51 protein-coding genes, 4 tRNA genes, 1 other RNA gene and 1 pseudogene are annotated in these 54,983 nt (G+C 39.3%); 24 read left to right on the top strand and 33 right to left on the bottom strand.

Going from position 1 to position 54,983, the window contains the following annotated elements:
* The 7 genes and pseudogenes from MV676_RS07710 to hisG all read right to left on the bottom strand — a co-directional run.
* Positions 1 to 395 (bottom strand): annotated as a pseudogene (locus tag MV676_RS07710) (flagellin); the annotation flags it as partial.
* Between the two features lie 69 nt (positions 396 to 464).
* A complete protein-coding gene (locus MV676_RS07705; RefSeq protein ID WP_297446472.1) occupies positions 465 to 1,946 on the bottom strand; it encodes a glycosyltransferase in 1,482 nt (493 codons plus the stop codon).
* 3 nt (positions 1,947 to 1,949) lie between these two features.
* Positions 1,950 to 3,179: a hypothetical protein gene (locus MV676_RS07700; RefSeq protein WP_297446470.1), complete on the bottom strand. Its 1,230-nt coding sequence runs from the start codon at positions 3,177 to 3,179 to the stop codon at positions 1,950 to 1,952.
* Complete coding sequence (locus tag MV676_RS07695) at positions 3,172 to 4,023, bottom strand: hypothetical protein (protein ID WP_297446468.1); 852 nt, start codon at positions 4,021 to 4,023, stop codon at positions 3,172 to 3,174. The genes MV676_RS07700 and MV676_RS07695 overlap by 8 nt, the downstream gene beginning before the upstream one ends.
* Positions 4,016 to 6,925 (bottom strand): glycosyltransferase, encoded by a 2,910-nt coding sequence (locus MV676_RS07690; RefSeq protein ID WP_297446466.1) that lies wholly within the window; start codon positions 6,923 to 6,925, stop codon positions 4,016 to 4,018. The genes MV676_RS07695 and MV676_RS07690 overlap by 8 nt, the downstream gene beginning before the upstream one ends.
* A 12-nt stretch (positions 6,926 to 6,937) precedes the next feature.
* Positions 6,938 to 7,729 carry a class I SAM-dependent methyltransferase gene (locus MV676_RS07685; protein WP_297446464.1) on the bottom strand — a complete coding sequence of 264 codons (792 nt, stop codon included), beginning with the start codon at positions 7,727 to 7,729 and terminating at the stop codon, positions 6,938 to 6,940.
* 8 nt (positions 7,730 to 7,737) lie between these two features.
* Complete coding sequence (gene hisG, locus MV676_RS07680) at positions 7,738 to 8,373, bottom strand: ATP phosphoribosyltransferase (RefSeq protein WP_022847119.1); 636 nt, start codon at positions 8,371 to 8,373, stop codon at positions 7,738 to 7,740.
* 102 nt (positions 8,374 to 8,475) lie between these two features.
* On the opposite strand from hisG, the gene purD reads away from it, so the two are divergent.
* A complete protein-coding gene (purD, locus tag MV676_RS07675; protein ID WP_022847118.1) occupies positions 8,476 to 9,750 on the top strand; it encodes a phosphoribosylamine--glycine ligase in 1,275 nt (424 codons plus the stop codon).
* 14 nt (positions 9,751 to 9,764) lie between these two features.
* Here the strand turns inward: purD and mqnE (MV676_RS07670) are convergent, their stop codons facing one another.
* The 3 genes from mqnE (MV676_RS07670) to MV676_RS07660 are packed head-to-tail and all read right to left on the bottom strand — an operon-like array spanning position 9,765 to position 12,384.
* Positions 9,765 to 10,865, bottom strand: coding sequence for an aminofutalosine synthase MqnE (mqnE, locus tag MV676_RS07670; RefSeq protein ID WP_022847117.1), 1,101 nt, complete (start codon positions 10,863 to 10,865; stop codon positions 9,765 to 9,767).
* A 9-nt stretch (positions 10,866 to 10,874) separates the two neighbouring features.
* Positions 10,875 to 11,987 (bottom strand): aminofutalosine synthase MqnE, encoded by a 1,113-nt coding sequence (gene mqnE, locus MV676_RS07665; protein WP_297446459.1) that lies wholly within the window; start codon positions 11,985 to 11,987, stop codon positions 10,875 to 10,877.
* Positions 11,965 to 12,384 (bottom strand): metal-dependent transcriptional regulator, encoded by a 420-nt coding sequence (locus MV676_RS07660; protein ID WP_022847115.1) that lies wholly within the window; start codon positions 12,382 to 12,384, stop codon positions 11,965 to 11,967. Before MV676_RS07660 ends, mqnE (MV676_RS07665) begins: the two co-directional genes overlap by 23 nt.
* A 196-nt stretch (positions 12,385 to 12,580) precedes the next feature.
* Between MV676_RS07660 and speD the strand changes: the two genes are divergently transcribed.
* A complete protein-coding gene (gene speD, locus MV676_RS07655; RefSeq protein ID WP_297446457.1) occupies positions 12,581 to 12,979 on the top strand; it encodes an adenosylmethionine decarboxylase in 399 nt (132 codons plus the stop codon).
* Positions 12,980 to 13,006: 27 nt separating this feature from the next.
* Here speD and MV676_RS07650 read toward each other — a convergent pair whose 3' ends face one another.
* Positions 13,007 to 13,390, bottom strand: a complete 384-nt coding sequence (locus tag MV676_RS07650; protein WP_022847113.1) for a TraR/DksA family transcriptional regulator — start codon at positions 13,388 to 13,390, stop codon at positions 13,007 to 13,009.
* Positions 13,391 to 13,452: 62 nt separating this feature from the next.
* Entirely contained in the window at positions 13,453 to 14,529 is a 1,077-nt protein-coding gene (gene mraY / locus MV676_RS07645; RefSeq protein ID WP_297446454.1) for a phospho-N-acetylmuramoyl-pentapeptide-transferase, read from the bottom strand.
* A gap of 150 nt (positions 14,530 to 14,679) precedes the next feature.
* On the opposite strand from mraY, the gene MV676_RS07640 reads away from it, so the two are divergent.
* Positions 14,680 to 15,078: a CBS domain-containing protein gene (locus MV676_RS07640; protein WP_022847111.1), complete on the top strand. Its 399-nt coding sequence runs from the start codon at positions 14,680 to 14,682 to the stop codon at positions 15,076 to 15,078.
* 4 nt (positions 15,079 to 15,082) lie between these two features.
* The gene (locus tag MV676_RS07635; protein ID WP_022847110.1) at positions 15,083 to 15,838 is read left to right on the top strand and encodes a segregation/condensation protein A; all 756 of its coding nucleotides are present in this window, start codon (positions 15,083 to 15,085) and stop codon (positions 15,836 to 15,838) included.
* On the opposite strand, the gene MV676_RS07630 is transcribed toward MV676_RS07635, so the two are convergent.
* Positions 15,755 to 16,534 carry a site-specific integrase gene (locus MV676_RS07630; protein WP_297446450.1) on the bottom strand — a complete coding sequence of 260 codons (780 nt, stop codon included), beginning with the start codon at positions 16,532 to 16,534 and terminating at the stop codon, positions 15,755 to 15,757. The two genes, MV676_RS07635 and MV676_RS07630, sit on opposite strands and share 84 nt — an antisense overlap.
* A 352-nt stretch (positions 16,535 to 16,886) precedes the next feature.
* On the opposite strand from MV676_RS07630, the gene MV676_RS07625 reads away from it, so the two are divergent.
* The 6 genes from MV676_RS07625 (at position 16,887) to rnpB (ending at position 19,062) form a co-directional block, all read left to right on the top strand.
* A complete protein-coding gene (locus MV676_RS07625) occupies positions 16,887 to 17,897 on the top strand; it encodes a YfdX family protein (RefSeq protein WP_297446448.1) in 1,011 nt (336 codons plus the stop codon).
* 387 nt (positions 17,898 to 18,284) lie between these two features.
* Positions 18,285 to 18,360: transfer RNA gene (locus MV676_RS07620), tRNA-Lys, on the top strand.
* Between the two features lie 8 nt (positions 18,361 to 18,368).
* A tRNA-Glu gene (locus tag MV676_RS07615) sits at positions 18,369 to 18,446 on the top strand.
* 38 nt (positions 18,447 to 18,484) lie between these two features.
* Positions 18,485 to 18,560: transfer RNA gene (locus MV676_RS07610), tRNA-Ala, on the top strand.
* A gap of 8 nt (positions 18,561 to 18,568) precedes the next feature.
* Positions 18,569 to 18,645 (top strand) — tRNA-Ile (locus MV676_RS07605).
* A gap of 95 nt (positions 18,646 to 18,740) precedes the next feature.
* Positions 18,741 to 19,062, top strand: an RNA gene (gene rnpB, locus MV676_RS07600) — RNase P RNA component class A.
* Here rnpB and polA read toward each other — a convergent pair.
* From polA to MV676_RS07545, 11 genes are all read right to left on the bottom strand, one after another.
* Positions 19,056 to 21,572, bottom strand: a complete 2,517-nt coding sequence (polA, locus tag MV676_RS07595) for a DNA polymerase I (protein WP_297446446.1) — start codon at positions 21,570 to 21,572, stop codon at positions 19,056 to 19,058. The two genes, rnpB and polA, sit on opposite strands and share 7 nt — an antisense overlap.
* Positions 21,573 to 21,594: 22 nt before the next feature.
* Positions 21,595 to 22,731, bottom strand: coding sequence for an SPOR domain-containing protein (locus MV676_RS07590; RefSeq protein WP_297446443.1), 1,137 nt, complete (start codon positions 22,729 to 22,731; stop codon positions 21,595 to 21,597).
* Complete coding sequence (gene cysE / locus MV676_RS07585) at positions 22,732 to 23,388, bottom strand: serine O-acetyltransferase (protein ID WP_297446440.1); 657 nt, start codon at positions 23,386 to 23,388, stop codon at positions 22,732 to 22,734. It abuts the gene before it with no gap.
* Between the two features lie 129 nt (positions 23,389 to 23,517).
* Entirely contained in the window at positions 23,518 to 24,591 is a 1,074-nt protein-coding gene (locus MV676_RS07580) for a hypothetical protein (protein WP_297446438.1), read from the bottom strand.
* Positions 24,592 to 24,710: 119 nt separating this feature from the next.
* Positions 24,711 to 26,039 (bottom strand): sigma-54 dependent transcriptional regulator, encoded by a 1,329-nt coding sequence (locus tag MV676_RS07575; RefSeq protein ID WP_297446437.1) that lies wholly within the window; start codon positions 26,037 to 26,039, stop codon positions 24,711 to 24,713.
* Positions 26,017 to 27,243 carry a HAMP domain-containing sensor histidine kinase gene (locus MV676_RS07570; RefSeq protein ID WP_297446435.1) on the bottom strand — a complete coding sequence of 409 codons (1,227 nt, stop codon included), beginning with the start codon at positions 27,241 to 27,243 and terminating at the stop codon, positions 26,017 to 26,019. The genes MV676_RS07575 and MV676_RS07570 overlap by 23 nt, the downstream gene beginning before the upstream one ends.
* On the bottom strand, positions 27,215 to 29,428 hold the full coding sequence (gene purL / locus MV676_RS07565; protein ID WP_297446434.1) for a phosphoribosylformylglycinamidine synthase subunit PurL: 2,214 nt from the start codon (positions 29,426 to 29,428) through the stop codon (positions 27,215 to 27,217). Before purL ends, MV676_RS07570 begins: the two co-directional genes overlap by 29 nt.
* 12 nt (positions 29,429 to 29,440) lie before the next feature.
* The gene (locus tag MV676_RS07560) at positions 29,441 to 30,127 is read right to left on the bottom strand and encodes a YggS family pyridoxal phosphate-dependent enzyme (RefSeq protein ID WP_022847101.1); all 687 of its coding nucleotides are present in this window, start codon (positions 30,125 to 30,127) and stop codon (positions 29,441 to 29,443) included.
* Entirely contained in the window at positions 30,117 to 31,253 is a 1,137-nt protein-coding gene (locus MV676_RS07555) for a hypothetical protein (protein WP_297446431.1), read from the bottom strand. The genes MV676_RS07560 and MV676_RS07555 overlap by 11 nt, the downstream gene beginning before the upstream one ends.
* Entirely contained in the window at positions 31,250 to 31,660 is a 411-nt protein-coding gene (locus MV676_RS07550) for a hotdog fold domain-containing protein (protein ID WP_297446429.1), read from the bottom strand. Before MV676_RS07550 ends, MV676_RS07555 begins: the two co-directional genes overlap by 4 nt.
* Before the next feature lie 59 nt (positions 31,661 to 31,719).
* Positions 31,720 to 31,899 carry a hypothetical protein gene (locus tag MV676_RS07545; protein WP_022847098.1) on the bottom strand — a complete coding sequence of 60 codons (180 nt, stop codon included), beginning with the start codon at positions 31,897 to 31,899 and terminating at the stop codon, positions 31,720 to 31,722.
* Positions 31,900 to 32,057: 158 nt separating this feature from the next.
* On the opposite strand from MV676_RS07545, the gene rpsO reads away from it, so the two are divergent.
* The 10 genes from rpsO (at position 32,058) to MV676_RS07495 (ending at position 42,464) form a co-directional block, all read left to right on the top strand.
* Entirely contained in the window at positions 32,058 to 32,327 is a 270-nt protein-coding gene (rpsO, locus tag MV676_RS07540; RefSeq protein WP_022847097.1) for a 30S ribosomal protein S15, read from the top strand.
* A 159-nt stretch (positions 32,328 to 32,486) separates the two neighbouring features.
* The gene (locus MV676_RS07535) at positions 32,487 to 34,625 is read left to right on the top strand and encodes a polyribonucleotide nucleotidyltransferase (protein WP_297446413.1); all 2,139 of its coding nucleotides are present in this window, start codon (positions 32,487 to 32,489) and stop codon (positions 34,623 to 34,625) included.
* Entirely contained in the window at positions 34,622 to 35,485 is an 864-nt protein-coding gene (locus tag MV676_RS07530; protein WP_297446411.1) for a dUTP pyrophosphatase, read from the top strand. The genes MV676_RS07535 and MV676_RS07530 overlap by 4 nt, the downstream gene beginning before the upstream one ends.
* Before the next feature lie 3 nt (positions 35,486 to 35,488).
* Entirely contained in the window at positions 35,489 to 36,175 is a 687-nt protein-coding gene (locus MV676_RS07525; protein ID WP_297446409.1) for a rhomboid family intramembrane serine protease, read from the top strand.
* A gap of 738 nt (positions 36,176 to 36,913) precedes the next feature.
* Entirely contained in the window at positions 36,914 to 37,861 is a 948-nt protein-coding gene (fmt, locus tag MV676_RS07520) for a methionyl-tRNA formyltransferase (RefSeq protein WP_297446407.1), read from the top strand.
* On the top strand, positions 37,858 to 38,241 hold the full coding sequence (locus tag MV676_RS07515) for a hotdog domain-containing protein (RefSeq protein ID WP_297446404.1): 384 nt from the start codon (positions 37,858 to 37,860) through the stop codon (positions 38,239 to 38,241). Before fmt ends, MV676_RS07515 begins: the two co-directional genes overlap by 4 nt.
* On the top strand, positions 38,242 to 39,171 hold the full coding sequence (locus MV676_RS07510; RefSeq protein ID WP_297446401.1) for a hypothetical protein: 930 nt from the start codon (positions 38,242 to 38,244) through the stop codon (positions 39,169 to 39,171). It begins immediately after the preceding gene.
* Between the two features lie 154 nt (positions 39,172 to 39,325).
* Positions 39,326 to 39,667 (top strand): P-II family nitrogen regulator, encoded by a 342-nt coding sequence (locus tag MV676_RS07505; protein ID WP_022847085.1) that lies wholly within the window; start codon positions 39,326 to 39,328, stop codon positions 39,665 to 39,667.
* Between the two features lie 23 nt (positions 39,668 to 39,690).
* Entirely contained in the window at positions 39,691 to 41,004 is a 1,314-nt protein-coding gene (locus MV676_RS07500) for an ammonium transporter (protein WP_297446399.1), read from the top strand.
* A 161-nt stretch (positions 41,005 to 41,165) separates the two neighbouring features.
* On the top strand, positions 41,166 to 42,464 hold the full coding sequence (locus MV676_RS07495; protein ID WP_297446397.1) for an ammonium transporter: 1,299 nt from the start codon (positions 41,166 to 41,168) through the stop codon (positions 42,462 to 42,464).
* Between the two features lie 28 nt (positions 42,465 to 42,492).
* Here the strand turns inward: MV676_RS07495 and cimA are convergent, their stop codons facing one another.
* Both cimA and MV676_RS07485 read right to left on the bottom strand, forming a co-directional pair.
* Positions 42,493 to 44,091, bottom strand: a complete 1,599-nt coding sequence (cimA, locus tag MV676_RS07490; protein WP_297446395.1) for a citramalate synthase — start codon at positions 44,089 to 44,091, stop codon at positions 42,493 to 42,495.
* 81 nt (positions 44,092 to 44,172) lie between these two features.
* Positions 44,173 to 45,384 (bottom strand): aspartate kinase, encoded by a 1,212-nt coding sequence (locus MV676_RS07485; protein WP_022847081.1) that lies wholly within the window; start codon positions 45,382 to 45,384, stop codon positions 44,173 to 44,175.
* A 129-nt stretch (positions 45,385 to 45,513) separates the two neighbouring features.
* On the opposite strand from MV676_RS07485, the gene hisI reads away from it, so the two are divergent.
* From hisI to MV676_RS07465, 4 genes are read left to right on the top strand one after another with little or no spacing between them, the layout of a single operon-like run.
* Positions 45,514 to 45,879, top strand: coding sequence for a phosphoribosyl-AMP cyclohydrolase (gene hisI, locus MV676_RS07480; RefSeq protein ID WP_297446392.1), 366 nt, complete (start codon positions 45,514 to 45,516; stop codon positions 45,877 to 45,879).
* Positions 45,876 to 46,163, top strand: a complete 288-nt coding sequence (hisE, locus tag MV676_RS07475; RefSeq protein WP_297446389.1) for a phosphoribosyl-ATP diphosphatase — start codon at positions 45,876 to 45,878, stop codon at positions 46,161 to 46,163. Before hisI ends, hisE begins: the two co-directional genes overlap by 4 nt.
* A 10-nt stretch (positions 46,164 to 46,173) precedes the next feature.
* A complete protein-coding gene (locus MV676_RS07470; protein ID WP_297446387.1) occupies positions 46,174 to 46,971 on the top strand; it encodes a Nif3-like dinuclear metal center hexameric protein in 798 nt (265 codons plus the stop codon).
* Entirely contained in the window at positions 46,949 to 47,665 is a 717-nt protein-coding gene (locus MV676_RS07465) for a hypothetical protein (protein WP_297446384.1), read from the top strand. The genes MV676_RS07470 and MV676_RS07465 overlap by 23 nt, the downstream gene beginning before the upstream one ends.
* Here MV676_RS07465 and MV676_RS07460 read toward each other — a convergent pair whose 3' ends face one another.
* The 7 genes from MV676_RS07460 to MV676_RS07430 form a co-directional block, all read right to left on the bottom strand.
* Positions 47,666 to 49,300 carry a radical SAM protein gene (locus tag MV676_RS07460; RefSeq protein WP_297446381.1) on the bottom strand — a complete coding sequence of 545 codons (1,635 nt, stop codon included), beginning with the start codon at positions 49,298 to 49,300 and terminating at the stop codon, positions 47,666 to 47,668.
* Positions 49,297 to 50,397, bottom strand: a complete 1,101-nt coding sequence (gene ftsZ, locus MV676_RS07455) for a cell division protein FtsZ (protein WP_022847077.1) — start codon at positions 50,395 to 50,397, stop codon at positions 49,297 to 49,299. Before ftsZ ends, MV676_RS07460 begins: the two co-directional genes overlap by 4 nt.
* Positions 50,398 to 50,428: 31 nt before the next feature.
* Positions 50,429 to 51,679, bottom strand: a complete 1,251-nt coding sequence (locus MV676_RS07450; RefSeq protein WP_297446379.1) for a cell division FtsA domain-containing protein — start codon at positions 51,677 to 51,679, stop codon at positions 50,429 to 50,431.
* Positions 51,672 to 52,385: a hypothetical protein gene (locus MV676_RS07445; protein WP_022847075.1), complete on the bottom strand. Its 714-nt coding sequence runs from the start codon at positions 52,383 to 52,385 to the stop codon at positions 51,672 to 51,674. The genes MV676_RS07450 and MV676_RS07445 overlap by 8 nt, the downstream gene beginning before the upstream one ends.
* Positions 52,382 to 53,254, bottom strand: a complete 873-nt coding sequence (locus MV676_RS07440) for a D-alanine--D-alanine ligase (protein ID WP_297446376.1) — start codon at positions 53,252 to 53,254, stop codon at positions 52,382 to 52,384. Before MV676_RS07440 ends, MV676_RS07445 begins: the two co-directional genes overlap by 4 nt.
* The gene (gene murF, locus MV676_RS07435; protein ID WP_297446374.1) at positions 53,251 to 54,543 is read right to left on the bottom strand and encodes a UDP-N-acetylmuramoyl-tripeptide--D-alanyl-D-alanine ligase; all 1,293 of its coding nucleotides are present in this window, start codon (positions 54,541 to 54,543) and stop codon (positions 53,251 to 53,253) included. Before murF ends, MV676_RS07440 begins: the two co-directional genes overlap by 4 nt.
* Positions 54,521 to 54,983 (bottom strand): cyanophycin synthetase (locus tag MV676_RS07430; RefSeq protein ID WP_297446372.1); only part of this gene is annotated, 463 nt, incomplete at its 5' end. The genes murF and MV676_RS07430, both read right to left, overlap by 23 nt.

Here is a 54,983-nt window from a genome sequence, read left to right as displayed (position 1 = left end):
TTAAACTCTGTATCGCTAAAAATCTTTGAAACAGAATCAATAAGGTGGTTGATATCCTGCTGAATTTCCTGTCTTGCCTGTGTGTCAAGGGTGTTTGAAGCTTGGATAACTTTTGATTTTACATCGTTAAGAATGTTGTAAACTTCACTTAACGCACCCTGACCAATTTGAGCAATGCTTACACCATCCTGAGCATTTCTGATACCTTGATCAAGGGACACAGCGTACGTCTTAAGCTGGTCAGCAATGTAAAGACCTGCAGCATCATCCGCCGCGCTGTTAATTCTGTAACCTGTTGCCAATCTTTCAAGAGATTTGTTCATACTTGCTTCAGTCCTTAAAAGATTAGCGTGGGTAAAGTCCGCTTGAAAGTTGTAGTTAATTCGCAGTGCCATGACTCTTACCTCCCATAGGGTTTTAACTTTTCTATTTTTATTATCGGAGACAGCTGTTCTTTTTTTATATCACTTTTTTGTTTTTATATCTTTAAGAAGCTGAAGACACCGTTTTAGAAGAGGTAAAACAGAGATATTTTTTGTTCTCTCAAAGTAGTCTTTTAGAGAGGAAACAGCCTCTATCAGTGTTTTTGTATCTGAACTGCCAGCAGCCATCCTGGCATAGCCGAGGAAGGCTTTGGCAACCACAAAATTCTGATTTAACTCCAAAGCCCTTGAAAAGTATTTTACAGCTTTGTCAGGTTGTCCTTTAGCAAGATAAAAGTTTCCCATTTCGAAATGGACGAGGTAGTTACTATTGTAAACCCTGTAAAGTTTCTTCAATATCTTTCCTTCATCTTCTCCGACTAATTTTAAAACCCTTGCAAGTGCTATTCCAGTGTAAAGGCCCTTTTCTTTTTGCCACAGCTTCTCAAGGTGTTCTCTTTCGGTTAAAGCATAATCTAATTTACAGAAAAGTTCGGGTATCTTTTCAGAGGCAACATGATAGGCATGCACAGCTTTGTCAGAGAGAAATGTTAATCCATCTACCTTTTTGAATGGATTATCCTTTATAAAACTATCAACTTCAAAAAGAAAGTCGCAGTATCCTTTAAAAGCGGCAGAAAGGTTTTCCGTTAGCTCTTCAAGACAGGCCTTTAAAAAGAGAAAATCAACATATCTGGGTTTTAACAACAGCGCTTCTTTGAGGTATTTTTTTGCTTCACCATACCTGTTTATCTTTATAAGAGCTTCCACTATGTAGGTGTAAATGTGAACATCAAAAATGTTGGTTTCACTGAGATTTCCTCTGAGAGAAAAGTATTTCTCTGCAGTTTCTATAGCTTTTTTAAAATATTTCGGATCGGAAAAACCAAGAACAGTGTAAGACTGAGCAAGGTAAAAATGCTTGTAAGCATATTCTGGCGAATTTGCCCCCTCTTTTTTTTCTATTTCCTCAATTTCTGCTTCCAGAAGTTCTATATTTCGAAAAGCTTTTTTTCGCAGCACAGCATCATCTTCATAACCAAAATGCTTTACCTTAACATTGAGACCAAATGTTAATGCTGCATTTTCGAGATACTCGTGAACCTTTCCTTTCCATTTTATTTCAGGCTTGTTTCTGTGAATAAAACAGTGAGAAGAATAGGAACGAATTGTCCCGTCTATATTGTAATTCTCAATAATTACATCTGCAGAGTTATATTTTTCGTCCAACAGAAGAAGCTGCCTTTTTGCTTTTATGAATTCTTCTTCATCTATCTCAAAATCGGCATCAAAATGCCATATCCACTCACCTTTAGCTTTTGATACTGCAAAATTTCTTGCATCAGCAAATCCAGTCCAGTTTATCTGATACACTTTACAGCCGAAGGACCTTGCAATTTCTATTGTTCTGTCAGTAGAACCTGTGTCAACGAGAATTATTTCTTCAAACTTTCCTTTTAAGCTTTTCAAGAGGCGTGGCAAATTTTTCTCTTCATTCTTGGCTATCACACACGCAGATATCATTAATCACCCCTGCTTGACAAGTCTATCTATAAGGCCAATGACCTCTTGCTCTTTTCCAAGTTTTTTAGCCATATCAGTAAGATTCATGAGATAATCCTTTTCAAGAGGATTCATTGTCACAGTCTTAAAGAAAAATTTATAAGCTTCCTCAAAATTTCCCTTTAGGTAAGCAATAACCCCCATGATATTATGTATAGGGGCACCCTTATAATAGCTGGCAACCTCATTCATAACAGCAATAACTTCTTCCAACTGTCCTTTTTCAACTGCCTCCTCGAGACCTGAAATAATTTTCTTGACATTTTCTAACCGTTCTTTCCTTTCATTTTTTTCATCATCTGAAAAACCTTCACCAAGAAGGGCAAAAGCATCATCAAACCTTCCCATTAAAAGATAAACATCAAAAAGTTTTCCAAGAGAAACTGTATTGTGAAAGCAGAAGAGAGAACGGCGGTAAAATTCTGAAGCGTTTAGAAAATCAATATAGGAAGCAATCCTATCTCCTATAATTGTATTGGCCGTTGCAAGGGCAACATTTTCATTGTTATCCCATCCAAGTAAAGGAAATATTTCCTTCTTCCAGTCATAAATATTAATCACTTCCCTTACTGCAAGGCTCCTGTAGGAAGTATCTATGAAACTGCTTTGCAATGTAGAATTTACAAATGCAAATTCAGCCCACTTTAACTTGATGTCCTTTATGTGTTTATAAATGAAATCATAGAACTCGTAATCCCAGAATCTCTCATCAAAACCACCTTTTTCTTTTAAAAAATTAGCATCAACAATTACTCCAAACTCCGGTAGCATATTTTCTATTGCTAAAGACTGAAGAAGTTCCAGCTCTCTTCCGGCATATTCATCAAAGTTACGAACAGTTTCCTCATCCCCCCAGAAAATAACTTCGTTGGGATATATTATATTGGCATCGGGTCTTTCCTCAAAAGCTGAAAACAGCTCTTCCAGCGTATCATCATCAAGAGATGTGCTTTCTGAAATATACAAAACATAACGCGATTTAGAAGCTTCAAGTAGCCTATTCCTTAAGAAGCCTTTATTAGAAGAATCAAGATTTAGAAAGTTTATATCTAAATCAAGATTAGAATAAAATTCTTTCTCACTTCCAGAAACGAACACAGCAGAAATAAAATCGCCGTTCTCATTTAAAGATTCTATTAACTCCTGATTTACAACATCCGAAGAAATAATAAGAACATCGACCTGTTTATTCATAACTTCCTCCCTGATATGCGATTTCTTCTATTTCTTTTTCCATCTCTAAAACAGCCTGTTCATTTAATTCCTGCCACAGACTTCTAATCTTAATGTTCTTTTTGGTATTGACAGGAGTACCCACTCTGGATTTAAGACTCGCCAGGCTTTTTTCCGAAATTGTAAGATTTAGACTCTCGAAAAATTTAACAACATCTTTTATATCTAACAGATTTTCAAGATTAACTTCATAAACTCTGCCTCCTCTATTTTTTATTTCTTTAGAATAAATTTCCATTCTTTTCTCAATTTCAAGACAATACCAGTAGCACAGCTGATAATCATGAAGTTTCTGCCAGTTATTTACTGGCAAATAAACCCTATCATCAGGTTTTAAATAGAACATAAGAGCAACAGAAGTTCTTCCCGGGATGGTATTAAGCTCAAAGAGGCTTTTTGCTACAGCTCTTCTGTTCCTCTTCAAAACTATAATCTCAGGAAGCACGCCCAGTTCAAGTAGAGGAAAGAAGAATCCTTTACAGAAAAGGTGACTTGTTTCACAATATATAGGTTTATCAATAGAAGCAATAACAGGTAACTTCTTTTCGAAAAGAAATCGAATGGCTAAATGCGGAAGCTTCTGAACATCTCTCATAACTATAGCGAAATTTGGATCAGGCTCATGGAAAGAAGCCACTGTATCAAAAGAAGCTAAAAGATTTGAAAGATAAGCCGTACCACTCCTGCCTGTTGTAACGGTAAAAATTAACCTCTTTCGGGATATCTTTTGCAGGATTTTTCTGAAAAACTTTTTACCTTTAATCTTATCAGCAATCTTTATGGTTTTTTCATCAAGCTCAACCATAAAGCAGCTCCTTCTTTTCAACAAGAGATAAAAACTCTATAAACTTTACACTTTTTCTCGGTTTCAAAATTAAAAAATTTCTCAGGTAATCTATTGTAAAATTTATAGAAATCTTCAAAAATTCATCCGTATGAACACTCTTGGATTTCACTGAAGGGTTAAGAAATGAAAACTCTTTCTTGCCCGTAATGTTCTTACTGAAATCATAAACTGCCTCTATAATACTTCGCAACAGCTGCTTATCATAAGAGTATGACTTATACAAACTTAAAATATTTGAAAACGGGAACGCCCTGTTTAATTCTTTATAGAAATAAAGCATGCTTCTTACAAAGTAATACATGGAAACAGGACTCTCGAGGAATCTCCCTGTTGAAGTACCACCTTTATGGAGTATAAATGTATAAGGTATGTAAATGGGATGAATCCCGGCTTGAAGAAGCCTTTCAAAAAAGTCATTATCCTCAAAATAAAGGAAATAATGCTCTTTCAAAAATCCAACCTTTTCAAAGACTTCACTTTTACAGAAAATGTTTGAACCGCTTAAATATCTAACCTTTTTCACATAATAAGCTCTATCTTTTACGCCACCTAAATTAACAATATAACCATTATACTGCACTCTTGAAGGGTTCTCCATATCCCTGATTTCACATGTAACAACCGGAACACCGGTATATATAGAAGCTTTCAAAAGTTCAAACACCGCATTAGGTGCTATGACCGTATCCGGATTTAAAATCCAGATAAATGGAATATTTCTATCCATAGCAGACTTTACACCTAAATTCACCCCACCTGCAAAACCAGTATTGCTGTTTTTTATAACAACAACCTGCCCTTCTGCATTTTTCCCGGGCAAACACTGTCTGACCTGTTCTTTGCCAAAAACAGAAACGGCTGTTTTAACAAGCCTTTCAAACTCAGCATCATTTTCTGAATTGTCAACAACGATAAGCTTTACAGGGTAAGAAGATTTCTTAACAGAAGCAAAGAGAGGAACCATATCCTCCGAAGAAAAGTAAGAAACCGTAACAATTGCAACTTCCGGATTTTTAATTAAAAAACGGCCTTTTCTCTTAAACCAATTTTCTCCTTTTTCTTTACGGGAAAAGTTAAACATGAAGTTATATTTCCTCTGAGGAAAATTTACAGGGAAGACAGCTCTATTTATGTTCCACAATTCATCTATACACGGAACATTTCCAAAACCATAGTGGACAATCAATTTTTCCCATAAATTTTTAACGGCATCTTCCTGATATTTGCTGGCCTTTTTCTCAGGTATAGTTCTAAACGATGCATGCCCGAAATGATAGACAAATGCTGAAGGAACAATTTTCAACTTATATCCATTTTCTCTCAGGCGCCAGGAAAATTCAAAGTCATCCATTCCCAAGAATAAATTTTCATCAAGACCACCGATTTTTTCAACAACATCTCTCCTGACAGCAAGACATAAACCTATCAGAAGTTTAGTGTCAATTAAAGTACCCTCGAAATAATTACTTAAAAATGCTGCAATAGCTTCCCTGTAATCAAGAATTTCTTTACCTGACATTAGGTAGTCCAGAACCGGTAAATACCTTGAAAAATGCTGGGTGTATGTAACATTTACACTGAGCGGTCCCGCTGCACCTACATTTTCCTTTTCCAGAGCAGAAAGTAAATTTTCAAACATACCTTTTGTTACAAGGGTATCAGGATTCAAAAACACAAGGAAATCCCTGCTTGATAGTTTGATCCCCTCATTAACTGCTCTTGAATAACCCAGGTTTTCCTGAAAAGATACAAGTTTAATGGAAATCGGAGATTCTTTAGCGATACTGTTTACTATTTCTACTGTTTTGTCTTCTGAATTGTTATCTACAACAACAATTTCATCTTCTGCATTTAAAGTATTCAAGAGCGATTTAAGACAGTTATAAATGTATTTTTCAGAATTATAAGTAACGATAATTACAGAAACTGAAGAACGTTTTTGAAGTATCTTTTTTTCTATCTTATTAAGCCAGAAAAAAAATCTATTTTTTATACCTTTCCATTCACTATCAAATTTTTTAGCATACAGAGCATTTCTCACTACCATGTCTGAAATTTTTTTAAAGTCCTTAGACATTCTGGCAAAAGCTTTTACCTGATAGGAAAGGGGAAAATTTATTCCCAAGTGGCTATGAAAATCTTCATTTGTCAAAAATTGTAGCTTTTCTTTTACACCAGAAATAAATACATCTATTTTGCTCTGGTCATTTTTCTCAGTATATCTAAAAAGAACAAGGGGTTTATCAAAATAATAAACGCTACCTTTTGAAGCAAGATACATCCATAAATACCAATCGGCATTGGCCCTTATGTTAAGTTCTTTAAATCTAAAAAAGTCTATATCCACAAGAGCTTTCCTGAAAAATAAGGCAGAAAATTCGCCGACGATATTTTCTCCCCGCTTTAGTGAATCAACTATAAGAGTTTTCCCATCTAACTTTCCAGACTTTTCCAAAGAAAGAAGCTGCTTAAAACGAAGTGATTCATCCACCATAATCCTTGAAGAAGCCGCAACTGTGCAATCGGGATTCTCGTCAAGCACCTTTTCCATCAGAAGCAGTGCATCAGGATGAAGAATATCATCGTCAGATAGCAACTTAACATAATCACCTGAAGCAATCTCAAAAGCTTTTTTATAATTATTTACAACACCAAGATTTTTTTTATTTTTCACATAGTTAATAAAGGAAAATTTCTCAACAAACGGCAAAACAACCTTTTCGTTTTTAACAGTTTCCGGGTTATCGTCTAAAATTATAAGCTCATCTGGTTTTCGACTTTGATTAACTACACTTTCTATTGCCTGCTTTAAAAACTCAGGTCTGTTATATGTAGGAATTACAACACTGATTTTAGCCATGCGTTCCCCATATTACACCCTCTTTTTTATGGAAAAAACAAATTGAACCGTAAAAAGGTCATCGTTATTAACTCTTTTTGCCATATGTTGCAGTCTCGATATGTCTTTATTAAAATTTCTTTCCTTTTCGTTTAAGCAAAATGGAGCTTCTGTCTTTCCGATCAAACAAACGTCTAACTCCAAGCCGACATCCTCTGCTATCAATTTTATCCATTCTTTAAATGAGCTTCTCGTGAAAAATCTTAAATGTGTATTATCAAGAATTCCCAGTAAAGAATAGTTAAACCTTCCCATAAGCAGATTGTAAATGATATCTATATGACCAATATTCGGAATACTCACAATTAACTCTGAATCATTTTTCTTCAAGAATCTTAGTAGCTTTTTCATGAAAAAGCTTGCGGTTTTTAAATGTTCAACAACATCAAGACACAATATGTAATCTGGCTTAACATCATCCAATACGGACCCAAAAGTCTCAATATCATTATCCAAATCTATTTTGTAAACATCGGAGTAACCTCTTTCCTTTGCAATGGATAAGCCTTTCTCATCAATATCAACCCCATAAACCTTTGCACCTAAAGTGTCTATGAGGAACTTACCAAAATATCCTGAAGAACACCCAACATCGAGAACAACAGAATTCTTTTTAAGATAATTTGAAACAATGTAAAACGTTGTATTAGGCAGGACTTTAAAGGTATCTTCTTGATGATATTTCTTATTTTCCACTTCCCGCAAACGTTCAGGAATGTAAAGATAGTTAACAGGCGAATTTCCAATAACCGTGTAATCCACCATTCCCCCGCTTAAATACACCTTTTAATAGCATCGATAATCGGTTTAACCTTGTCATACTTTGTCTTTAAACTGGCTCTGTTCACTATGAGCCTTGCCGTTGATATCAATATGGTATCAACTTCTCTGAGGCCATTGGCTTTTAAAGTTGTTCCCGTCTGAACAAGGTCAACTATCCGCTCACTCAAACCAAGCAGCGGTGCTATTTCAACAGAACCGTAAAGCTCAATAATCTCTGGATGAACACCTCTGCTTCTGAAATATTTATCGGTTATTCTTGGAAATTTTGTAGCCACCTTTATAAAAGAAAGTTTCTCAATATCGTAAGGTTCCGCAATATCAACAGGTTCCGCAACACACAGACGACAAAAACCAAACTTTAAATCAAGAGGCTCATACACTTCCAGCCCTTTCTCATCTATAACGTCCTTACCCGCTATACCAAGATCTGCCGCTCCGTAATAGACGTAGGTTGGAACATCCATGGGCTTAACCAGGATAAACTTGAATTCGTCACTTTCAAAGATAAGTTTACGTGTCTTCTCAAGGGTTGACGAAGCGTCAATACCAACTTCTGAAAGTAACTTAACAGCATCTTTCAACAATCTTCCTTTTGGTAGGGCAAACGTCAGCTTTTCTCTTTTCATCAATACCTCTTATCACAGGTTGTATCCGTTTTCATTTTAACACAAACAGAGAGTCTAAAAACCTGCTATAATTTGCCTAAACCAGATTGTTAAGGAGAGGCAATGAAGGTTCTTGTAGTAGGTTCCGGTGGTAGAGAGCACGCTCTTACCTGGAAGATATCAAAAAGCGACCGTGTTAAAGAGATTTTCGCAATCCCTGGAAACCCTGGAATAGCACAGATAGCCAAATGCATAAAGATAGACCCTGCTGACATTAAAGCCATTGCTGATTTTGCTGAAAAAGAGAAGATAGACCTTACTGTCGTTGGCCCGGAAGCTCCTTTAGTTGCCGGCATCGTTGATGAATTTGAATCAAGAGGATTAAAGATATTTGGTCCTTCAAAAGAGGCGGCAAGACTCGAAGGGAGCAAAGCCTTCTCAAAAGAGATGATGAAGGCGTTCGGCGTTCCAACTGCAGAATTTAAAATCTTTGATAATCCAGAAGAAGCAAAATCCTACATAAAAGAAAAAGGCGCTCCTATCGTGGTAAAGGCTGATGGGCTTGCAGCCGGTAAAGGTGTAGTCGTTGCCCAAACTATCGAAGAGGCACTTGAAGCCATAGATAGGATAATGGTGGACAAAGTGTTTGGAGACGCAGGCAACAGAGTTGTTGTAGAAGAGTGCCTCAAAGGTGAAGAGGCTTCATACCTTGTAATAAGCGACGGAGAACGCTACATACCCCTTGCCCCTGCACAGGACCATAAAGCAGTCTTTGACGGCGACAAAGGACCAAACACTGGCGGAATGGGGGCATACTCTCCGGCGCCTGTTCTATCACCAGAACTTGAAGAGGAAGTGAAAAGGAAAGTAATAGAACCTATGCTAAAAGGAATGGCAGCAAGGGGAACACCATTTAAAGGAATACTCTATGCAGGAATAATGGTTACAGAGAACAAAGGCATTCAGGTTCTCGAATTTAACGTCCGATTTGGCGATCCTGAAGCACAGGTTATCTTGAGAAGAATGAAAACAGATCTGATTGAACTGTGTGAAAGAACAATCGAAGGTAACTTGATAGAGGAGATCGAGTGGGACGAAAGAACCGCCATATGTGTTGTTCTTGCTTCCAGAGGATATCCCGGAAAATACGAAAAAGGTAAAGAGATAACAGGCATAGAAGAGGCAGAAAAGATTGACGACGTTGTTGTATTCCACGCAGGAACAGCTATAAAAGACGGAAAATTGGTAACAAACGGAGGAAGAGTTCTAAACGTCACAGCTATGGGGAAAGACATCAGGGAAGCCATGGACAACGTTTACGCAGCAGTAAACAGAATACACTTTGAAGGAATGCACTATAGAAAAGATATAGGCGCAAAAGCTCTTAAAGAGAGGTAGGTTCGACCTGCCTCTCAATATACTTTTATAACGTTGTATAGAGAATCTCTCTCCACAGGCGTTTTTCCCGCTTCTTTTATCAACCTTACCAATCTTGATTTTGGCATGTACTCACCAGCTCTGGCACCGGCAGCCTGCGTTATCTCCTCCTCTACAACCGTCCCGTCAAGGTCATCAACGCCGTAAAAGAGTGACATTTGAGATATTTTTTCGCCAAGCATTATCCAGTAAGCCTTTATGTGGAGAAAGTTGTCCAGCATAAGCCTTGATATGGCAAGCGTTTTTATCTCATCAACACCTGTAGTGTAATCTGCCCCCTCTATCTCTGTATTCACAGGATGGAAAGCCAGAGGAATAAACGCCTGAAATCCGCCCGTTTCATCCTGAGCTTCCCTCAGTTTGATAAGGTGGTCAACCCTGTGGGCATAGGTCTCAACATGACCAAAAAGCATCGTTGCATTGGTCTTTATACCTAATCTATGAGCAGTTTTATGTATGTTTAAATACTCTTCACCAGAAATCTTATCGGGACACAATTTCTGTCTTATCTCTTCGTCAAATATCTCTCCGCCTCCACCTGGCATCGATGAAAGTCCTGCTTCTTTCAAAGATATAAGTGTATCTTCTATACTTTTTCCACCTTTCCCTGCTATATGCTTAATTTCTTCAGCAGTGAAAGCCTTTATCTGAATTTCAGGAAATTCCTCTTTAATCCTTTTAACCATTTCAAGGTAATAGTCAAATCCCCATTCAGGATGAAGCCCGCCAACAATATGAACTTCAGTAACACCGGATAGATTCATGTTTCTCATCTTTTCAAGAATTCTATCTATCGAAAGCTCGTAAGCATTTTCATCACCTTTATTCTTACGAAAGGCACAGAACTTACACGTTCCAACACAGATGTTTGTCGGTGTTATGTGAACATTAACGTTAAAATAGACCTTATCCCCATTTTTTTTCTCATTTGCGTAAGATGCGAGGATGCCAATTGCGTTTAAATCGTTACTTTCAAAAAGCTTTAAACCATCTGCAAAAGAGAGCCTTTCTCCAGAAAAAACCTTTTCAGCAATTGAATAGAGATTTTTATCCTTTATGAAAGAAAATGCTTCCATCTTTAGACCTCACAGATAAACATTGACAACATTATAAACTGTATCCCTCTCAACGGGAATCCTGCCAGCTTCTTTAATAAGTTTTATAAGCCTGCTTTTTGGCATGTAACTTCCGGTATTTGCCCCTGCTGAATGCGTTATCTCTTCTTCTATAACTGTCCCATCAAGATCATCTACACCAAAAAAGAGAGAAGTTTGGGCAAGCTTTTCTCCTAACATTATCCAGAAGGCTCTTATGTGGGGAAAGTTATCAAGCATAAGCCGTGCAACGGCAAGCATCTTTAAATCATCAAAACCTGTAGTGGGCTTTCCACCAAGCTGCGTATTGTCAGGATGGTACGCAAACGATAGAAAAGCCTGAAATCCGCCCGTTTCATCCTGGGCTTCTCTCAGTCTAATAAGGTGGTCAACCCTATCTTCCACCGTTTCAACGTGACCGTAAAGTATGGAAGCGTTACTCTTTAATCCAAACCTGTGGGCAGTTTTATGAATCTCTATGTAACGGGAAGAGGAAAGCTTTTCGGGACACAACTTCTTTCGCAGTGTTTCCTTAAAAACCTCCGCACCACCTGCCGGAAGAGAACCAAGACCTGCCATCACAAGATCAGAAAGAACCTCTTCAATGCTCTTCTTCCCTATCTTTGCAAGATGGTCTATCTCTTCAGCTGTAAAAGCCTGAATGTGAAGAGACGGAAAAGCCACGTGAACTGCCTTTATCATTTTTATATAGTAGTCATAGTTCCAATCGGGGTGTAATCCTCCAACAATGTGAATTTCAGTTATTCCCTTATCAACATGTTCTTTCACTTTCTCAACAACTTCTTCTATGGAGAGCTCGTAAGCCTCCTGTTCTCCTTTATTCTTTCTGAAAGCGCAAAATTTACAGTTTCCTATACAGATATTGGTCGGATTAACGTGTCTGTTAACAACAAAATAGACAAGCTTTCCATTTTTTCTTTCGTTCACGATAGAGGCAAGTTTCCCTATAGTAAGGATATCATCGCTTTCAAACAGCTTCACACCATCTTCAAAAGATAACCTTTCACCTGACATTACCTTTTCATAGACAGGAAAAAGGGCTTTATCCTTTATAAAAGGCTCAATATTCATCTCCAATTTCATCTATTAACCCTTTCTCTTTGAGAAATTTGGTGAGTTTCCCTATTCTGCTGATAGTGGTAGCACTAAGATGGTGCTCAAGCAGACACCCTTCCTCTTCAGCCATCTCGTCAGGAAGATGAAGAACAACTCTCATAAACTCCTCAAGAATCTTATGCTTCTCAAAAAGTTCCTCTGCGTACTTTCTCCCTTTTTCCGTAGTTCTCACAAGTCCATAAGGCTCATAGTTTACATAACCTCTTTCGGAAAGTCTCTTCAGAACTTCTGTGACCGTTGGCATCTTAACGTTCCGCTTTTTTGCTATCTCCTTTACCCTTGCTACTCCATTTTCCTTCTCAAGGAGATAGATCGTTTCAAGATAATCTTCCAGCCTCGGTGCTAATCTGTTTTCCTTTTTCATACAACCTCTTTAGCTTTTAAAGGTTTATTAATTTTACCACAGGTTTAAGAGAGAAAAGGACCAGGCCTTCTGGAATATTCCTTAAAATTTAGATTGCACACCCTCCCTTTTAGCATATAATAGTAAGGTTGCAAACCTAATCTTTAGGAGGCAAACCAGCCTTGATTGCGAAAATCGTCTTAAAGGAGGAGTGGAAATGGCCAAGACTCTCGGCGTCCACATTGTAGCTGACCTTTACGGTTGCGATCCGGAAATCCTCAAATCTGCCGATAGAATGGCTGAGATCTTTGAGGGTGCTGTAAAAGAAGCGAAACTGAACAAACTGTCTTCTCACTTTCATCAGTTTTACCCCTACGGTGCAACAGGGGTAATTGTGATCTCAGAGTCTCACCTTTCTTTCCACACATGGCCTGAACACGGATACGTAGCGATAGACGTTTACACATGCGGGGCACACGAACTTGCCTTTAAGGCTTTTGACTACATCGTAGAAAAGCTCAAGCCCTCAAGAGTGGAAAAAGACGTTCACTTTAGAGGGGTGATTGATGAAAGTGAGGAGGTGGAATTCGCATCCGCCTGCTCGTTGGGGGCATAATTGGGGGCTTACGCCCCCTATATAAAATTACTCTTCTCCAAACTTTCTTTCAAGCTTTTCCTGTTTCAATTTGCAGTTTATGCATAGCTCTGCGACAGGCCGCAGTTTCAATCTTTCATAAGATATACACTTACCGCACTCTTCACAAATACCGTAAGTTCCCTCTTCTATTTTCTGAAGAGCCTTCTCTATCTTCTTAAGATACTTGGCTTCCCTGTCCCTTATTCTCATTTCGAACGTTCTTAAAATCTCCTCTGTCGACATATCAACAAGATCACCGACTTCCCTTTCTGCACTTGCCTCTTCAAGGATACCTCTCTTGATATCCTCAATTAATTCCCTTTTTTTCTCTTCAAGTATTTTCTTGAACTCCTGAAGTTGCTCTTTAGTCAAACACTGGTTCCCTTTCATAACTAACCCTCCGGCCAATTTGAGGTTGTAATGTAAAAACAAATTCCTAAATTGTCAATCAACTATCTTATCTTCAGAAAACTCAAGGAAAGCAGGGCAAGAAGTATAGATATTATCCAGAAACGTACAGTAATTTTTGGCTCTTCCCATCCTTTTTTCTCAAAATGGTGATGAAGAGGTGCCATGAGAAAGATTCTCTTTCCCTGTCCAAACTTTTTTCTCGTGTACTTGAAGTAATACCTCTGAATAATCACAGAGAGTGTTTCTAAAACAAAAATACCGCCTGCAATAGCAAGAATAAATTCCTGCTTAATGATAACCGCCACAGTTCCAAGGAGTGCCCCAAGTGCAAGGGAGCCAACGTCACCCATAAAGACTTCCGCAGGATAGGCGTTAAACCAGAGAAAAACAAGAGATGCGCCAATAACGACACCACAAACTATAGAAAGCTCTCCAGCACCAGCAACATACGGAAGGTGAAGGTAAGAGGAAAACTTCACGTTACCGGCAACGTAAGCATAGACAAGAAGTACCAGGGAAGTTGTAATAACGGGACCTATCGCAAGACCGTCAAGACCGTCCGTAAGATTAACTGCATTTGAAGATCCAACAATTACTATAACAGACCAGATGATGAAAAACACTCCAAGATCCATGTGAAGATTTTTAAATACCGGAAAGTAGAGAACCGTTGAAAAATCAGAAGCGTAGAGAATCACAGATATTGCAAGGGCAACTATAATCTGTGAAAGAAACTTTCTCTTTTCTGACAGTCCTTCTGGATTCTTCAATTTAGCCTTTATATAATCGTCAACAAAACCTATTAGACCAAATCCACATATTGCCATTATCGCAAGCCAGACGAAAAGGTTGTTCCACTTGTTCCACAAAAGTACTGATATAAGAAAAGCTGAAATTATTAGAACTCCACCCATTGTAGGAACGTGTTTTTTCTTGTGATTCTCAGGCATGTACTCTTTAATCGCCTGTTCAAATTGAAGATGATTAAGAAATTTCTTTAGTTTTGGATATATAAAGAAGCCTGCAAGAATAGCCGTGATAGTTGCATATACTAATCTGAAGGTTATGTACTTAAAGATATTAATACCAAGTAATTTATAAAAAAGACCGTAAAACATACACTCTCCACTCAAGAAATGTTAAAAGCTATTTTATACTCAAAACAGATAGGATAAAAGAACCTCACAGGAAAATTTAACCCTTTGAGTGACAAAAGAAAGATAATTACTTAATTTAAAGAAAGGTAACCTTCTTTAATGGAGGGGAGAATGCCAATAAAGGATATCATGATAAAGAAAGTCATAACCATTGATATAGAAGATCCTATTGAATACGCAGTAAAAAGGATGGAAGAGAAAAACGTTGGAAGCTTGGTAGTAATGGACGGAGACAAACCTGTTGGAATCGTGACAGACAGAGATATAGCGATAAGGGCTCTTGGAAAACCTCCCGATACACCTGTAAAGTCAGTCATGACTCCTGAACTGATAACAATAACTTCTGATAGTGGATTTTTCACGTTGACAAAAAAATTCAGGGATTACGGCATTAGAAGAGTTGTTGTTGTTGACAAAAAAGGAAGGTTAGAAGGTATAATTTCAATTGACGATGTTCTTGAAGTTTTAGTAACTGAGTTCGCCAATCTCGTCGGTGCAATAAGGAGCTAACCGTATGTATCGGGTTGACCTTGAACTTTTCGAAGGGCCCCTTGATCTTCTAATCTACCTCATAAAGAAAAAAGAAGTGAGCATTTACGACATTCCTATTTCTGAAATAACGGAAGAGTTCCTGCATTACATAGAAACGATGAAAGAACTTAACATTCCGTTAGCTTCAGAATTTATCGTAATGGCAGCGACGCTGGCAAAAATAAAGTCAGAAATGCTCATTCCAAGAGAGGATGATTACGACCCACGAAAGGCCATTGTCCAGGCAATAGAGGAATATCTAAAGATAAAAAAAGGTGTTAAAAAGTTAGAAGAGTTGGAGAATCTTCAGTCAGAAATGTTCCCAAACAATACCGCCGACATTGTATTTCAATTTCAGGATAAAATCAAAATAGCCAATACGGCAGAGGATCTTAAAGAGACATTTCTGAACCTCCTTGAAAAGAAAGATATAGATGAAGGGACAAAGTTATCACTAAACAGCGAGCGATTTAAAGTATCAACAAAGATAGAAAAGTTACGAAGACTCCTTAAAAAACGGGAAGTAATCAGATTTTCTGAACTTATGGAAGAATCTATATGTAAACTTGAAGTTGTAGTTTACTTCTTAGCTATACTTGAACTGTGTAAAATAGGCGAAGCAGCAGTATGTCAACAAGATGGAGACATTATCATTTCAAAGATTTGCAAGCTTTTCGCCGATAATCTCCTGTTTGCTCTTGAGAGTGAAAAAGCGGTGGAGGTAGGAAACCCTATCTAAAGAGAGTCCTGAAAATTCAACAACGATATCAACCGGAAGCCCCTTTTCTATAAGTCTATAAGCGTAATTCTCCTTAAAATCGCTGAGAGAAAAGTCTTTCCCGGTTATCTTAAAAAACGTTACTTTCAAACTCTGCGGATTTACTGAAAGACAAACAATACCGTCCTTCTCAAGCTCTTTTAGCGATTCCACAACTTCTCTATCTATCAACAACCTCTTGATCCTGTCTTCATCAATAGCAGGAACTTTATCAATATACTTAAGGGAAAATCTTTTTAGCTTTGCTATCTCTGAAGGTTTCAAGCCAAGATAGAGCATCATAATAAGGGCAGCTCTTATCCCTTGTTTTCTACTTTTCATTGCTCTTTCAAAAAATTCTTTGAGCTTCTCCTTCTTAATCAGAACAAAATCCTTGAAGTCTTCCTCTACGTTAACGGAAATCGTTAATTTAAAGTCAAAGGCAAAGTGCAGGTACTTCCTTATTCCGGAAAGTGCCGTTTTCATACTCCCTGCCGTCTTATACGTGGAAGATAAAAAAGAAACCAACTTATCCTCGTCAAAACTCCTCTCTTTAAACCCGTAAAACTTTAAAAACAGGTAAAACTTCTCAACCGCTCTAACATAAGTAGCTATTGAATTTTCAGAGTACCCTTCCCCTTTCAGATAATCCCTGAATTCCTTTACCTTCGCACCCACACTAAACCTCATCTAAACGTTAAGAATTTCTGATTGAAACTTGAGAAATTTACCGGTATCATTATAGAAAAAGAAATGAAAGAAAGGTATGGAGCTATTTAGTGTATTAAAACATTAAATGCAGTTATTCAATTCCAGAGCTATGGATTTCATATTGTTCACCTCTATTATAAATTAGAATTTTATGAAAATCCATAAATAACGAGATACTTGATTTCAAACCTGAAATGGATTTTTTAAAGAAAAATATTCAGCAAGATTGCGCTAAACATTCCTAAAACTTGCAAAATTGTTATAAAATTTCTAATTTAAAGGCAAAGATGAAATATTTCGCTAAGGAGGAGGAAAAAAGATGAGAAGAGTTATGTCTATCCTGTTAGCAGTTGCTCTTGTTGCCCCATCAGGCGCACTGGCAGCATCAATGAAATCCGGAGGAAGAGCAAAAAATACGGGGAACAGTGCTAGGAGCAATATGAGTGAAAGTATGATGTCTGAACACGGCACATCATCAGCTTCTTTCTGGAAAATAAACACAGAAACCAGAGAGAAAATGGAAGCAAAAAAAACATCAATGAATGCCGTAAAGAGAAAAGTTGAATCTCTCAGAAGGATGAGACCTTCTTTTAAGACAGCTTTAACGGCAATGGAAAAAGTTGACCAGGCAATAAAATTGCTTGAGGAAGGAAAAGCAGAAAAGGCAAAACAAGTTTTAATGGAAGCAGAGAAGTACGTTGAAACATACATGAAAGAAAATAGGGGAATGGGTTTTGTTCCTCTCAACCAACAGATAGCTGTTGTAGAATTCAGGGGAGATGTAAAAACTGTTGATAAAATTAAAAGAAAGGCAGAGGAACTATTGAAGGAAGGAAGAATTCAAGATGCAAAAGCTCTGCTCAACACCCTGTCTGACGAGATAGATGTTATAAATGTTTATCTTCCTCTATCCATGTATAGAAAGGTTGTGAAAGATGCAATTAAAGAGATAGATAAAGGTAAAAAAGAAGAAGCTATAAGAATGTTAATGGCCATAAGAGACAGTATAGCCATACAAAAAATTGTAATTCCAGTACCAATGGTGAAAGCAGAAGCCTTAATTGAAAAGGCTAAAGTGGTGAGCAAGAAAAACAGAAAACTTGCTGTGGCTTATCTGAAGGAAGCACAGAAAGAACTGGAACTTGCAAAAGCTCTGGGCTATGCTTACGACTTCGAAAAAACTTATAGTGAACTGGATAAAGAGTTGAAGCAACTTGAGACGGCAATAGAAGGAAAGAAAGAAACAGGTTCTCTATTTGGTTCAATACTTCAAAAGTTAAAACTGCTGAAGAAGAAGGCCACAAAAGAAATACTTTCCAGAACAGAATAAGTTTTAGCTGGCTCTACCTGAAGGTAGAGCCAGCTAAACAAAAAGCACTGTTGGAATTTAGAAAAATCAGATATCCGGTGAAGGAAGCCTTTCTCTTTACGTATCAGGTGCAGACGCGACCTTAAAAAAGACCCTAAAAAAGGAAAAAAAAATATTAGCCTGTTAAAAGCGTAAAAGCTTCTCACAGATGGCGGCAATCTTAAACAGACTTGGAACAGTTATGTGGTGACATTAATTTTGTGAGGCCTCATTATGCTTTAGGTTATATGGCTCCCGCTGAGACGTCTGAGGATTATATTAGAAAATGCGGGTGTTCTCTATGTATTGAACTCGTACAAACAGTTGACATTGTAGATACCTGAGCTTATATTATTCCACGCTAACCGTGGGCCGCTAGCTCAGTTGGTAGAGCAACGGACTTTTAATCCGTAGGTCCCAGGTTCGAGTCCTGGGCGGCTCACCATTTTAAGCGTCCCCATCGTCTAGCCCGGCCTAGGACACCGGCCTTTCACGCCGGCGACGGGGGTTCGAATCCCCCTGGGGACGCCAAATTTGTTATATAATAGCCGAATCTGTTTTGTAGATTCGGGGCCGTAGCTCAGCTGGGAGAGCGTCAGGCTGGCAGTCTGAAAGTCGTGGGTTCGAATCCCACCGGCTCCACCAACGAATAAGGGCCTGTAGCTCAGTTGGTTAGAGCATCCGGCTCATAACCGGACGGTCGGAGGTTCGAGTCCTCCCAGGCCCACCATCTATATACTTCTTTAATATCCATCGCATATCACGTATAAATCGTCCATAAGATTGTATAATCTTTTAATTAGTCTTATATTCTATATGCCGGGAGAGGTAGGCTGGAGAGCCGCTTCCTTTAAAGGAAGAGGAAAGTCCGGGCTCCATAGGGCAGGGAGCTGGCGTTGAGCCAGGCAGGGGAAACGCTGCGGACAGGGCCACAGAAAATAAACCGCCCCGATTTTCGGGGTAAGGGTGAAAAGGTGGTGTAAGAGACCACCGCCTCTTTCCGCGAGGAGAGAGGGCACGGTAACCCCCTCCCGGAGCAAGGCTGAATAGGTCGGCGTTTGAGGGTTGCCCGCCCGATGCCGACGGGTAAGCCGCTTAGATAAATGGCTCTCTAAAACAGAACCCGGCTTACGGGCCTGCCTACTCCCATCTCTTCCCGCTTTTAATGTCAACCTTTAAGGGAACGTCAAGGTTGGCAATATTTTCCATTATCTCTTTTACTCTGTTTTCTATTTTTTTTGCCCTGGTTTCGGGTGCTTCCATTATTATTTCATCGTGAATCTGAAGAGTTAGAAAGCTATCTTTATTTTTAAACTCTTTAAACAGTGCTATCATTGCCATCTTCATTATATCGGCTGCTGTTCCTTGAATGACTGCGTTGAAGGCTGCCCTTTCACCAAACTGCTTTATGTTTTTGTTTTTCGCTTTAAGTTCCGGAACAGGTCTTTTTCTGCCAAATAGCGTTCTGACATACCCCTTTTCGTAAGCTTCCGATAGTGTTTTCTCTATAAACTCTTTTACCGTTGGGAATTTTGCAAAGTAACTGTCGATGTAGTTTTTCGCTTCGTTAAATCCTATTCCAAGTCGCTGGGATAGTCCTTGAGGACTCATTCCGTATATGATTCCAAAGTTCACCATCTTTGCCACTTTTCTCATTTCAGGTGATACATTTTCAGGTTCAGTTCCAAAGAGTATGGAGGCAGTTTCAGTGTGGATGTCTCTATCTTTTTTGTAGGCTTCAACTAACCTTTCGTCGCCTGAAAGGTGAGCTAAGACTCTGAGCTCTATCTGTGAGTAGTCTGCCCAGATCAGTTTATATCCTTCTGGTGCGATTACTGCGTTTCTTATCTGTCTGGATATCTCGTCAGAAACTGGCAGATTTTGTAGATTTGGCTCGGCACTTGATAATCTTCCCGTTGCTGTTCCTGTTTGTATGAAGTTTGTGTGAACTCTGCCTTCTTCGTCCATGTGTTTTGTTATGCCGTCTATGAATGTGCCTAACAGTTTTGAATATTTTCTGTATTCAAGTATAAGTTCAGCGATTTCATAGCCGTTTAATGCAAGTGTTGTGAGGACTTCAACATCTGTGGAGTATCCCGTCCGTGTCTTTTTCACAGGTTTTATTTTAAGTTTCTCAAAGAGTATTTTTGCAAGCTGCTTCGGTGAATTCAGATTGAAACTTTCGCCGGCTATTGAAAAAATTTCTTCTTTTAAACGTTGCATTTTCGATAAAAAGTTGCTTTTTAAGGTTGCCATGTGTTTTCTATCAAATAAAACACCCCGTTTTTCCATATAGTAGAGAACTTCTATAAGGGGATGTTCTATCTTTTCGTATAAAGTTAGAAGGTTTTCTCTTTTAAGGTTTTCTATTACCTTTTTTCCGACGTCTATTATATGGTGAGAATATCTTTCAACAGGTTCTATATCTAAAGTTTCGAGATATTTTTTTAGTATTGTTTCTGGTGAATAGTCTTTTTGAATAGAATTAAGAAGATATTCACCTATAGATATATCAAAAAACTGTTTATGTTTTCCGGTTGTTCCTGTAAGATGATAAAGCTCTTTTAGGTTAAACGTGTATATTTTTCCACTCCTTTTGCATATTTCTTTAAAAGTTTCTCTATCTATCTGGCTGAAGTGTCTGTCAACAGAGGCGAAAAGATTTTCATTGACTACTATTGCACACTCTTTCTTTGAGAAGAGGTCATCTGATTCAAGGAAATTTAAAAAACTTTTTTTATCCGTTTCTTGTGTTTTTTCTATATTTTTTCCCTGAAACTGGATGTTGGGGAAGAATTCTTTTATCTCTTTTATCAGGGATTTCATCTCAAGTTTTTTAAAGAGTTTAAATAGGCATTCGACGTCAGGATCTTTTAGTTTTAGGTTTCCGGGTTCAACGTCTATCGGGACGTTTTTATCTATCGTAGCAAGTTTCTTGCTCATAAATGCCTGATCTCTATAGTCTTCAAGGGCTTTTTTTCTTTTAGGTGGAAGTTTGTCAAGGTTTTCGTACAGCTTTTCAAGAGAACCGAATTCTTTTATCAATTTCGTTGCGGTCTTTTCGCCAATTCCCGGGACACCCGGTATATTGTCACTTGTATCGCCGGCAAGGCCAAAAATATCGGGAATTTGTCCCGGTTCATACCCGAACTTTTCTCTGAAAGTTTCAAGTGTGTATAAAGTTTCTGTTTTTTTCTGTGGTGATATTGAAAGTACGTGAACGTTTTCTTCAATCAACTGCCTGATGTCTTTATCGGGAGAGATAATTATTACTTCGTATCCTTCTTCTGCAAGTTTTTTTCCTATTGTTCCAAGAATATCGTCAGCTTCGTATCCTTCCTTTTCAATCACCGGTACACCGAAGCATTCAAGGAACTTTTTTATGTATGGAAGTTGTACTTTGAAGTCGCCAGGAGTGGGTTTTCTGTTGGCCTTGTAGTCTGCTGATATTTTTTCTCTGAATGTTTTTCTGCTTACATCAAATGCTACCGCAGCGTATTCCGGCTTTATCTCTTTGAATAGTTTAAGGAACATTCTTGCAAAGCCGTAGATTGCATTTGTTGGAAATCCGTAAGATGTTGTTAGCCCTTTTATTGCATAGAACGCTCTGTATGCAAAGCTTGTTCCGTCAAATAGATAAACTCTCTTTTCAGACATTTTTTACTCCAGACTGCCCGGACTATTTCTTTTTGAATTCTCTGCTGACTAACTCCTCAGCTTTTTTTTTAAACTTTTCAGCTTCTTCAAACTGCTTTTTTCCCTCCAATACCTCCGCTATGGCAAAGTATATGTCAGCTGCTTCCATATATCTTCCCTCTTTCTCAAGTGCCATAGCATAAAGTTCCTGTGCTTTTAAATCTTCAGGATATCTTGCAAGATACGGGACCACGATCTCCTTTAAAAGGGCTGTGTCTCCCTTTTCAAGGGCTTTCGTGAGAACATCATACATATCTTCAGCTTCTTTTGAAACTGCTTTGCCTTTAAATGCTTTTAGTCCGGTAATCACAATGGCTATTGCTGCTGCAAGGATTAGAGCTATAAAGTATATGGGAGTTTTCTTTTCTTTTGTTACGACTGTTTTTGGTTTTTTCGCTTTTGATACCATTGGTTGTGAATTAACCGTGGGTTTTGTAGATATCCGGGGTTTAATCATTTTCTTTTCAGGTTCAGGAATTTTCTCTATCTTTTCTCTTTTTGTGGGTTTGATTTCGGTTTCAAAGTGAAGATATCCGATGGATTTTTCCTTTTCTGCTGCTTTTTTATAACCTTTTACCAAGAATGCTCTAACAGAGTATGTGTTGTTGTCCTCATAGAGAAAGGCTTCTTTTTTAATTTCGTCGGGTAACCCTTTGAAAAAGTTAATCGCCTTCTCTTTGTTATTGGTTTTGTAGAGAAGAACGGAATATGTTGCATTTTCTGAATTTGAAACTTTTGCCGGTTGTTTTTCTGTTTTATTTTGTGTTGCATTTGCCGGATTTTTAAATATGTTCTTGTTATGTTTTTTGGGGAAAATACTTGTTTGCAGGGTTTTATCATCCACTTTTGCAATAAAGGCTCCCTTAAATATCTTTCTTATTTTATTCTTGATAAGAAATTCTTTTGCTTCATCGTAGGTATTAAATAAGCCTACCCTTACCTTGTAATATCCATCGACTATATCTATCCTTGCATCGGGATACTTTTCTGTTTGTTTTAGGGTTTTATATGCTGCATCTATGTTTTTTCTTGCGCACAGTTGAATAGAGTAGAAAATCCTGGCAAAAGCTGATGCAGGAAAAATAAGTAATGTTATGATAATTAACCAGAATCTTTTCACTTACTCTTCCCCCTTCGTTTCCTTTTTAAGAGTTTTTACTTCTACTTCAAGAGAGTGTATGATGTCTAACATCTGCCTTAGAGATTCCATAACAGGGTCGGGTAACTGCCCATGTTCAAGATCAACACGGGTTGTACGTATTCCATCTCTCTTAACTATTTTACCAGGAATACCAACAACTGTTGAGTTCGGTGGGACATCTCTTACTACAACGGAATTGGCGCCTATTTTACAATTATCACCTATCTTTATCGGGCCAAGTATCTTTGCTCCGGCACCTATTACAACGTTATTGCCTATTGTTGGATGTCTTTTCCCTTTATGAGTACTTGTTCCGCCGAGGGTTACCTGATGGTATATCGTTACATCGTTACCTATCTCGGTTGTTTCACCTATTACCACGCCCATACCGTGGTCTATGAAAAATCGTCTTCCTATCTTTGCACCCGGGTGAATCTCTATGCCTGTAAGCCACCTTGAGAAGTGGGATACCATTCTTGCAAGTAACTTGAGTTTCTTTTCCCAGAGGAAGTGTGCTATCCTGTGTAGCCATATTGCGTGGAGTCCGGGATAACAGGTTATAACTTCAATAACGCTCCTGGCGGCGGGGTCTCTTTCGAAAACAACAGCGATGTCTTCTCGGATTCTTTTAAGCATTTCAGGTCTACCTCTTTGCCACATAAAGGAAGGTCAGAGGAAGATTATATACGATAAATCTATGCGGCGCAAAAGAGACGGCAGGAATAATGTGGAAAGAGAGGGGAAGCCCCCTCTCTATGGGAAAGGTTACTTTGTAATCTTTTCGAGATTGATGTAGTTGAGCTTTCCACCTTTTGCTCTGAAGGCTTTGAGCTTCTTGAGTAAAGCTTTCTCTTTGGCAAACTCTGCTTTGAGAACATCGTCTGGCTTGGGGTTGTCTTTGCAGGCCGGATCGTGAGGTGTAATGTGACATGTGAGGCAGTTTGGATACTTCTCGGCAATAGCCTTTCCGTGAGGATATTCGCCGTGGCAATCCTGGCATCTTGGAATGAAGCCGTGCTTGTTGTGGTGACAAGCAACGCAGGCGACTTCTCTGTGTTTTGTCTGAGATGTTTCGAGATTGTGTGCAACATAGCTGTGGCATGTAGCACACTGGGAATTCGGTATATTTTTACCGTATGTGATGTTGACAGGGTAGTGTGGATTGTGGTGACATGCAAAGCAGTCGTTATTTGTCTGCTCAGGACTGTGTGGAAGGTGACATTCAAGACACTGAGGAATGTAGCCATGAGTGCTGTGGTGGCATGCTGCACAACCAATCTGTGTGTGCTTGGTTGGTTTTTCCTGCATAAGGTCATAGATAGGACCGTGGCAAACCTTACAGTTCTTTGCAACAAAGTTTTCAGGCTGCCCTGTTCCAGGGTATTTCTTTCCGCCAACATAACCTGTGAAAGGTGTTGTAACAAGCATTGGCTTCTTGATAGCGTGTGGATCTGTGTGACACTTCATGCAATCCGGGAGAGAAGGCCCGTGGTAGAGACCGTGGCATCTTGTACATTTGGGCATTTCTTCTTCCCAGCCCTTCACGCCTTTCTTGGGGCTCCACTCGTGGAATCTCTCGTGGCAGATAGTACAGTTGAACCGGTGCCTTCCACCCTCCTTCTGCATTGCTTTGTAGATGCTGTAGTGACAGGCGCCACAATCGGCTGGCTTGAGCGGCTTAACCGGTTTAGTAAATAAAGCCTTTTCTTCCGGACCTATCTTCGGAAGATTTCCTCCATTTGTAAGGGAGGGTGGGCAGTTTGTAAGGGTTACACCGTAAGCCGTTGTAGCACCCATCAGCGCAGAGCAGAGGATGAGTGCCTTTAATTTCCCTCTCATTATTAACAACCCTCCTGCTTTGGGATTTTCAACTTTACATCTAATAATAACAGAGAGACTATGCACTGTCAACAATATTCCAAATCTCTTCAAAATCTTTTGTTAAAAATTTCTTACCATTATGAAATTCCGTATTTGGATAATCTATACCTGAATTCTCTGAATGTAAGTCCCAGGAGGGAAGCTGCCTCCTTTTTCTTTCCTCCTGTTTTTTTTAGAGCTTTTAACAGATATTCTTTTTCTAAGTTTTCAAGTATTTCTCTTAAATTGACACCTTCATCCGGAATTACAATTTCTCTGTGCGGTTTTGTCTCTTCATTGCTCAGAGGTAAAGAAAGAATGTCTCTGTCTGATAGTATCACAGCTTTTTCTACAATATTTCTTAGTTCTCTCACATTCCCTTTTAAGGGAAGCGACATGACGTAATTTATAAACTCTTTTGAGATGGTTCTAAATTTTTTTCCGTATTTTTTTGACAGTTTTTTTGCAAAATATTCTATAAGCAATGGGATATCTTCTTTTCGTTCCCTAAGAGGTGGGAGGTTAATAGTGATAGTTGATAGTCTATAAAATAGGTCTTCTCTAAATAGGCCTTCATTTATTTTCTCTTCTAAATTGCGGTTTGTAGCAGCTATTACTCTTACATTGACGCTTATTTCTTCTATCCCGCCTATTGGTCTTATTGTTTTCTCTTCTAAAAACCTTAATAATTTTGCTTGAAGAGCAAGAGGCATATCGCCTATTTCGTCTAAAAATAGAGTTCCACCATCTGCTTCTTCTATAAGGCCTTTTTTATTTCTTGTTGCACCGGTAAAAGCTCCTTTCTTATACCCAAAGAGTTCACTTTCGAGAAGTTCAGATGGTAATGATGCGCAGTTAATTGCGATAAACGGTGCGGCCTTTCTATTGCTTAAGTTGTGTATGGTTCTTGCTACAACTTCTTTACCCGTTCCGCTTTCGCCTGTGATGAGGACGTTTGCATCATAGGGGGCTATTTTCTTTACAAATTCTTTTATTTTTTTTATTTTTGGCGATTCACCTATGAAATCTTTGTAAGTATCTTCATATTCTTCTACTTTTTTTTCAAGTTCTATTTTCTTTTTAACATTTCTGAATATTAGTCTTAATTCAGAAACATCAAAAGGTTTTGATACGTAATCGAAGGCTCCCAGTCTTATTGCTTCTTTCGCTGTTTCTGATGATGCAAATGCTGTGATTATTATTACTTCTGTTTTCATGCGTTTTTCTCTGAGCTTTCGCAGAATTTCCATACCGGAACCATCGGGAAGTCTCAGGTCAAGGAGAATGAGATCGAAATTTCCTTCCTGGAGTTTTGACAGTCCTTCCTGAACGCTACCTGCTTTTTCTATATCAAAATCAAAATCTTCAAGCATCATGCCAAGGATGTCTCTTATACTTTTTTCATCATCGATTATAAGTGCTCTCATTTTCTCCCTCTACAGGAATTTCAAAGCAAAATACGCAGCCTCCATGAATGGAGGAGGTGACTGTAAGTCTTCCACCCAACTCAATGGCGACTCTTTTGGCTATTGCCAGTCCCAATCCTGTACCCTCTTTCTTTTTTGTGAAAAATGGTTCAAATATTTTTTCTTTCTCTTCGTCCTTTATTCCGGGTCCATCGTCTTCTATGCAGATTTTGAGAAGTCCTTTCTCGTATGACACAGAAATTATTACAGTTTTTTTTGACCACTCAAATGCATTTTTAATCACATTTGAGATGGCAGAGTAGAAAGATTTGTATGGTATTTTGATAGTTATTTTGCTTTCGGGAAGTATCAATTTGCATTTTTTTTCAGGATATACATATCTAACTGCTTCAACAACCTGTTTAATAAGTTCTTTTATATCTACTTCTGTTTGATGAACATCAAGAGGTCTTGAAAGCATCAAAAAGTCATTTATAACTGATGAAAGTCGTTCTGTTTCCCTTTTTAAAACCTCTAACAGGTTTTTGTTTACCTGTTCCGTTTCAAACATTAGATCCACAGCTGCCTTTATTGAGGCGAGAGGATTCTTTATTTCGTGAGCAAGATCTGCGCTTATGCGGTAGAGCCTTTTGAATACTTCATTTTTTTTCTTTTCTTCCTCTAATTCTGCTATGTATCTCATTTGATTTGTCATCTTCTTTGCAAATGTTTTTCCAGCTATATATATAGCAAAAAAGGCAACACCGTTGAGAAAAAGTTTTATCGTTAGATCCTGAAGGGTGTACATTTTGGTGGTGTACAGTGTTATTCCGTAGATTACGAGCGAAATTACAGGAAACAGTTCCGTTATTGGAGATTCAAGGAAAAAAGCAGAAAAGAATATGGGAAACAGATAGAGTATAGCTGTGTAGTCCCAGTAGAGAATGTTGCTCTTTATAAGTGCAGATATGAACATTATGTCGAGTAGAAAGTCATAGGGGTTTTCCCTTCGATAAAAGAGCGAAAGCAGAGACACGGTTGAGTATAGGAAGATAACGCCGAGGGAATAAACGTTGTAAATGATAATTCCCTCTCTCAAAAGAGAGAGGGAGATTAAAATTAGAAACAGTGATGATGAAAATATAAACCGCGAAACCTTATAGTAGAGAAAAAAATCCTTCCAAAAAGCTATCTTTTCAGAGTTTTTCTTCAAGACTCTGCTCATAGAGGGTTTGCGCTTCCACTAAGGGTATGTTTATAACTTCTCTGCTCTTATGCATTATTCTTCCATTTTCGCCGCCGGTTTTTCCTATTATTTTAGCCGGGATGGCTTTCTTTTCAAAGAATTTAAGTGCCTTTTCGGCGTTTTCCGGGGAAACAGATATGATTATACGACTCTGTTCCTCACCAAAAAGAAGGAAGTCAGTTCTTATATCATCTTCTATATTTACTTCAAATCCAATACCGTTTCCAAAGGCAGATTCAAATAGAGCCACTGCTATCCCACCTTCGGATATATCGTGAGCACTTTTTATGAAGCCTTTGGATATTGCTTCTACAATGCTTTTCTGGAGGTTCTTTTCGAAAGTTAGGTCTATAGCCTGTCCCGTTCCTTTAAATTCGCCTTCTACAAGTTTTTGGTATTCGCTTCCGGAGATGTTACCGCTGTTTTCGCCTAACAGGATAATGACATCACCTTCGTCTTTAAAGTCCTTTGTTGTTCTGTTTTCAATGTTTTCAAGTACACCTACACAGACCACGGTAGGTGTCGGGAATATGGCTCTCTTTCTGTCACCAACAACGGTTTCGTTGTAAAAACTCACATTACCGCTAATAACGGGCGTTTCAAGGATCTTACAGGCATCAGCCATTCCATCGGTGCACTTTACAAACTGCCACATTATTTCCGGGTCCTCCGGACTTCCAAAGTTGAGGCAGTCTGTTATTGCTTTTGGTACTGCTCCGCTGCAGGCTACGTTCCTTGCCGCTTCAGCTACAGCAATCTTTCCACCTTCGTACGGATTAAGGTAACAGTAGCGGGAGTTGCAGTCAGAGCTTATAGCTATTCCTTTTTCTGTTCCTTTTAATCTTAAAACCGCAGCGTCAGATCCTGGATATACAGTGGTGTTAATCTGAACCATGTGGTCGTACTGCTGGTATATCCAGCGTTTGCTTGCTATTGTTGGAGAAGAGAGAAGTTTCTTTGTAATTTCGTTGTAGTCTCTTGGTTCTTCTATCTCTTCAGGATTGTATTTCATATTTTCTTTTATGTATGAAGGCATTTTAAAAGGTCTATAATATACAGGTGCTTCCTCTGTCAGTATGTCTATTGGAAGTTCGGCAACTTTTTCGCCGTGCCACAATAGCTTGATAACAGGTTTTTCTATGATTTCACCTATTACGCAAGCGTCAAGACCCCATTTCTTGAACACGTTCATAATCTTCTCTTCTTTTCCTTTCTCGCATACGACTAACATTCTTTCCTGCGATTCAGAAAGCATTATTTCGTAGGGAGTCATTCCCTCTTCTCTTGTTGGAACCTTATCAAGATCAAGCTTTATTCCGACGTTCCCCCTTGAGGCCATTTCTACAGATGATGATGTTAGACCTGCAGCTCCCATGTCCTGGATGGCTACTATTCCGTCTGTTTCCATGGCTTCAAGGCATGCCTCTATAAGCAGTTTTTCAACAAATGGGTCGCCAACTTGGACATTTACCTTCTTTTCAACTTCTTCTTCTGAGGAGAATTCTTCTGAAGCCATTGTCGCACCGTGTATTCCGTCTCTTCCTGTTTTAGAACCTACGTAGATTACAGGGTTACCAATTCCTGCAGCTCTTGCGTAGAATATCTTTTTCTTTTCAACAAGGCCTAGGGCAAAAGCGTTTACAAGAGGGTTTGTCTGATAACAGCTATCAAAGTAGGCTTCACCGCCTACGGTTGGCACACCGACGCAGTTTCCGTAGTGACTTATTCCGGAGACAACACCTTTAACGATGTATTTCATTTTAGAGTCGTTAAGTTCACCAAACCTGAGAGAGTCCATGCAAGCTATAGGTCTTGCACCCATTGTGAAAACGTCTCTTAAAATACCTCCTACGCCGGTGGCTGCTCCGTTGAACGGTTCTATGAATGATGGGTGGTTGTGTGATTCCACTTTGAACGCCGCACATATTTCTTTTTCTTCATCAACCATGATTATTCCTGCATTTTCTCCAGGTCCCTGAACAACCCATGGTGCTTTTGTTGGAAACTTTGATAGATGGATTCTTGAGGATTTGTACGAACAGTGTTCAGACCACATGGCAGAGAATATTCCAAGTTCAACAAGGTTAGGTTCTCTTCCCAAAAGATCAACTATTTTTTTGTACTCTTCCATTGTTACATGGCTTTCTATAGTTTTTCTGTCCATGTTGTGGCTCCTTCAATAGTTTCTTGGTCCAAAAAGTGCTGTTCCAATTCTAACAATTGTTGCCCCTTCTTCTATTGCAACTTCAAAATCATGGGACATGCCCATTGATAGATGGGGGAATTTGGTTTCGAAAGTTTTTTCCATAAACTCTTTTATTTCTCTCAATTTACGGAAATATGGTCTTACTTCTTCAGGATTTTCAAGGTATGGTGGAACTACCATAAATCCTGAGAGTTTCAGGTGTTCTTTTTCAAAGATGTTTTCTATTAGTTGTGGTACTTCCTCTTCTTTGCATCCGTGCTTTGTTTCTTCGGGGGAGAGTTTAACTTCTATAAGAATTTCCTGGATTTTATGTTCTTTTGCAGCTCTTTTTTCAAGTTCTTCTATCAAAGATATTGAATCGACTGAGTGAATGAGTTTAAACATTTTAACTGCGTACTTTGCTTTGTTTTTTTGAAGGTGTCCTATAAGATGCCATTCTATTGGAAGGTCTGAGAGAGCGGGAATTTTGTTCCTTGCTTCTTGTACACGATTTTCACCAAAAATCTTTACACCGGCTTCGAATGCTTCTCTGATTTCATCAGGGGTTCTTGTCTTTGAGGCGGCAAGCAACGTTATCTCTTCGGGTTTTCTACCTGCTCTTTCGGCAGCTTTTGCCATTCTTTCTTTTATGATGGATATCCTCTCTTTAATTTCCATTTTCTACCCTCTCATAGACTTCGTTTGCAAAAAACCAGAGATCTTCGCTCAGTTCCGATTCTGTTCTGTCCATAAACTGTTCCGGTGGAGCGTCGCAGATACCGTTTCTGTAATCTGTTACGCCAACAGCCACAAATCCTTTCTTCGCGAAATTTCCGTTCCCATTAAATCTCAGTATGTTGAGCTGAACAAATTTTATGTTTGAAGAGGATTCAAATACTTCCTTTGCTAACTTTTGCCAGAAAACCTCGTTTCCTTTTTTAAGGATAAGACGTGTCTTTCTGTCCTTTATTTCGGAACCGTCCAAGTCATAAAATAGATATCTGAGATCCACAAAAATGCCCCTTTTCCCGTTTTCAAGAGAGACCGAGCGAACATCTTTTTCCGTGAGAGGCAAAACTTTTGGGAAGTATCCCAGCCTTTCTGTAATAGCACTGGATACACGTGCACTGTTAAATGTATCTATTACCATGTTAAGTTTGTTGAGCAATGTTGATATGGAGAAGTAAGAATTTTGGGAAGAATGAATGGGAACGAGATTTCCGGCAATGCCGTTGACCAAAAAGAGGTTGTCTTTTAGTTTTATGCAGAAGGTTCCTTTTTTAATAAAAGCTATTTCTCTTCCCGTCTCGGGGGATATTAGAGAGGCGTTTTTCATGAGAATACCTGCCGGGAATTGGCCGCTGAGCAGGGTTGTAAAGTCTGTTGAAAAGGAAACAGGTCCTTTTTCTGTTTGAACTACTGCAACATCACCTTTAAGAGTTACAACGGGATACACTTTTCCGGCTTTGAGGACTGTTTTACCGGTTCTTGACAGTCCATTTTTTTCTTTGTTGATAAGAATAAATTTCCCTTTTATTTCTTCAGTAAAAAGGACATCAGGTAGGTTTTCCTCTAATTTTGTAAAATCGCTGTCAGTCCATCCATTTTGGCTTCTTATCCAGTTTTTGTAATAGTTGAAAACGGGGATTCGTGAATTTTTGTCTATAGTTTCTACAATTTCTCCCTCTGGTTTTGTTCTTACGGATAGAGAGTCTATCATCACCGTTGCAGTATCAGCTACTGCCGTTGTATTGAATAGACCAAATATAATGGTCGCTAAAGCAATATTTTTAATTAACCTCATTTCTCTTTCCTTACAAACATAATGGCTTCAGCTTCAGCTATTTTTGTTCCGTCTAACTTTTCCATGACAGCGCAGGTCTCTTTTATTCTCTTTCTATCTTTCTTTATCCATGCTTTTACTTTTACCTCTTCACCTGCCAGCAGTGGGTTGTGGAACCTGACAGTTATTCTTCCGGTAAGGAATCTTTCTTCTTTACTTTGCAGATAGGCCATTGCTTCGTCTAATATAAGAGAGATAATGCCTCCATGGATAATGTTATCGTATCCCTGATAAATTTTGTCTAAACTGAATGTACTTTCAACTCTGTTTGAATACCTGTTGAATTTTAGGTGCATTCCTTTAGGATTTTCTTCACCGCAGACAAAACAGAAGTTATCTCTCTTGGGAAGGTTGAGCTCGTCTTTCATGATTGCCTCGGAGTTTGAAAGATGTTTACAGAGAGATTATATCAGTTATCAGGGCAGAATTATCCTTTTTTAACCACTTTTATCGTTGGTTTGCCGTCGCACAGCACCTCTTCTTCTATGCCCTCTTTTCCTTTTTTAAACTCTTCTTTGGCTATCTTGAAACTTTTGATTAACTTTATGAGCCTGTCACCTTTAAATGCAAGAACGGCAATAATTGCAATCAGTATCCATTCAAGCACAGTATCCTCCAACTTTTCATTAACGTCGTGGTATGCTAATATACATTATACTTGAATTTGTTTTTTAGAAAAAAGGAGTTGCCCCTTTACAAACAGTACTCTCTTTGATAAATTTTACTTTGCCTTTGCCACCGGTGAAACAGAATAGGAGGTTTTTGATGGCTGTAGATAAAGATGTAAAGCAAGAAATTATAAAGAAGTACGGTTTCCATGAGAAGGATACCGGTTCACCAGAAGTGCAGATAGCTCTTCTTACTGAAAGGATTAAAATTCTAACGGAGCATTTTAAAGAGCATAAGCACGATAACAACAACAAGAGAGCCCTTTACAAGTTGGTAGGAAGAAGGAAAAGACTTCTGAAGTATTTGAAAGAGAAAGACTTTAACAGGTATAAGAATATCGTTCTGAAGCTTGGTTTAAGAAAGTAATCCAGGGGGCTTCAAAGCCCCCTTTTCTTTTTTCAGCCATCAAAATTCCTTTATCGAACGTTTCCGGTTTAGTGATATACTATACATGTGTTTTACAAATAAGAAAAATAACCGTTTATATGGATAGATTGTGATAAAGGTATTTTAAGGAGGAAACAGATGTCAATAACAGAAGTTTCAGGTGAAATTGGAGGGAGACCTCTTGTTTTTCAAACAGGAAAGGTGGCCAAACAGGCAGATGGGAGTGTTCTTGTTTCTCAGGGTGATACAGTTGTTCTTGTCACAGCGGTAATGTCTGATGAGCCAAGGGAAGATATAGATTTCTTTCCACTGCTTGTTGAGTATAGGGAGAGAGCTTACGCTGCCGGGAAAATTCCTGGTGGATTCATCAAAAGAGAGGGGAAACCTTCTGATGAAGAGGTTCTGAAGTCAAGGGTTATAGATCGATCAATCCGTCCAATCTTTCCAAAAGGTTTCAGAAATGATGTTCAGGTAATAGCCTTTGTCATTTCTGCTGACCAGGAAAACGATCCTGCAATTCTTGCGATAAATGGCGCTTCAGCAGCACTTCACATTTCAAGAATTCCCTTTGAAAAACCAGTTGCCGGCGTTAGGGTATGCCGTATAGATGGTAAGCTTGTGATTAATCCCTCTTACGAGGAGAGACACCGGGCCGATATTAACCTTATTGTTTCCGGAACGAAAGATGCTGTTGTTATGGTTGAAGGTGGTGCAAATGAGGTTCCAGAGGAAGAAGTCCTTGATGCTATCCTTTTTGCCCATGAAGAGATTAAGAAGATAATAAAGCTTCAGGAAGAGCTTAGAAGTCTTGTGGGTAAAGAAAAGTATGAATTTACTGTTCCGTCTCTTGATGAAGAGACCAAAGATAAGATAGAAAAGTGGGTAATTGAAAGGATAGAGCCTGTAATAACCATTCCTGACAAGCACGAAAGGCGAATGAAACTTCGTGCTCTAAGGGAAGAGATGTTTGTTGAGCTTAATATTCCTGAAGAGCTCGCAAAACTTGCAAAAGAGGCCTTTGCTGAAGCCGAGAAAAAGTTTGTTAGACAGCTTGTTCTTGAGAAAGGTGTAAGGATCGATGGAAGAAAGCCAGATGAGATAAGGCCTATTTCCATAGAGGTGGGAACGCTTCCAAGGGCTCACGGTTCTGCCCTATTTACGAGAGGACAGACACAGGCTCTTGTTACTACAACGTTGGGAACACCGGAGGAGTATCAGTTCGTTGAGGGTTTGATGCCAGGTGAAGAGAAGAGATTTATGCTTCACTACAACTTCCCGCCTTTCTGTGTTGGTGAGATTTCTCCTATGAGAGGACCTGGAAGGAGAGAGATAGGACATGGTGCCCTTGCAGAAAGAGCCCTTGCTCCTGTTATTCCTGACGAATCTGAATTCCCTTATGTTATAAGAGTTGTTTCAGATATTCTTGAATCAAACGGCTCATCCTCAATGGCAACTGTTTGTGGTGGAAGTCTTTCACTTATGGATGCAGGTGTTCCTATAAAGGCTCAGGTTGCCGGTATTGCCATGGGACTGATTATTGAAGGTGATAAATTTGTTGTTCTCTCTGATATTTTGGGTGATGAGGATCATCTTGGTGATATGGACTTTAAGGTTGCAGGTACGAGGAAGGGTGTTACTGCAATTCAGATGGATTTGAAGGTAACAGGTATAAATAGGGATATTCTTGCAACGGCTTTAAAGCAGGCAAGGGATGGAAGAATGTTTATCCTTGACAAGATGGATGCTGTGATAAGCAAACCGCGCAAGGAAATTTCACCTTATGCACCAAGGATTGTTACAACTCATATTGATCCTGATAAGACAAGAGATCTTATAGGTCCTGGCGGAAAGACAATTAAGATGATTCTTGATAAGGCTGGCGTTAAGATAGATATAAAAGAAGACGGGACAGTTCTCGTTTCAGCACCTTCTGAAGAAGCGGCAATGCAGGCTATAAAAATGATACAGGATGTTACAAGAGATATAGCTGTTGGTAATACTTACCTTGGAAAAGTTACAAGAGTTGAAAATTATGGTGCCTTCGTGGAAATGATTCCTGGTAAAGTTGGACTTGTTCACATATCTAAACTTCCTCCTGAACTTAAAGAGGACATTTTCAAAAAGATAAAGGTCGGTGATCTTCTTCCTGTTAAGGTTGTTGATGTTGATCAGATGGGAAGACCGAAACTCAGCAGGATAGATGTTAACGAGGAAGAGGAAAGGGAATTGAAGAAGAGCGGAGGTTTCTACTCTGCACCGGAGGTTGATGAAGAGTGAGTAAGTTAAGCTGGGGTGCCGGCTGGGTATATGTAAAAGGGACAAGAATAGCTTTTGACGATAGATTTTTGGATGTTGCCGTTAAACTTCATGATATATTTGGTGGTAAGATAAATAGGGAGGAAAAACACTTTGTTCTTTCCCTTCCTGCCTTTCCTTCCGTTGATGAAGTTGACATTGAGTTTGTTAAGGGTGCATTTGAAGCTGGTGGTGTGTGGGGAAACAAGAGTGTATTTATTCCTCTAATTTCTTCCTTTGAGGAGGAAATGGAAAATGTTCTGTCACCGTTTTTTCCGGTAAAGACAAAAGAAGGCTTTTTCTTAAACGGTGATGGAGCCACGCTTTTTCTGCACGCCATTTATGATGAGTCATCCGGAGAGCGTTCCAACTACCACTTTGAAAAGTTTCTTTCTTTTCTCTTCGGTTCTCAGTGGAAGAGAAAGTACATAGAGGTTGCTGTTGAGGACGGAGGCATTCCGCCGTTTAAAAAGAGGGTTTCTGATAGTGGATGGGATCTTCACCTTGTCGAGTTGATAAAGAAAGAAAGAAATGTCTATTTCTTTGATACAAAGATAAAGGTTAAGCCGCCTGCGGGGTATTATCTTGACCTTGTACCACGTTCCAGCATATTTAAAAGTGGTTTTATGCTGGCAAACTCTGTTGGTATTATAGATATGACCTACAGGGGAACAATTAAGGTTCCTCTTGTTAAGGTTAATTCTGAAGCACCAGAGCCGGAGCTTCCCTGGAGGGCGGTACAGCTTATACCGAGACGTTACTATCCCCTTGAGATGCGGCAGGTTACATCTCTTGACGAGACGTTAAGAGGGGAGGGAGGATTTGGAAGCACGGGAAGGTAACAGGTGATACCACTAAAAGATCTAAATAAAAGTAAAACAGTTCCTGTAGTCACTACTTTTCTGGTGGTAGCCTGCTTTGTTGTGTTTTTCTATGAATTGGCTGCCGGAAAATATGTTATTTATCTCATTCACGCTTTTGGGGTTATTCCTTATGAGATAACTCACGGTGTTGATATTCCACCACCAGATCCTTTTACACCCTATGGTAATTTGATAACGCATCAGTACCTCCATGGTAGTTTCTTTCACATTTTGGGAAACATGCTTTTTCTGTGGATTTTTGGTGATAATGTTGAGGATTACTTTGGGAAAATACCCTTTTTTCTTTTCTATACTTTCTGCGGTATAGTTGCCGCTCTTATACAGGTTTTTGCCTATCCCGATTCGGTGGCACCATTGATTGGTGCATCTGGGGCAATAAGTGGTGTATTGGGGGCATATTTTATCCTTTATCCGGATGCAAAGATTGTTACACTTGTTTTTCTTGGCTTTTTCATAGATGTTATTATTGTTCCGGCATATGTCTGGATAATTTTTTGGTTTATTATGCAACTTTTAAGCCTTCTTTTTACCTCTTCGGCTGGTGGTGCAGGTGTTGCATGGTTTGCCCATATAGGCGGATTTTTAACAGGACTTTTTATCGCCAAGTGGCTGATTTCGCAAAAAGGAAAACCTGCTAAGGTAACTTAGATTTATTACTTTCTTTGTTATGGAGGGTAATTCAATCTTTATAGAAAAGAAAATAGAAAAAATTAGGAAGCTGGTTGCTCTATCATTAGCTTTGATTATTGCTCCGTGGCTTTGCAGGTTTTCCTGATATAGCATATAGCGGTTATATTTCTTGAAAAATAAAAATTATTAATCTACTAAAGCTATATGATATTGTGATGCTCTAATTTATATGAAATGAAATATAGTTATAAATGTTTATGGTTACAGGTCAAATTCTAATATTCCAGAACCGATACTTGTTAAAAGTATTGATATTTTAAGGGATGGGAACATATACATTTTTACCTTAAGAAAGGTTTTAAGTCAAGAACAGTGAAAAGATTACTGCTTATACGCTTAAGCATTCCCAGGAAGAACTTTTTGGTAAAGTAAAAGAATTTTTAGATTTTATAATTTTATATTTTATAAACCTTCTGTTTGAGAAGGTTAACTCTTTCCCTTTTGAGCTTTCCGGCAGTCAACGTTAGAGGGGTATGTTTGCTATTGCTCTTGTTCTAAATCCTCGCCTCGTTATTCTTGACGAACCGACAACCGCACTTGACGTTCTTGCCCAGAAAAAGGTTTTGGGATTTGGTTGAATCACTTCTTTCCGATTTTAGAGAGAGGGACAGGTGGTTGAAGGTTAACGGGTAGAAGTTTGTTTTGTAAGCAAATTTTGGGATAAATTATCAGTTATAAATTTTTTTGGAGACGGTTATGGAGAAGTTTAACGTTGTTTTTATGGGAACACCCGATTTTGCTGTTCCTTCCCTTAAAGGGTTACTTGATAGTGATATGTTCAACGTTTCTCTGGTCGTTACTCAACCAGATAAACCGGCTGGAAGGGGGAGGAGGTTAAAGGCACCACCTGTCAAGGTTATTGCAGAAAGTCATGGAATTCCGGTTGTTCAGCCTTTGAAAGTTAAGAGAAATGAAGAATTGATGGATCGTTTAAAAGCAATCTCGCCGGATTTTATAGTCGTTGCCGCTTACGGAAAGATTCTTCCTTCAGAACTTCTTGAGATACCGAAAATTGCACCTGTGAACGTTCACGCTTCCCTGCTTCCAAGGTATAGAGGTGCTTCTCCTATTCAGTCTGCTCTCTTAAATGGTGATGCGAAAACAGGCGTAACTATTATGAAGATAACAGAAAAACTTGATTCAGGTGATATCTACATTCAGGAAGAGACTTCCATTTCTCTTGACGATACTGCCCAGACGCTCCACGACAGGCTTGCAGAAATTGGTGGCAGGTTGCTTGTTAAGGCTCTTCCTCTCATTGCTTCTGGTAAGTTAAAACCGGTACCGCAAGATGATAGTAAGGCTACCTACTGCACTCCGATTAAAAAGGAAGATGGCCGAATTGACTGGCGGGATGATGTTGAGAATATATTTAATAAAGTAAGGGCTTTTACGCCGTGGCCTTCTGCTTTTACACACTTTAAAGAGAAACTTCTTAAGATTACGAAAGCCTTACCTGTTGAAGGTCATGGTGAACCTGGTGTTGTGATGGATGTTGATAGAGAAGGGTTTTATGTGGGGACCGGTAAAGGTGTTTTAAAGGTTTTAAAGGTGAAGCCTGAAGGAAAGAGAGAGATGAATGCCGGTGACTTTGTCAGAGGTTACAGGTTGAAAACGGGAGATCGTTTGGGGGAGGAGAGATGATTAATACTCACAAAAAGATTAACAGGCATCTGTGTGGTGAACCCATAAAAGTTGCTGAAAACATGGCAGAGGTTGTTCTTGAAGTTACTGAAGAGATGGCGGCAGACGAGAAGGGCCTTGTCCACGGTGGTTTTATTTTTGGTCTTGCCGATTATGCTGCGATGCTTGCCGTTAACCACCCCAATGTTGTTTTAGGTGCTGCCTCTGTTAGATTTTTGAAGCCTGTTAAAGTTGGGGACAGATTAAGGGCCGTTGCCTCTGTTGTTGAATCAAGGGGCAAAAAGTATAAGGTGATAGTTAAAGTTAAGAAAGGGGAGGATGTCGTTTTTGATGGAGAGTTTGTGGCAATAGTGCCTGAAAAGCACGTTCTGGAAATGTAAATGAAGGTAACTGAAGAGATTTTTAAAAAGGCGGAGAAGGAAGGGAGTGCCAGAGAGTTCCTTTTTGCCCTTTTGAAAGAGATGAAAGGTGGGAATCTCTCCAGAAGGGATTTTAAGACGTTAAACCATGAAGAGATAATTTTAAGAATTGTCAAAGAGAACAACCTTGAGCCCTACTTTTCCCTTTCAGGAAGCAAAAACATCTATAATGCTTTAAGGAAGGCTTTTCGTTCTTACTTTAGAGCAAAGGTTGAGAAGGAGTGGACGCATAAGATAGAAAATTGGCGTAAAGAGCTTGAAGTCCTCCTTTCTAAAGCCATTGCTGATTACCTTGTTGAAGCAGGTTCTGTTTCCAGAGTCAGGCAGCTTGTAACATTGGGATGGATTGTTCTACCCTATGCTGTAAAAGCTTATAGAGGTGGAAGACCTTTTGATTCTTTCAAAGATTTTCTTAAAGAACATTATTTGAGGGAGCGGTTTAACAGCTATAGAAATCTTGGTTTTCTTACTTTCCGTTATCACATTTTAGAGGAGATTTTGCAGACTTTCTTTTCCGGCTTCTTAGAGCTTTCTATTTACGGTCTCTTTGTTCAGATAGAAGGAGTTGTGTGGGAAATATTTGTTAAGAATAATCCATTAGAGTTAGATATAGAGTCTCTAATAAGAAAGAGAAACAGAAAGTTTATAACGATACAATATGCTTTAAAGCTTATAACAGAAAACCTTACGGGCGATGGAAGGGTTCCACAAGTATTTGACTGGGTTAAGTTTGTTGATTTTGAAGATGACGGAAGGTTGAACCGGAACGCTGTTATGCATGGAATTTCTGTAAAATTTGGTTCTAAAGAGAATTTTCTCAGGCTTTTTCTCCTCTTTGATTTTCTTGTATATATAGGTTCTTGCCTTCAGAATGGTTGTTGCACAAAATAAGTGCAGTTTGTTTCTCTAAATGTCTAAAAACGAGTCATCTTTTCCAAACATCTAAGGTACAGATAATCTCCTGCTTATCTTTTGTTCCCTCTGCTTTCTGGCATAGAGATTGCTTTTTTCTTTACGAAAGGTCAGAATATGCCTGGAGGACAGCATGAAAAAGATTGAGGCCATCATAAAGCCTTTTAAGATCGAAGCTGTAAAGGATGCTCTTATGGCTATTGGAGTGAAAGGTATGACCGTTGAAGAGGTAAGGGGTTTTGGTAAGCAGAAGGGGCACGCTGAGCTTTATAGAGGTGCCGAGTATGTTATTGACTTTATTCCTAAGGTGAGAATAACTGTAGTTGTTCCGGATACGCTTGTTGAGAAGGTTGTGGAAGTAATAGTTGAGTCTGCAAGAACGGGGCGAATTGGTGACGGAAAGGTCTTTGTTATTCCTGTTGAAGACGCAATTAGAGTCAGGACGGGTGAAAGGGGAGAAACCGTCTTACAATAAACTTATGATTGGGAGGTAGGAAAATGGCGACAGCCGAACTGTTTCAGAATGTGAATTCCCTTTCGGGGCTGGTGGAAAACCTGAAGCACTTTTCCGATGCTTCAGACGTTTTCTACCTTGTAGTAATGGGTGCCCTGGTGTTTATTATGCAGTGGGGCTTCGCAATGCTTGAGGGAGGACAGGCCAGGACTAAAAACGTTAACAACGTTATGATGAAGAACATCCTCGACTTTATGGTCGGTGGTCCTCTCTGGCTCTTTGTCGGTTACTGTATCGCTACCTACGGATTGGGATTTAGTGACTGGGCTGCATGGTACAAACATGTGTTTGATGCTGCAGCAAGTTCTTCTCACAATGGTCTTGTGATGGCTGAGTGGTTCTTCGGGCTTGTATTTTGTGCCACCACTGCGACAATTATTTCAGGTGGAGTGGCAGAAAGGATAAACTTCCTTGCTTATGTTTTTCTTTCAGTAATCGTTACCGGACTTCTCTACCCTATCTGGGTTCATCTTGGCCCCTGGGGTGCCAATATAATTCCTTACCATGACTATGCAGGAAGCCTGAACGTTCACGCTCTTGGAGGTGCGATAGGACTCGGTGCCATAATTGCCCTTGGACCAAGGATTGGAAGGTTCAAGATTAAAGATGGAAAAAGAATCCCGGTTCCAATTCCCGGTCACGATGTTCCGATGGCAATTTTTGGTGCTTTCTGTCTCGCCTTTGGATGGTACGGATTTAACGTTGGTAGTTCCATCTTTTTGAAAGATGTTTCGGGTCTTGTTGCTGTAACAACAACAATGGCTATGTGTGCAGGTGCTATATCTGCTATGGTCGTTTCTCACTTTGATCCTCTTGCAACAGCTAACGGTTTCCTTGCAGGACTTGTTGCTATCTGCGCTGGAACTAATGTTGTAAGTCCTTTTGGAGCTCTTGTCATAGGACTTGTTGCAGGTGCTCAGGTGCCTATAGTTTTCTCTCTTATTGAAAAACTCGGAATTGATGATTCTTGCGGTATATTCCCTGTTCACTTTGGGGGCGGTGCAACAGGTGCTATACTTGCAGGTGTATTTGGTATGAAAGCTTTTGGTGGTCTCGGAGGTGTTAATCTCGGATGGCAAATAGTTGCAGTAGTTCTTTGTCTGGTTTACGGCGTGGTTGTAGGATACATTGCTGCTAAGATTGCAGGGTTCTTTGCAGGTGGACTCAGGGTTCCTGTTGAGTGGGAGCAGGAAGGTCTTGACATTACAGAACACCACTTAAGAGCTTATCATTTTGAAGATCCGGTACCTGCAACAGCTTATGAAAAGGCAAAAAAGGAGGGTAAAATTGTTGAATAAGAGTGCCAGCAGGTAAGCCGCTTCCGACTTACCGCTGGCTTTTTTCTGTCCGGCATCGGTGCCGTGGCAGCGGCACCGATGCCCCTTACCTTGAAGCGCGAAGGACATATGAATTTTACTACATTTTGCAGGATTTTAAAACTTTTGTAGGAGGTAAGGGTATGAAGACAGGAAAAGCCAGTCTGTTAAAAGGTGCGCTGCTGGCGCTGGTACTTTCAACGCCTGCGTTTGCAGGTAACGGTATCAATCATGGTGATACCGCGTGGTTGCTCGTTGCTACTGCTCTTGTTGTAATGATGACCCCGGCTGGCCTTGCAATGTTTTATGCCGGTATGGCAAGGGTCAAAAACGTTCTTAACACAATTGGTATGAGCTACATAGCTTATGCTGTTGCAAGTGTTGTGTGGGTTGTTATAGGTTACTCTCTCGCTTTTGGTAAGGATATTGGTGGATTTATAGGCGGTTTAAACCATCTCTTCCTTTCTGGTATTGGTGTTAACAATGTTTCTGGAACGATTCCCGCACTTCTTTTTGTGTCTTTCCAGATGGCATTTGCCGGTATTGCGGTGGCCATTGTTAGTGGTTCTGTAATTGAAAGAATGAAGTTTTCTTCCTGGGCAATCTTTTCAGCTCTATGGATAATTTTTGTTTATGCACCTATTGCCCATTGGGTGTGGGGTGACGGTGGTTGGCTTTTGAAAATGGGGGCCCTTGATTTTGCAGGTGGTGCCGTAATTCACATCAATGCAGGTATTTCAGGTCTTGCTCTGGCTTACCTTGTAGGTAAGAGAAAAGGTTATGGAAAAACGGCAATGTTCCCTTCAAGTATTGCTCTTACAGCTCTTGGTGTAGGTCTTCTCTGGTTCGGCTGGTTCGGATTTAACGGTGGTTCAGCGCTTGCTGCAAATCAGTCAGCAGCGCTTGCTCTTATTACAACAAATACAGCTGCTGCTATGGGTGCTATCACATGGATGATTATTGAATGGATGAGAGACGGTCATCCTACAGTTCTTGGTATTGTTTCTGGTGTTGTTGCAGGACTTGTAGGTATTACACCGGCGGCAGGTTTTGTAGGTATTATTGGAGCCCTGATCATTGGTATTACGTCAGCAATTGTTGGTTATTTTGGCGTTGCGATTCTTAAACCAAAACTTGGATATGATGATTCACTTGATGCTTTTGGGGTTCATGGTCTCTGTGGAATGTGGGGAGCTATTGCTACTGGACTTTTTGCCAATCCTTCAATGAGCGGGAAAGCAGGCCTTTTCTTTGGTAATCCTTATCAGGTAGTTGTTCAGCTTATTTCTGTTATTGCTGTTACTCTTTATGCTGGTATCGTTACGCTTATTGTCGGTTCTGTTGTTAAGGTCATCACCGGTGGACTCAGAGTTGATGATGAGCAGGAGTACGATGGACTTGATAAGTCTATCCACGGTGAGAGAGCGTTTGAGCTTGAATAGATATAAAGGGGGCTTAAAGCCCCCTTTTTTATTTGTTTTCTTCGTCTTTCATCAGTTTGTATTTTATGGCGTCTATAAGTGCCAGCCAAGATGCTTCAATGATGTTAGGTGAGACGCCAACAGTTCCCCACTTGTCTTTTCCATCCGTTGATTCTATGAGGACACGGGGAGATGCTTCTGTTCCGGCAGTTTCGTTAAGGATTCTAACTTTGTAGTCTGTGAGTTTTACCTCTTTTAAGTTTGGATAGAACTTTTCAAGAGCTTTTCTCAGAGCCTTGTCTAATGCTTCAACTGGACCTCTTCCGTCTGCAGCCGTATGTTCAACTCTCTCTTTAAGTCCTTTTTCTTTGGCGATTTCTTCAGGAATTTCAACCTTTATCGTTGCCTCTGCGTAGGCCTCTTCACTTTCAGACCGTTTTTCAGTTAGGACTCTGAATCCTTTAAGTTCAAAATATTTCTTTGTCTGTCCAAGAGCTTCTTTGAGGAGGATTTCAAATGAGGCTTCAGCTCCTTCAAACTGGTATCCTTGAGACTCAAGGTATTTTATCTTTTCAAGAACCTTTTTAACGGCTGGTGAATCTTTTGAAAGCTCTATGCCGAGCCCTTTTGCCTTGTTTATAATGTTGCTCCTTCCGGAAAGTTCAGATACCATTATCTGCCGTTTGTTACCGACGAGTTCAGGATTGATGTGTTCGTAAGTTCTTGGATTTTTCTCAACGGCTGATACGTGAACACCGGCTTTATGTGCAAAAGCGCTGTCTCCCACGAATGGTAGATTTTCAGGATGAGGTCTGTTCGAAAGCTCTGAAACAAGGCGTGATACAGAGTAGAGTTTTTTGAGATTTTCTCTGCTTATGGCTTCTATTCCCATTTTAAGAACCAGGTTTGGGATGATAGAGCAGAGATTTGCGTTTCCTGTTCTTTCACCGAGACCGTTTATCGTTCCTTGAACCTGTATGGCGCCCTTTCTAACAGCTATCAGTGAGTTAACCACCGCCATGTCTGAATCGTTGTGGGCGTGAATTCCAAGAGGTGCATTGATTTCTTTTTTTACCTTTTCTATTATTTCTTCTGTTTCGTACCAGAGTGTTCCGCCGTTTGTGTCTGCAAGGACAATACAGTCGGCACCGGCTTCTTCTGCTGCTTTTAATGCTTTTAGTGAGTATTCGGGATTGTCTTTGAATCCGTCAAAAAAGTGTTCTGCGTCAAAGAAGACCTCATCTGTATATTTTTTTAGATAGGATATCGTGTCAAAGATAAGTTCTAAGTTTTCTTCAAGAGGTATCCTTAATGCTTCTTTAACGTGTAAATCCCAGCTTTTTCCAAATACTGTTATTGCCGGGGTTTCAGCTTCTATGAGTGTTTGTATATTTTTGTCGTCTTCTATCTTAATTTTTGCTCTTTTTGTTGATGAAAATGCGACGATTTTGGCGTTCTTAAGTTTTATTTTTTTTACCTCTTCAAAATATGCCATGTCTTTTGGATTTGAACCAGGCCAGCCCCCCTCTATGTAATGAATGCCTAAATCGTCAAGTGCCATTGTTATTCTTAGTTTGTCTTCTAAAGAGAACGAGACACCTTTTCCCTGTGCGCCGTCTCTTAAAGTTGTATCGTAGATATAGACCATCTTTTTACCCCTTGCGGAAAATATTTAACGGCGGCTTCTAAGCCGCCAGGGTGGTGATATTTAATATTATTTAAATGAAAGTTATTTATCAAGGTGGAATGCTTCGTGGAGGACTCTTACGGCAAGTTCTGTGAATTTCTCTTCTATGATACAGGATATTTTGATCTCTGATGTTGATATCATTAAGATGTTTATACCGTACTTGGCAAGCGTATCGAAAACCTTTCCCGCTACACCTGCGTGGTTTCTCATACCCAGTCCAACAATAGATACCTTTGCTATCCTGTCGTCTGTTATTACTCCTCTCGCGTTAATTTCTTTTGCGACGGCTTCTGTTATCTTTTCTGCCTTTGATAGGTCGTTTTTATCAACCGTGAAAGATATGTCGGTGTATCCGTCAACAGAAACGTTTTGAACTATCATATCAACTGGAATGTTAGCTTCTGCAAGGGCTTCAAATAGCTTGGCAGCGATTCCTGGCCTGTCAGGAACCCTTTCTACGGTTATTCTTGCCTCGTTTTTATTGTGAGCTATGCCTCTTACAACGACCTTTTCCATCTCTTCATCTTCCTCCTTTATGAGCGTTCCTTCGTCGGTTGTAAATGTGCAGCGGACTCTAAGCGGAACTTTATACTTCATTGCAAATTCTACAGACCTTATTTGAAGAACCTTTGCACCAAGAGAGGCAAGTTCTAACATCTCTTCGTAAGATATTTCATCTATCTTTTGGGCATTTTCGACGATTCTTGGGTCTGCTGTGTAAACGCCGTCAACATCTGTGTAAATGTCGCACCTGTCAGCGTTAAGCGCTGCGGCTATAGCAACAGCAGATGTGTCTGAACCACCTCTTCCAAGTGTTGTTATCTCTCCTGTTTCTGTTATTCCCTGAAATCCCGTTATAACAACAATTTTTCCGTTTTTTAGATGTTCTTTTATCCTTTCGACATTTATGTCAAGAATTCTTGCTTTTGTGAATGCGGTGTCTGTTTTTATTCCTGCCTGCCATCCTGTTAGAGAAACAGCATGGTATCCAAGACTGTTTAATGTGATTGACAGAAGTCCTGCAGATACCTGTTCGCCTGTTGCGACGACAAAATCCATGTCTCTTTCGTTTGGTTCTGGTGTTATCTCTTTTACAAGCTTTATCAGCCTGTCGGTTTCTCCTGCCATTGCTGAGACAACCACAACAACATCGTTGCCTTTAGCTTTCTCTTCTATCACTCTCGAAGCTACGTGTTTTATCCTCTCTATGTTTCCCATTGATGTTCCGCCGAATTTCTGGACTACCAGCACTTAATAAACCTCCATGTAGGTTTCGTGAAAATTAACCTTTATGATACAAAATTTCTATCTAAATTTTTAGCGATGCAGGTAGATTTACCATTAAATAGGTTAAAATAGTCTTTTCAATAGAAAGCATATTTGTGGAGGTGTGATATAAAGGTTAATAGAGAGCTTTTAGAGAAGATAAATTTTGATAAGGGAAACGGTCTTGTTCCAGTTGTTGTTCAGGATGCCAAAACGAAGGATGTTTTGATGGTTGCTTATGCTAATAGGGAGGCTGTTGAGGAAACGCTTAAAACAGGTTTTGCCCATTACTTTTCCCGAAGTAGAAATGAGTTGTGGATGAAGGGGAAAACTTCAGGACACGTTCAAAAGGTTAAGAGTGTTCTGATTGATTGTGACGAGGATACGCTCCTTTACATTGTTGAACAGACGGGTGTAGCCTGCCATACAGGAAACTGGAGCTGTTTTTACAGAACGCTTGCAGAGGGAGATGAGAGATGAGATTTTGCGAGGTTTTTGAAAAGCTTTATGAGATTATTGAAGAAAGAAAGAGAACGCTCCCGGAAGGTTCTTATACAGCTTCTCTGTTTAAGAAAGGAGAGGATAGAATTCTTCAAAAGGTAGGTGAAGAGGCGATAGAGACCATACTTGCGTTTAAATCGGGTAGCAGGAAAGAGATAGTTTATGAAACCTCAGATTTACTCTATCACCTTTTCGTAGCTATGGTTGAAAAGGGTGTAACACTTGATGATGTGGCTGTTGAGCTTGAGAGAAGAATGAAGTAGAGAGGCTGTTATGGCGTCATTTAGAAGAGTCGTTGAATTTTTAAAAACAGTAGTTCCCGAAGGAATGCAGGATTCCTGGGATAACAGCGGTATTCAGATAGGTTTTGAGAAAGAGGTAAACAGGATACTTTTTGCACTATCTATCAGCGATTCTGTTGTTAAAGAGGCAGTGGAAAAAAAGGTGGATATGATTATTACTCATCATCCGGTTACAATTTCCCCTGTTAAATTTATTGATGAAAGCAGTGTTCCAGAAAAGTTTTACCTCACTCTAATAAAAGAAGGTATCCCTGTTTATTCGATGCATACCAATCTTGATGTTTCTCCTTTCGGCCCAACGGCTATTATTGCAGAGAAAATGGGGCTTAAGAATACAATGCCCCTTGTTGTTCAACAGGGTGTACCCCCTTACGGTCTTGTGGGTGAGATTGAGCCAATACCTCAAAAGGAATTGGTGAAGAGGTTATGTAATTTCCTTCCCCTTGATGTTCGTAGGGTTATCAATTATGAGCCGGAAAAGGTTGTCAGGAAAGTTTCTGTCTGCTCCGGAAGTGGCGGTTCTCTTATTGAGAATGCCGCAGCTGTGAGTGAGTTTTATGTTACAGGTGATGTGAAGTATCACGATGCTGAACTTGCAGTTATGTTAGGACTTACCGTTTTTGATGCGGGTCATTTTGGAACGGAAAAGCTTTTTAGTGAAAAAATTATTAAAGCCTTGAAAGAACGATTTCCCGAAATAACTTTCCTCAATGCTGAATCTGAAAAATCGCCGTTTGAGGTGTCCGATGAACGTATCTACCGTTCTTGATAAGCTTTTAGAACTTCAGAATGTTGAAATTGAAATTCTAAGAGAAAGGAATCATTTAAGTCAGTTAAAGAAAAGAAAAAGAGATCTGTTAAAGAAGCAAGAAGAGTTTAGAAAAAGACTTTTTTTGTTAGAAGACAGAATTAACAGAGTCAGGGCAGAGATAGAGGATTTAAAGAATTTTGTCCTTTACAAGCAGGATAGATTAAAGGGGCTTCAAAAACAGAGGGAACATGCTACAAGCAGGAAGAGTTTTAAAGAGATTCTCAGACAGATAGCCAAGACTGAAGATGAGATAATAAGGGCGAATTCGGAACTTGCCAGATTGCAGGTAGAGCTTGATGAGCTTGTTGAAGAGTCAAAGACGGAAAGGAAATTTTTGAAAGAGGCTATTGAAAAGACGGAAGGAGAGTTAAAGGAAACAGAGAGAAGTATTAAAGAGCAGAAAGAGCGGATTTCAGAACTTGAGAATAAGGCTCTTTCTATTAGAGAAACGTTGCCCGATGATGTATGCAGAGAGTATGAAAACCTTAAGGAAAAATACAACGGCCTTGTCTTTTCTGATATATCTTCTGGTGTCTGTGAAGGGTGTGGTATGGCCTATTCATCTGCAGAATTTGCCTCTCTTTTAAGAGAGCTTGAACCCGGAAGGACAAGGTGTCCCTATTGTGGAAGGTTTGTAATAAAGCTTAGGTAATTATTTGCACAGTCCGCACGCTTTGCACCCTTTAAAGCAAACAGGTGAAGGTTCACCTGTGTATATTTTTTGATACTCTTTCCATAGATAGTCTCTCTTTATTCCGCTGTCGACGATTTCCCAGGGGAAGAGTTCGTCCTTTTCTCGTTCTCTCGTGTAAAGGTTGTCAATTTTCAGGTTTAACTCTTTTAGTGCTCTTTTAAAGTTAAGGCTATTCTTTACCGTATTTATTGCTGCTATTCCGATTCTGTCATCGCCCCGAGAAATTACTGCCTGAATAATAGCGTTTCTTGTGTTTTCAAATGTGAATTCAACGTTAGGTATCTTTTTGATCAGTTTTCCTAAGTTTCGTATCTTTTTGTCTATCTGGCTTTTAAGTGGCATTCCAAACCACTGCATTGGCGTAAATGGTTTGGGTATTACGGGGTTTACGCTTAAACTTATCTTTCCTGTTCTTTTCCGTTCTTTCCAGAATTCCATGGCTATCTTTCTGAATTCTGATGTCATTGAGGCTATTGCTTCTATGTCCTCTTCTGTTTCATTTGGAATTCCTATAAGAAAGTAAAGTTTGAGATTTTCAACTCCGTTTTCAAAAAGTTTCCTGCAGAATTTGAAAAATTCCCGGTCTGTCACTTTTTTATTCAGTGCCATTCGCTTTTCTTCTCTTCCAGCTTCTGGCGCAATGGTTACCGTTTTCTGCCGTGATTCTTTTACTATCTTTAACACGTAATCTAAAGTTGAAGAGACTCTCAGGGACGAAAAGGAGGCCTTCATGTTGTATTTTTTTAGGATAGCGTAGAGTTTTTCCATTTCTGAGTAATCGGTTACAGCTGTTCCTATCAGTCCAACTCTGTTCGTTATTCTTGATGCTGCAATGATTTCTTTTTCTACGAGTTCTATCTCTTTTTCTCTATATGGAAGTCCCATTGCCTGGGCAACACAGAAGCGACACTTTTCAGGACAGCCTCTGCTTAACTCTATGAGAACCATGTTTTTGAAGGCGGTTTCTTCTGTTATGAAGCAGGAGCATGAGAGGCGTTTTGAATACTCTTTTGACCGGAATATCTTTTTGACGGTGCCTTTAAAGTCCTCTACCCGGTCATTTTTGTACTTGAAAGAGTAGTTTTGAGAGACGATGATGTTGTCAAACTCAGACATGATTCCAATTAATTGTTTTTTATTTTTTTTGCCTGCAAGTTTTCTGAATATATTTTCCATTCTCTCTTCTGCTTCGCCTAAGTATATTATGTCAAATAGCGGCAGGAAGGGAGCGGGATTGTAGAAAACGCCTATACCACCAGCAAAGATTAAGGGTGCTTCTTCTCTTTTTTCTCTGTCCGGTTCTATTTTCCAGTTTGTAAGTGTTTTTATTACGTCAAATAGATGTTCCTCGTATGTTATTGAGAATGCTAAAATGTCAAACTCTTTAAAAGGTTTGTCAAGAAAAAAACTGGTCCTGTGAGAGCCAAATCCAATATCACATGAGATACCGTCGATAGCGTTGAGGTTGGAATAGATGTTGGAAAGGGCAAGGCTTGAAAATCCTGAGAAAGCATCGCCCGGATAGATAAGACAAACCTGCAGGTCTGTCTTTTTGACCTGCAGGTGATTACATAAGGCGTTTAACTCAATCACTCTTCGTCTTTAAGTTGTTCTAAAAGACTTGCTATGTCAATGTTTAAATCTATGATTTCTTCTTCAGGTTCTCTTTTACTTCCAAATGATGTGGAAGTGGTTGCTGCCGTGAATCCTGGTGGGAATGTAGGCCTTCCTTTTTCATCAAATCCGGTTGCTATTACAGTAACCTGTATAGAATCTTCAAGGGATTCATCGAGGGTTACACCAAAGTAGAAGTTTGTATCATCCCTCTTTGCTCTCTCTTTAATAAGTCCTGCAGCAGCGTAAGCTTCGTCAAGTGTAAGATCTGTTCCACCTGTTATGTTTACAAGAATTCTGCTTGCTCCTTCAACTTGAACGTTTTCAAGAAGCGGGTTATCAATTGCCTTTCTTGCAGCTGTAAGTGCTCTGTCTTCTCCACTTGCTTCACCTGTTCCCATCAACGCGTAACCACCGCTGTGCATTACAGCTTTTACGTCTGCAAAGTCAAGGTTTATGAGTCCAGGTCTTGTTATGACTTCTGTTATGCCTTTAACAGCTTGGTAGAGAACGTTGTCTGCAAGTTTAAATGCGTTAAGTATACTCATATCTTTTGGTGCAACTGTTAAAAGTTTTTGGTTAGGAACAACCATAAGTGTATCAACAAACTCCTTCAGTCTTCTTATGCCCTGCTCTGCGTATTCGTGGCGTTTTCTTCCTTCAAAGTCGAAAGGTCTTGTCACTACGCCAACAGTGAGGATGCCCATGTCTTTTGCTATTTTTGCAACTATTGGTGCTGCACCTGTTCCTGTTCCACCGCCCATTCCTGCGGTGATAAACACCATATCTGCACCTTCAAGGACCTCTCTTATTTTTGGTTCGTCTTCAAGTGCCGCCTGCTCGCCGATTTCAGGCTTTCCACCGGCGCCTAACCCTTTTGTTAACTTCTCACCTATTTGAACTTTTATAGGTATTGGTGATTTTGAAAGAACCTGGGCATCTGTATTAACAACGACGAAGTCAACACCTTCTATACCGTTCTCAAACATTCGTGATACGGCGTTGCCACCACCGCCTCCCACACCTATTACCTTTATAACTGGTCCTAAGAAGCTTTCTTCTGCTATGTCAAACATCTAAAACCTCCACTTTGTGTTCTTGTCATCTCTATATTAGTTGATCAATAAGCCTTTTTACCCAACCAAACACGCCTGCTTCGTGGCTTTTTGGAATTATATCGTCTTTCACTTCGAAGAGTTTTCCTTCCGGTTTTCTTGTTGCAGCTATGTAGTTTATAGCTCCGATGACAGGTGTTAGTGAGAGATCCGTAACGTTGTAATCGGGGCTGCATATCTCTACAGGTGCTTTAAAGATTTTTTTTGTAAGGACGTCTATATCCTTAAGTTTGGCCAGTCCTCCGGTGAGATAGATTTTGTTGAGATTAACTACCATTGATGGATCAGTGTTTTCAAGCTCCGTTTTAATGTCTTTTAAAATTTTTCGCAGTCTTATCTGTACGAGAGCCGGAATTACAATTTTTGGAAGCTTGGCCAATTTGCCACCTATAGAAATTGTGATGTATTCGTTTTGAGGAACTTTAAGTGCGTATGCGCTTCCATGTTCAAAAAATAACTTTTCGATTTCCTTCTTGTTAAGTTTCAACTTGCTGATTATGAATTTTATTATGTCGTTTCCACCGTCAGGGATATACTTGTTAAAAACAGGTTTGTCTTCTCTAAAGTAGAAGTATTCAGTGGTACCTGCTCCCATGTATATAAAAAGGTTGTTGTTAAAGTAGATGTTTTCCTTGCCTTTTATTCCGTAAAAGGCTGCAAGGGACTGCAGTATCAGACCATTAAGTTTTATCCCGCAATCTTTTAAGAGTTCTTCTATCGTTCTTTTTGTGTGCTTTGTTACAAGAACGATGAGGGCTTTCATTGCAAGTTCTCTTCCACTATGTCCGACAGGATTTTGGATGCCGGTAAGATTTTCTATTATAAATTCTTGGGGTATTATGTGCATTGTTTCATAATGTTGTTTTACGGGTGGGCCTTTTTTTTCCATAAGTTCCCTTTCTGCTTTGTTTTTGAGATCATTAACATCCTTGAATTGGATTGTTTGAATACCGGGAAAGTTTATCTTTGCCTCTATTTTGTAGCTGAGTGTGTGGGTACCTGAAATGATAACGTAAGCTTCATTTGGCAGTGTGGTAGAGGCTTCTATCTTGAGTTTGTTAAGAACTGCATTAAGGGCATCTTTAACCGATACAACGCTTGAAATGTTTCCACTTTTAATTCCTTTTGAAGGAACAGATGCCATAGCTATTATTTTTTTGTTGCCTTTTCTGTCTATAACACCAAGTGTGGCCCTTATGTAGCTTGTTCCTAAATCTATGGTAAGGATTTTTTCTTCAATCATTTTTCCTCCCCTTCTCAATCAGAAGGCCTGAGAATCTTAAATCGTAGTAGCCGGAATATGGCCTGGATAGAATTTTAAACAATTTTTGGAAATTCTGCCAGCTATTTTCACCGTTTCCAAGGAAAACGATTATTTTATGCTGGGGGTAAAGTAATTTTATACCTGTATCTGTCAGTAAAATTTCCGGTTTCTCTTTAATGGGATTTTTAGATGAAATGTATTGAGTTATAAGGGAAATTTCAAGTAAGATATTTTCCGTAACTTTTGGAAATCCTTTAGAGTCCTTTATAAAAAAAGGAGTTTTCCCTTTGTAAAAAAAGGTTTGATTTTGGGAACAGAGTTTTTTATCCTTTCCGAGGATGTAACCATTTTCTCCCACGTTAAAGGCCTCGTTTTTAGAGATGATACATAACTTTACAGGTTCTTCTTCAATATTGATTGTTAAAGTTCCTTTGATAAAAGAGATATCTACCTTTCTTACCCAGGGAAGTGAGCTTATAAAAGAAGTCAAATCTTTTATTTTGTTCTCATCATAGGGAGAATTTATTAATATCTGTCCGGTCAGCATATCTGTTATTTTGCTTCCCCATAGATTTTTGTCAAGTTTTATTCTGACCCTTTCAATTTTCATTGGTGAATAGATGAAGAGGATTAGACCGGAAAGTAGAATTAATATAAAGAAAATTATAAATAGTGGCCTCTTCATCCTTTTAGGATTTCCTCAATCAGTTTTTCAAATGTTATGCCGGCAGCAGCGGCAGATTTTGGCAGTAAACTTCTCTCTGTCATGCCGGGAATTGTGTTAACTTCAAGGATGTACGGAACATTCATTTCATCAAGTCTGAGATCTATCCTGATGGCTCCGCGGCATTCTAAAATGCGAAATGTTTTTTCAGCCAACTTATTTATTTTTTTAGCTGTTTTTTCTGGAATTCTGGCAGGTACTTCATATTTTGTTGTATGTTTTTTATATTTTGCTTCATAGTCGTAAAAACCTCCTTCGGGGATAACTTCAACGATTGGAAGAGCCTTTCCATTCAGCACCGGGATTGTAAGTTCTCTCCCTTCTATAAACTCTTCAATGAGAATTTTTGTGTCATACTTAAATGCAATTTCAACTGCTTTTTCAAGCTCTTCTTCTGTTTTAACGACAGATATGCCTACCGTTGAGCCTGTTCTTGCCGGTTTTACGACGCACGGTATCTCCATCCAGTCAACTTCCTCTTTTGAGAAATAAGTTTCTCCTGCAGGTACCGGAATGCCAAAGCTTTTAAGATATCTTTTTGTTGCGTCTTTGTCCATGCAAATGGCGCTTGATTCAACGTCGCATCCTGTGTAAGGTATTCCTAAACTTTCTAAAAGTCCCTGAACGGAACCATCTTCACCGGGAACACCGTGTAGGGCTATGAACACCCTTTCCGGCTTGAGCTCTATTAGGTTTTTTGCAGCATTTTCGTCAAATTCAAGGTCTAAAACTTCATATCCTAACTTTTTCAATGCTTTTACTACGGCAGCTGCGCTTTTTCTTGAAACTTCCGCTTCCGGGGAAGGTCCACCTTTAAGAACGACTATCACTGGAACCTCTCTCTTATTATGGTTTCAACTTCTTCAAGTTTGTTCCCTCTGGAACCTTTTATAAGAACGGTTTTCCCGCTGAAATCAAAGGTTTTTAAAAACTGTAAAAATTCGTCCCTGTTATTAAAATGATAACCTCTGCCGTTGAAATTTGAAAGGTAGAAAACGCTGTTTTTACCAAAAAATAGGGCTTCTTCTATGCCTTTTTCCGAAAGGTATTTGCCTATATCTCTATGAAGCTTTTCAGAGTGGCTTCCAAGTTCTAACATTTCACCTAATACCGCAACCTTTGGCGTTTCGTAGAGGGATAAAACATCTATCGCATTTTTCATTGATGCAGGATTGGCGTTGTAGTAATCCCGTATCAGAGTTATACTGCCGAACTTTACAATTTCCATTCTCCACTTTGGTGGTTTAAAAGTTTTCACAATTTCCACAATCTCTTCGGGTGGGATGTTCAGAACGTTTCCAATCAGCAGTGTTATTAAAATTGCGTTTAGTATGCCTCTTCCCGGGATGTTTACCTGACCGTTTACCGTTTTACTGTTGATTTTCGCTGTGAATAGCGTTTTTTCTGGATAAAAATGTGCTTCTATAATTTCTGCAGTGCCACCTTTGCCAAAAGTTAAAATGTTTTTCTCTTTTGCAAGATGTGATGGTGCAATTTTAACTTCTGTATTTTCGATCAGTGAAAACTTTTCTTTTAGTAGATTTTCAAATGTTTTAAATCCTTCAAGGTGACCCGGTTCTACTGCAGTTACTACACCAATGTGTGGTTTCACCATTTCTGTTAGAGTCGCCACTTCCCCGGGACTGTTTGTCCCTATTTCTTGAATGTACACGCTGCACTTTTTCAAATTAGCGAGAGTGTGGGTAATCCCTAAAAGGTTGTTGTAGCTTTCTACGTTTGAGTGGACGGTGAAAAATTTGGATAAAACGTAGGTAAGAAGTTCTTTAGTGGTTGTTTTGCCGACGCTTCCTGTTATGCCTATGACGTTTCCGCTAAAAATTTCTCGCTTGTGAAGTGCAATTTTTTTGAAAGCTTCCATCGTGTTTTCAACGTGGATCGTGGGGAGTATCGGTTTTAATTCTTTTTCTGATAGTGTCGCAGCAGCGCCTCTTTTTGCGGCGTCGTCTATAAAATTGTGGCCATCCCTGTTTCCTTTTAGCGGTATGAATAGCGTTTTTTCCGTAACCTTTCTTGAGTCAAATTCAAACCGTTCAACGTTAACGTTTAAGTTTCCTTTGATAGTTCCACCTGTTATGTTAGCTATCTCTTTTAATTTCACCTATCACCTCTAACGCTACTTCTTTGTCGCTAAAGTGGTATTTTTTTCCTCTAACTTCCTGGTAATCTTCATGTCCCTTGCCTGCTATAAGGATAATACCACTGCTTTCCTTTATTGCAGTTTCTATGGCACTTTTTCTATCGGGAATAACTTTTGTTTTTTTCAAGTCACAGCCTTTTAAGATATTTTTGATTATCTCTTCAGGATTTTCAAATCGGGGGTTATCTGTTGTCACTATAACTCTATCGGCGATCTTCGATGCGATTCTCCCCATGAGGGGTCTTTTCTGCTTATCCCTGTTTCCGCCACATCCAAAAACTACCGTGAGTTTTTTGTGCGGGTATATTTCTTTCAGTGTTTTAAGGACGTTTTCAAGTGCGTCCGGCGTGTGGGCGTAATCTATGTAGATGTCTGGTGCGATTTCCTCCAGCCGTCCCGGC

The organism is Desulfurobacterium sp., from assembly GCF_027028515.1.
In the GTDB taxonomy this organism is placed as follows: domain Bacteria; phylum Aquificota; class Aquificia; order Desulfurobacteriales; family Desulfurobacteriaceae; genus Desulfurobacterium_A.
Note: the sequence above shows the minus strand (reverse complement) of the source record. Positions and strands in the feature narration are given on the sequence as shown.

Excerpts from the sequence above, each read along its gene's own strand:
- MV676_RS07465 (WP_297446384.1), top strand. The coding sequence starts at position 46,949 with ATGAACGTATCTACCGTTCTTGATAAGCTTTTAGAACTTCAGAATGTT.
- MV676_RS07635 (WP_022847110.1), top strand. The coding sequence starts at position 15,083 with ATGTATCGGGTTGACCTTGAACTTTTCGAAGGGCCCCTTGATCTTCTA.
- mraY (WP_297446454.1), bottom strand. The coding sequence starts at position 14,529 with ATGTTTTACGGTCTTTTTTATAAATTACTTGGTATTAATATCTTTAAG.
- MV676_RS07470 (WP_297446387.1), top strand. The coding sequence starts at position 46,174 with ATGGCGTCATTTAGAAGAGTCGTTGAATTTTTAAAAACAGTAGTTCCC.
- cimA (WP_297446395.1), bottom strand. The coding sequence starts at position 44,091 with ATGGTCTATATCTACGATACAACTTTAAGAGACGGCGCACAGGGAAAA.
- MV676_RS07450 (WP_297446379.1), bottom strand. The coding sequence starts at position 51,679 with ATGATTGAAGAAAAAATCCTTACCATAGATTTAGGAACAAGCTACATA.
- hisE (WP_297446389.1), top strand. The coding sequence starts at position 45,876 with ATGAGATTTTGCGAGGTTTTTGAAAAGCTTTATGAGATTATTGAAGAA.
- cysE (WP_297446440.1), bottom strand. The coding sequence starts at position 23,388 with ATGCTTAAAAGAATCCGAGAAGACATCGCTGTTGTTTTCGAAAGAGAC.
- ftsZ (WP_022847077.1), bottom strand. The coding sequence starts at position 50,397 with ATGTTTGACATAGCAGAAGAAAGCTTCTTAGGACCAGTTATAAAGGTA.
- MV676_RS07570 (WP_297446435.1), bottom strand. The coding sequence starts at position 27,243 with ATGAGCAGAGTCTTGAAGAAAAACTCTGAAAAGATAGCTTTTTGGAAG.
- fmt (WP_297446407.1), top strand. The coding sequence starts at position 36,914 with ATGGAGAAGTTTAACGTTGTTTTTATGGGAACACCCGATTTTGCTGTT.
- MV676_RS07535 (WP_297446413.1), top strand. The coding sequence starts at position 32,487 with ATGTCAATAACAGAAGTTTCAGGTGAAATTGGAGGGAGACCTCTTGTT.
- MV676_RS07650 (WP_022847113.1), bottom strand. The coding sequence starts at position 13,390 with ATGAAAGGGAACCAGTGTTTGACTAAAGAGCAACTTCAGGAGTTCAAG.
- MV676_RS07500 (WP_297446399.1), top strand. The coding sequence starts at position 39,691 with ATGGCGACAGCCGAACTGTTTCAGAATGTGAATTCCCTTTCGGGGCTG.
- MV676_RS07690 (WP_297446466.1), bottom strand. The coding sequence starts at position 6,925 with ATGGCTAAAATCAGTGTTGTAATTCCTACATATAACAGACCTGAGTTT.
- rpsO (WP_022847097.1), top strand. The coding sequence starts at position 32,058 with ATGGCTGTAGATAAAGATGTAAAGCAAGAAATTATAAAGAAGTACGGT.
- MV676_RS07695 (WP_297446468.1), bottom strand. The coding sequence starts at position 4,023 with ATGGTTGAGCTTGATGAAAAAACCATAAAGATTGCTGATAAGATTAAA.
- MV676_RS07560 (WP_022847101.1), bottom strand. The coding sequence starts at position 30,127 with ATGGAAATTAAAGAGAGGATATCCATCATAAAAGAAAGAATGGCAAAA.
- MV676_RS07550 (WP_297446429.1), bottom strand. The coding sequence starts at position 31,660 with ATGAAAGACGAGCTCAACCTTCCCAAGAGAGATAACTTCTGTTTTGTC.
- speD (WP_297446457.1), top strand. The coding sequence starts at position 12,581 with ATGGCCAAGACTCTCGGCGTCCACATTGTAGCTGACCTTTACGGTTGC.
- MV676_RS07640 (WP_022847111.1), top strand. The coding sequence starts at position 14,680 with ATGCCAATAAAGGATATCATGATAAAGAAAGTCATAACCATTGATATA.
- MV676_RS07510 (WP_297446401.1), top strand. The coding sequence starts at position 38,242 with ATGAAGGTAACTGAAGAGATTTTTAAAAAGGCGGAGAAGGAAGGGAGT.
- MV676_RS07660 (WP_022847115.1), bottom strand. The coding sequence starts at position 12,384 with ATGAAAAAGGAAAACAGATTAGCACCGAGGCTGGAAGATTATCTTGAA.
- mqnE (WP_022847117.1), bottom strand. The coding sequence starts at position 10,865 with ATGGAAGCATTTTCTTTCATAAAGGATAAAAATCTCTATTCAATTGCT.
- MV676_RS07580 (WP_297446438.1), bottom strand. The coding sequence starts at position 24,591 with ATGAGAGGGAAATTAAAGGCACTCATCCTCTGCTCTGCGCTGATGGGT.
- purL (WP_297446434.1), bottom strand. The coding sequence starts at position 29,428 with ATGGACAGAAAAACTATAGAAAGCCATGTAACAATGGAAGAGTACAAA.
- MV676_RS07700 (WP_297446470.1), bottom strand. The coding sequence starts at position 3,179 with ATGAATAAACAGGTCGATGTTCTTATTATTTCTTCGGATGTTGTAAAT.
- hisG (WP_022847119.1), bottom strand. The coding sequence starts at position 8,373 with ATGAAAAGAGAAAAGCTGACGTTTGCCCTACCAAAAGGAAGATTGTTG.
- MV676_RS07445 (WP_022847075.1), bottom strand. The coding sequence starts at position 52,385 with ATGAAGAGGCCACTATTTATAATTTTCTTTATATTAATTCTACTTTCC.
- purD (WP_022847118.1), top strand. The coding sequence starts at position 8,476 with ATGAAGGTTCTTGTAGTAGGTTCCGGTGGTAGAGAGCACGCTCTTACC.
- polA (WP_297446446.1), bottom strand. The coding sequence starts at position 21,572 with ATGTCTGAAAAGAGAGTTTATCTATTTGACGGAACAAGCTTTGCATAC.
- MV676_RS07625 (WP_297446448.1), top strand. The coding sequence starts at position 16,887 with ATGAGAAGAGTTATGTCTATCCTGTTAGCAGTTGCTCTTGTTGCCCCA.
- MV676_RS07705 (WP_297446472.1), bottom strand. The coding sequence starts at position 1,946 with ATGATATCTGCGTGTGTGATAGCCAAGAATGAAGAGAAAAATTTGCCA.
- MV676_RS07685 (WP_297446464.1), bottom strand. The coding sequence starts at position 7,729 with ATGGTGGATTACACGGTTATTGGAAATTCGCCTGTTAACTATCTTTAC.
- MV676_RS07555 (WP_297446431.1), bottom strand. The coding sequence starts at position 31,253 with ATGAGGTTAATTAAAAATATTGCTTTAGCGACCATTATATTTGGTCTA.
- mqnE (WP_297446459.1), bottom strand. The coding sequence starts at position 11,987 with ATGAAATTGGAGATGAATATTGAGCCTTTTATAAAGGATAAAGCCCTT.
- MV676_RS07505 (WP_022847085.1), top strand. The coding sequence starts at position 39,326 with ATGAAAAAGATTGAGGCCATCATAAAGCCTTTTAAGATCGAAGCTGTA.
- MV676_RS07575 (WP_297446437.1), bottom strand. The coding sequence starts at position 26,039 with ATGAGAGCACTTATAATCGATGATGAAAAAAGTATAAGAGACATCCTT.
- MV676_RS07515 (WP_297446404.1), top strand. The coding sequence starts at position 37,858 with ATGATTAATACTCACAAAAAGATTAACAGGCATCTGTGTGGTGAACCC.
- MV676_RS07495 (WP_297446397.1), top strand. The coding sequence starts at position 41,166 with ATGAAGACAGGAAAAGCCAGTCTGTTAAAAGGTGCGCTGCTGGCGCTG.